35 protein-coding genes and 2 pseudogenes are annotated in these 52,404 nt (G+C 66.4%); 17 read left to right on the forward strand and 20 right to left on the reverse strand.

Annotation, left to right across the window (positions count from 1 at the left end; all coding sequences use genetic code 11):
• Positions 1–9,733 (reverse strand): non-ribosomal peptide synthetase (locus tag GWQ44_RS30030; RefSeq protein ID WP_275929015.1); only part of this gene is annotated, 9,733 nt, incomplete at its 3' end.
• A gap of 176 nt (positions 9,734–9,909) precedes the next feature.
• Between GWQ44_RS30030 and GWQ44_RS30035 the strand changes: the two genes are divergently transcribed.
• Entirely contained in the window at positions 9,910–10,878 is a 969-nt protein-coding gene (locus tag GWQ44_RS30035; protein ID WP_275929016.1) for a siderophore-interacting protein, read from the forward strand.
• 154 nt (positions 10,879–11,032) lie between these two features.
• Here GWQ44_RS30035 and GWQ44_RS30040 read toward each other — a convergent pair whose 3' ends face one another.
• Together GWQ44_RS30040 and GWQ44_RS30045 are read right to left on the reverse strand one after the other, a co-directional pair.
• The gene (locus tag GWQ44_RS30040; RefSeq protein ID WP_275929017.1) at positions 11,033–11,770 is read right to left on the reverse strand and encodes an alpha/beta fold hydrolase; all 738 of its coding nucleotides are present in this window, start codon (positions 11,768–11,770) and stop codon (positions 11,033–11,035) included.
• Between the two features lie 72 nt (positions 11,771–11,842).
• Positions 11,843–13,015 (reverse strand): MFS transporter, encoded by a 1,173-nt coding sequence (locus GWQ44_RS30045; protein WP_103739370.1) that lies wholly within the window; start codon positions 13,013–13,015, stop codon positions 11,843–11,845.
• A 134-nt stretch (positions 13,016–13,149) separates the two neighbouring features.
• Here GWQ44_RS30045 and GWQ44_RS30050 point away from each other — a divergent pair, with 134 nt between their 5' ends.
• The 5 genes from GWQ44_RS30050 (at position 13,150) to GWQ44_RS30070 (ending at position 18,793) form a co-directional block, all read left to right on the forward strand.
• Entirely contained in the window at positions 13,150–13,755 is a 606-nt protein-coding gene (locus tag GWQ44_RS30050; RefSeq protein ID WP_016967135.1) for a TetR/AcrR family transcriptional regulator, read from the forward strand.
• A 65-nt stretch (positions 13,756–13,820) separates the two neighbouring features.
• A complete protein-coding gene (locus GWQ44_RS30055) occupies positions 13,821–14,282 on the forward strand; it encodes a cysteine hydrolase family protein (RefSeq protein ID WP_016967136.1) in 462 nt (153 codons plus the stop codon).
• A gap of 126 nt (positions 14,283–14,408) precedes the next feature.
• Complete coding sequence (locus GWQ44_RS30060; protein ID WP_016967137.1) at positions 14,409–14,882, forward strand: hypothetical protein; 474 nt, start codon at positions 14,409–14,411, stop codon at positions 14,880–14,882.
• A gap of 15 nt (positions 14,883–14,897) precedes the next feature.
• A complete protein-coding gene (locus GWQ44_RS30065) occupies positions 14,898–16,340 on the forward strand; it encodes a TIGR01777 family oxidoreductase (RefSeq protein WP_275929018.1) in 1,443 nt (480 codons plus the stop codon).
• 14 nt (positions 16,341–16,354) lie between these two features.
• Positions 16,355–18,793 (forward strand): alpha/beta fold hydrolase, encoded by a 2,439-nt coding sequence (locus GWQ44_RS30070; RefSeq protein ID WP_275929019.1) that lies wholly within the window; start codon positions 16,355–16,357, stop codon positions 18,791–18,793.
• A 16-nt stretch (positions 18,794–18,809) separates the two neighbouring features.
• Here GWQ44_RS30070 and GWQ44_RS30075 read toward each other — a convergent pair whose 3' ends face one another.
• Positions 18,810–19,793: a GlxA family transcriptional regulator gene (locus tag GWQ44_RS30075; RefSeq protein ID WP_275929020.1), complete on the reverse strand. Its 984-nt coding sequence runs from the start codon at positions 19,791–19,793 to the stop codon at positions 18,810–18,812.
• Positions 19,794–19,885: 92 nt separating this feature from the next.
• Here GWQ44_RS30075 and inhA point away from each other — a divergent pair, with 92 nt between their 5' ends.
• Positions 19,886–20,572 carry an isonitrile hydratase gene (gene inhA, locus GWQ44_RS30080; RefSeq protein WP_275929021.1) on the forward strand — a complete coding sequence of 229 codons (687 nt, stop codon included), beginning with the start codon at positions 19,886–19,888 and terminating at the stop codon, positions 20,570–20,572.
• Positions 20,573–20,576: 4 nt separating this feature from the next.
• Here inhA and GWQ44_RS30085 read toward each other — a convergent pair whose 3' ends face one another.
• Together GWQ44_RS30085 and GWQ44_RS30090 are read right to left on the reverse strand one after the other, a co-directional pair.
• Complete coding sequence (locus tag GWQ44_RS30085) at positions 20,577–20,921, reverse strand: antibiotic biosynthesis monooxygenase (protein WP_047305438.1); 345 nt, start codon at positions 20,919–20,921, stop codon at positions 20,577–20,579.
• A gap of 24 nt (positions 20,922–20,945) precedes the next feature.
• Positions 20,946–21,578, reverse strand: coding sequence for a LysE family translocator (locus GWQ44_RS30090; protein ID WP_275929022.1), 633 nt, complete (start codon positions 21,576–21,578; stop codon positions 20,946–20,948).
• An 87-nt stretch (positions 21,579–21,665) separates the two neighbouring features.
• Between GWQ44_RS30090 and GWQ44_RS30095 the strand changes: the two genes are divergently transcribed.
• On the forward strand, positions 21,666–22,991 hold the full coding sequence (locus GWQ44_RS30095) for a PLP-dependent aminotransferase family protein (protein ID WP_275929023.1): 1,326 nt from the start codon (positions 21,666–21,668) through the stop codon (positions 22,989–22,991).
• A 480-nt stretch (positions 22,992–23,471) separates the two neighbouring features.
• On the opposite strand, the pseudogene GWQ44_RS30100 reads toward GWQ44_RS30095, so the two are convergent.
• Together GWQ44_RS30100 and GWQ44_RS30105 are read right to left on the reverse strand one after the other, a co-directional pair.
• Positions 23,472–24,234: pseudogene (locus GWQ44_RS30100) on the reverse strand (aminoglycoside phosphotransferase family protein).
• A gap of 121 nt (positions 24,235–24,355) precedes the next feature.
• Positions 24,356–24,814: an SRPBCC family protein gene (locus tag GWQ44_RS30105; protein WP_275929024.1), complete on the reverse strand. Its 459-nt coding sequence runs from the start codon at positions 24,812–24,814 to the stop codon at positions 24,356–24,358.
• Between the two features lie 139 nt (positions 24,815–24,953).
• Between GWQ44_RS30105 and GWQ44_RS30110 the strand changes: the two are divergent.
• The 3 genes and pseudogenes from GWQ44_RS30110 to GWQ44_RS30120 form a co-directional block, all read left to right on the forward strand.
• A pseudogene (locus tag GWQ44_RS30110) lies at positions 24,954–25,868 on the forward strand (ADP-ribosylglycohydrolase family protein); the annotation flags it as partial.
• A gap of 36 nt (positions 25,869–25,904) precedes the next feature.
• Positions 25,905–26,276: a GFA family protein gene (locus GWQ44_RS30115; RefSeq protein WP_235437028.1), complete on the forward strand. Its 372-nt coding sequence runs from the start codon at positions 25,905–25,907 to the stop codon at positions 26,274–26,276.
• A gap of 39 nt (positions 26,277–26,315) precedes the next feature.
• Complete coding sequence (locus tag GWQ44_RS30120; protein WP_047305444.1) at positions 26,316–26,717, forward strand: lysozyme inhibitor LprI family protein; 402 nt, start codon at positions 26,316–26,318, stop codon at positions 26,715–26,717.
• A gap of 109 nt (positions 26,718–26,826) precedes the next feature.
• Here the strand turns inward: GWQ44_RS30120 and peaD are convergent, their stop codons facing one another.
• From peaD to peaA, 4 genes are all read right to left on the reverse strand, one after another.
• The gene (gene peaD / locus GWQ44_RS30125; RefSeq protein ID WP_275929025.1) at positions 26,827–27,945 is read right to left on the reverse strand and encodes a quinohemoprotein amine dehydrogenase subunit beta; all 1,119 of its coding nucleotides are present in this window, start codon (positions 27,943–27,945) and stop codon (positions 26,827–26,829) included.
• A 23-nt stretch (positions 27,946–27,968) separates the two neighbouring features.
• Positions 27,969–28,292 carry a quinohemoprotein amine dehydrogenase subunit gamma gene (gene qhpC / locus GWQ44_RS30130; protein WP_016964501.1) on the reverse strand — a complete coding sequence of 108 codons (324 nt, stop codon included), beginning with the start codon at positions 28,290–28,292 and terminating at the stop codon, positions 27,969–27,971.
• 1 nt (position 28,293) lies between these two features.
• Positions 28,294–29,727, reverse strand: coding sequence for a quinohemoprotein amine dehydrogenase maturation protein (gene peaB / locus GWQ44_RS30135; RefSeq protein ID WP_275929026.1), 1,434 nt, complete (start codon positions 29,725–29,727; stop codon positions 28,294–28,296).
• 79 nt (positions 29,728–29,806) lie between these two features.
• The gene (gene peaA / locus GWQ44_RS30140) at positions 29,807–31,387 is read right to left on the reverse strand and encodes a quinohemoprotein amine dehydrogenase subunit alpha (RefSeq protein WP_275929027.1); all 1,581 of its coding nucleotides are present in this window, start codon (positions 31,385–31,387) and stop codon (positions 29,807–29,809) included.
• A gap of 411 nt (positions 31,388–31,798) precedes the next feature.
• Between peaA and GWQ44_RS30145 the strand changes: the two genes are divergently transcribed.
• From GWQ44_RS30145 to GWQ44_RS30165, 5 genes are all read left to right on the forward strand, one after another.
• Positions 31,799–33,454 (forward strand): WG repeat-containing protein, encoded by a 1,656-nt coding sequence (locus GWQ44_RS30145; RefSeq protein ID WP_016964497.1) that lies wholly within the window; start codon positions 31,799–31,801, stop codon positions 33,452–33,454.
• Between the two features lie 101 nt (positions 33,455–33,555).
• Positions 33,556–34,221, forward strand: a complete 666-nt coding sequence (locus GWQ44_RS30150; protein ID WP_275929028.1) for an HAD-IA family hydrolase — start codon at positions 33,556–33,558, stop codon at positions 34,219–34,221.
• A 523-nt stretch (positions 34,222–34,744) separates the two neighbouring features.
• Complete coding sequence (locus tag GWQ44_RS30155; protein ID WP_275929029.1) at positions 34,745–35,323, forward strand: DUF4337 domain-containing protein; 579 nt, start codon at positions 34,745–34,747, stop codon at positions 35,321–35,323.
• 203 nt (positions 35,324–35,526) lie between these two features.
• Positions 35,527–37,017 (forward strand): aldehyde dehydrogenase family protein, encoded by a 1,491-nt coding sequence (locus tag GWQ44_RS30160; protein ID WP_275929030.1) that lies wholly within the window; start codon positions 35,527–35,529, stop codon positions 37,015–37,017.
• A gap of 186 nt (positions 37,018–37,203) precedes the next feature.
• A complete protein-coding gene (locus GWQ44_RS30165; RefSeq protein WP_275929031.1) occupies positions 37,204–39,123 on the forward strand; it encodes an amidohydrolase family protein in 1,920 nt (639 codons plus the stop codon).
• Positions 39,124–39,250: 127 nt separating this feature from the next.
• Here GWQ44_RS30165 and GWQ44_RS30170 read toward each other — a convergent pair whose 3' ends face one another.
• From GWQ44_RS30170 to GWQ44_RS30200, 7 genes are all read right to left on the reverse strand, one after another.
• A complete protein-coding gene (locus tag GWQ44_RS30170) occupies positions 39,251–40,579 on the reverse strand; it encodes a tryptophan 7-halogenase (RefSeq protein ID WP_275929032.1) in 1,329 nt (442 codons plus the stop codon).
• The gene (locus GWQ44_RS30175; protein WP_275929033.1) at positions 40,564–41,247 is read right to left on the reverse strand and encodes a S8 family serine peptidase; all 684 of its coding nucleotides are present in this window, start codon (positions 41,245–41,247) and stop codon (positions 40,564–40,566) included. Before GWQ44_RS30175 ends, GWQ44_RS30170 begins: the two co-directional genes overlap by 16 nt.
• A complete protein-coding gene (locus GWQ44_RS30180; RefSeq protein WP_103739389.1) occupies positions 41,237–42,955 on the reverse strand; it encodes an ABC transporter ATP-binding protein in 1,719 nt (572 codons plus the stop codon). Before GWQ44_RS30180 ends, GWQ44_RS30175 begins: the two co-directional genes overlap by 11 nt.
• Positions 42,955–44,859, reverse strand: a complete 1,905-nt coding sequence (locus GWQ44_RS30185; protein ID WP_103739390.1) for a sigma-54-dependent Fis family transcriptional regulator — start codon at positions 44,857–44,859, stop codon at positions 42,955–42,957. Before GWQ44_RS30185 ends, GWQ44_RS30180 begins: the two co-directional genes overlap by 1 nt.
• A gap of 420 nt (positions 44,860–45,279) precedes the next feature.
• Entirely contained in the window at positions 45,280–46,305 is a 1,026-nt protein-coding gene (locus GWQ44_RS30190; RefSeq protein ID WP_103739391.1) for a histone deacetylase family protein, read from the reverse strand.
• A gap of 9 nt (positions 46,306–46,314) precedes the next feature.
• Positions 46,315–47,544, reverse strand: coding sequence for a Zn-dependent hydrolase (locus tag GWQ44_RS30195; protein ID WP_275929036.1), 1,230 nt, complete (start codon positions 47,542–47,544; stop codon positions 46,315–46,317).
• A 19-nt stretch (positions 47,545–47,563) separates the two neighbouring features.
• The gene (locus GWQ44_RS30200) at positions 47,564–48,877 is read right to left on the reverse strand and encodes an MFS transporter (RefSeq protein ID WP_275929034.1); all 1,314 of its coding nucleotides are present in this window, start codon (positions 48,875–48,877) and stop codon (positions 47,564–47,566) included.
• A gap of 179 nt (positions 48,878–49,056) precedes the next feature.
• Here GWQ44_RS30200 and GWQ44_RS30205 point away from each other — a divergent pair, with 179 nt between their 5' ends.
• Positions 49,057–49,995, forward strand: a complete 939-nt coding sequence (locus GWQ44_RS30205; RefSeq protein ID WP_275929035.1) for a LysR family transcriptional regulator — start codon at positions 49,057–49,059, stop codon at positions 49,993–49,995.
• A 205-nt stretch (positions 49,996–50,200) separates the two neighbouring features.
• On the opposite strand, the gene mrdA is transcribed toward GWQ44_RS30205, so the two are convergent.
• Positions 50,201–52,093, reverse strand: a complete 1,893-nt coding sequence (mrdA, locus tag GWQ44_RS30210; protein WP_179600501.1) for a penicillin-binding protein 2 — start codon at positions 52,091–52,093, stop codon at positions 50,201–50,203.
• Positions 52,094–52,404 lie beyond the last annotated feature (311 nt).

A 52,404-nucleotide genomic window follows, 5' to 3' on the forward strand; every position in this document is an offset into this window, starting at 1 on the left:
CGGTGGCAATGATGTGCGCCACCAGCGGGCCGTGAGACACCGCCACGCCCTTGGGCATGCCGGTGGAGCCGGAGGTGTAGATCACATAGGCCAGGTTATCTCCATCCAGGGCCACTTGTGGTGCGCTATCGTCGCTACCCGCCCAGTCTTGGGTACGGTCCACCGCCAGGCTTAGCAGGCCCTGGGGCATCGGCAGCTTGTCCGCTACGGCGCTATGGGTCAGCAGCAATTGCGCGCGGCTGTCCTGCAGCATGTACAGCAGGCGATCTTCCGGGTACTCCACATCCAGCGGCACATAGACCCCACCGGCTTTGAGTACCGCAAGGAAGGCCACCATGATCTCGGCGCTGCGCGGCATGGCGATCGCCACCCGCACTTCCGGGCCCACGCCCCGGGCGATCAGGGCCCGGGCCAGACGGTTGGCGCTGCGATCGAGCTCGCCATAAGTGAGCGTCTGGGTATCGAAGATCACTGCCACCGCCTCGGGATTTTCCCGGGCGCGGTCGGCCACCAGTTCATGCACCAGGCGCCCGGCCGGGAAGCCCGAAGCGCTGCGGTCCCAGAGCTGGAGCAGTTGCTGGCGCTCGCTATCGTCCAACAGGTTCAGCTGGCCGATGCTCTGCTGCGGATCGGCCACCATAGCCTGCAGCAGGTTCTGCCAGTGCCGGGCCATGCGCCCGATGGTCGTGGCCTCGAACAGATCAGTGGCGTAGCTCAGGGAGGCGCGCACCTGGTCCTGAGACTCTTCGATATCCAGGGTCAGGTCGAACTGGGCCACCCCTTCATCCCAGCTCAACGGACTCATGTCCAGGTGTGCCAGACGCTGCAAGTGATTGCCCGCCAGGCTGATGTGGTGGTTGAACATCACCTGGAACAGCGGGCTCAGGCTCAGGCTGCGCTCGGGCTGCAGGGCTTCCACCAGTTGCTCGAAGGGCAGGTCCTGATGGGCCTGGGCTTCCAGGGCCCTCTGCTTGACCTGGGCCAGCAGTTGGCTGACCGTCAGTTGCCCGTCGATATCAGCCTTCATCACCTGGGTGTTGACAAAGAAGCCGATCAAACGCTCGGTTTCCACCCGGTTACGGTTGGCGATCGGCACACCGACGCGAATGTCCTGCTGGCCGCTGTAGCGATGCAGCAAGATCTGGTAGGACGCCAGCAACAGCATGAACAGGGTCACCCCTTGCCGCTGGGCCAGGCCCTTGAGCCCGGCCAGCAGAGCGGCCGGCAACGGCACATTCAGGCGCGCACCGCGATGGCTAGGCAGGGCCGGACGCGGATGATCCAGCGGCAATTCCAGCACCGGCTGCTCGCCCCCCAGCAGCTCGCGCCAGTAGCCCAGCTGACGATCCTTTTCTCCGACCTCCATCCAGTTGCGCTGCCAAAGCGCATAGTCGGCGTACTGGATCGGCAAGGCCGGCAACTGCAGCTCCTGGCCCTGGCTGTAAGCCGTATACAACTGCACCAGTTCGTCGACCATCAGTTGCATCGACCAGCCATCGGAAACGATATGGTGCTGCACCAGCACCAGCACATGCTCGTCCGCGGCCAGACGCAGCAAGCTGACCCGCATCAGCGGGCCCTGGCGCAAGTCGAAGGGCCGGGCAATTTCGGCTTCCACCCAGGCCTTGAGCGCCGCTTCATCGGCATCGGCCAGGGCCAGCTCGATCCGCGCCTCAGGCTCGATCACCTGCACCGTGCGCTGGCCATCCTGCTGCAAATGCGTGCGCAGGCTGGCGTGGCGCGCCACCAGGGAATCGAAGGCCCGTTGCAGGGCAGCTCGCTCCAGTCGACCTTTCAGGCGCAAGACGCTGGGCACGTGGTAGGCGGCGCTTTGCGGATCCAGTTGCCAGAGGAACCACTGGCGCTCCTGGGCATAGGACAACGGCAGCGGCTGCCCGGGCTGCAGCGGCAGGATGGCCGGGGAGGATACCGTAGGGTGGCCCAGGGCACGGACGAAGTTTTCCAACTGCGGCTGTTCGAACAGGGTGCGCAGGCTCACCTCGACACCCAGGCCGTGCCGTACCCGGGACACCATCTGGGTGGCGAGCAGCGAGTGGCCGCCCAATTCAAAGAAATGCTCGTCAAGCCCGATCCGTTCGATACCCAGCACCTGGGACCAGATCGTCGCCACCTGCTGCTCCAGCTCGCTGACCGGGGCTTTCCAGTCAGCCTGGGTCTGGCAGGTGTCGGGCTTGGGCAGGGCTGCGCGATCGAGCTTGCCATTGGGGCTCAGCGGCAGGTGGTCGAGGAACAGAATGTGCGCCGGCACCATGTAGTCCGGCAGTTCGGCGCGCAGGCCGGCCTTGAGCTGTTCGCGCAATGGCCCCTGCCCGGCTTCAGCCAGCGCCTGGCTGGCTACCACATAACCCAGCAACTGGTTATCGGCAGCGATCACCAGGGCCTCGCGGACGCTGGCTTGGGCCAGCAGGCGGGCTTCGATCTCCCCCAGCTCGATCCGGAAACCACGCACCTTGACCTGATGGTCGATGCGCCCGACGTACTCGATCACCCCATCGGCGCGATAGCGTGCCAGGTCGCCGGTGCGATACAGGCGCCCCGCCCCGCCCGGGGTGAAAGGATCGGGAATGAAACGCTCAGCCGTCAGTTCAGGACGCTGGAAATACCCCCGGGCCAGCAGCGGTCCGCCAATCAGCAGTTCCCCGGTGACCCCCACCGGAAGCGGGTTGAGGTTGGCATCCAGCAGGTAGATGGCGCGGCCATCCAGCACCCGGCCGATGGGCATGGTTGCCGGCAAAGGTTCGCGGCCATCGACATAGCCGGCGCAGTCCAGCGCCGTGGCGCTGACCGTGGTTTCGGTCGGGCCATAGGTATTGAACAGGCGCACATGGCCCAGGCCGGCATCGCGCCAGGCCTTGAGCCCTTCCGGCGGCATGGCTTCGCCACCTATGTGCAGCTGGCGCAAGCGGCCATAGTCACGCGGGCCACGCTCGGCGAAATCACGCACCAGCAGATACCAGTAGGCGGTGGTCACATCGACCACCGAGATCTGATGCTCGATCAGTTGCTGGTAGAAGGTGTCGCTGTCCCACAGCTCGCCGCCACGCACCACCACCCCCGCGCCGCAACACAGGGCCGGGTACAGCTGCTCGACGAAACCGTCGAAGTTGAAAGTGCCGAACTGCAGCGCCCGGTCATCGGCCTTGAGCTCGAACAGCTTGATGATCACTTCCACATGCCGGGCCAGGGAGGCGAGGTCGATACCCACGCCCTTGGGCCGTCCGGTGGAGCCGGAGGTGAACATCACGTAGGCCAGGTTGCCCGGCTGCGCTCGCGGTGCCGGGTTCAACCCGCTGTAGTGGGCCAGCCATTGCGGGTCCGCCTCCAGGCACACCCGGGGCAGATCGCCATCGAGCGGCAGTTGCTCCAGCAATGCCTGCTGCGTCAGCAGTAGTTGCAGGCCGCTGTCCTCGATCATGCATTGCAGGCGCTCGCTGGGGTATTGCGGGTCCAGCGGTACATAGGCGCCACCGGCCTTGAGCACCGCTAGCAGCGCCACGATCATCTCCAGCGAACGACCCACCGCCACACCCACCAGGGTGTCGGCATCCACGCCCAGCTCGATCAGGTGATGGGCAAGGCGGTTGGCCCGCAGGTTGAGCTCGGCATAGCTCAGACGCTGGCGGTCGAGGATCAGCGCCAGGTTGTCCGGGTGCAGTGCCGCCTGCTGTTCGAAACGCTGCAGCACGCAGGCCTGTGCCGGCTGCCAGACCTCGGCCGGGTTCCAGTCCAGCAGCAGTTGTTGCTGCTGGTCTTGCAGCAATAGCGGCACGGCCCCCACGGCTTGTTCGGGAGCCTCGACGAAACGCTGCAGCAATGCCTGCAGATAGGCCGCCAGCCCCTGCACCACCTGCGGGCTGAATTCGGCCTGGAAATATTCCAGGTGCAGGCTCAGGCGCTGCCCGCCATGCGCGGTGAGGGTCAATGGATAGTTGGTGCGTTCCTGACTCTGTACCGCGCTGAAACGCAGGCCATGCTGCGCAGACTGCTCCAGGCTCTTGGCCACCGGGAAGTTCTCGAACACCACCAGGGTGTCGAACAGGGCCTCGCCGGCAGAGCCGGCCCAGCGCTGGATATCGAACAACGGGGTGTGTTCGTGCTCGCGCATCTCCAGGTTCAGCGCCTGCACCTCGCGCACCCAGTCGGCCACGCTGCGGGCCGGATGGGCGGTGGCGATCAACGGCAAGGTGTTGATAAACAGACCGACCTGCTGCTCGACATCCGCAAGGTCCGCCGGGCGCCCGGAAACCGTGACCCCACACGCCACGCTGGACTGGCCGGTATAGCGTTGCAGCAACAGCAACCAGGCCGATTGCACCAGGGTATTGAGGGTGACCTGCTGGGCCCGGGCAAAGCTGTTCAAGCGCGCGGTTTGTGCCTCGTCCAGCTGGCACAGCAGTTCGCCGTACTCGCCTGGCGCCGGCAGCGCCGCCTTGACCACGCTGCGGGCCAGATGGCAAGGCTCGTCCAGCTGCGCAAGGCGCTGGCGCCAGAAAGCTTCGCCCTGGGCCGGGTCCTGCTGTTGCAGCCAGGCAATATGCCGGGAGAAGCCTGCGCCCACGGGTGGCAGTGGCTGCCCTTTGCACAGTTGCAACACTTCATTGAGCACCAGGGCGTTGCTCCAGCCATCCATCAGGATGTGGTGGCTGGTGTACAGCAGATGCCAGCGATCCTCGGCGGTGCGTACCAGCACCACACGCAGCAAGGGTGGGCGGGCCAGTTCGAAGCCCCGCTGATGCTGCTCCAGGGCCAGGGCATCCAGGGCCGCCGCCTGGTCCGGGCGCTCACGCCAGTCGTACTGGATGAACGGCAGGTGCGCCTGACGGTAGACCACCTGCAGGGCCTGGCCCTGATCGTCCTGCCAGACAAACCCGGTACGCAGCATGTCATGCCGGGCCAGCACCTGCTCCCAGGCAGCCTGGAAACGCACCACGTCCAGGCCCTGCACGTCGGCCCGCAGCTGGCTGACATAGACGTCGTCCTGGCCCTGCTGATAGAGGCTGTGGAACAGCATGCCCTGCTGCATCGGCGACAGCGGATAGAGGTCCTGCACTTCGCGTGCGGGCAGGGCCAGGTCGTCCAGTTGGGCCTGAGTCAAGCGGGCCAGGCTCACATCGGACGGGGTGAATGCGCCCTGCCGCGGGTCGAGGCAATGCTCGATCAAGCCCTCCAGCTCCTCGCGGTAAAGGTCCACCAGCCCCTGAATGGTCGCAGGCTCGTACATCTCGCGACTGAAGCCCCAGTTCAAACTCAGCTCGCCACCGTAGACCTGCCCCTCGATCACCAGCCAGTTGGCCAGCGGCGCATGCGGGTCTTGGCTCTGTCCGGCCTTTTCGCTGGCCGGCAGCAACAGCGCCTGGGCATCGAACTGGCGGTCGAACTGCCCCAGGTAGTTGAAGGTGACCCGTGGCTGTGCCAGTTGCGCCATGGCCGCACGGCTGGCGTCATCCCCCAGGTAACGCAGCAGGCCGAAGCCCAGCCCCTTGTCCGGAACCCCACGCAGTTGTTCCTTGATCGCCTTGAGCGCCGCGCCGGGCTCGCCGCCCCCGCGCAGGTAGACCGGGAACAGGCTGGTGAACCAACCGACGCTACGGCCAAGGTCCAGCTCGCTGCCGAGGCTCTCGCGGCCATGGCCTTCGAGCTGCACCAGGCTGCCCTCGGCGCCGGTCCAGTGGCCCAAGGTACGGGCCAGGGCAGTCAGCAGCAGGTCGTTGATCTGCGTGCGATAGGCCGCGGTGGCCTGCTGCAGCAGTTGCGCGGTGCGCTGGACACCCAGGGTCAGGGTGATTTTCTGCTCGTGGCGATGCTCCAGAGCCGCGCCTGGGTGATCCACCGGCAACTCGGCCAACTGCTGCGGAATCTGCGCCTGCCAGTAATCCAGCTCGGCGCTACGGGCCAGGGCCGCCTGTTGCAGGTGCGCAGACCAGGCCTGATAGGAACTGCTGCGCGGAGCCAGGGCCAGTTCCGGCTGGGTATAGAGCTGTTGCAGGTCTTCCAGCAACACCCGCCAGGACACGCCGTCCACCGCCCAGTGGTGGATCACCAGCAACAGCCGCTGGCTGCCGTCGGCGAGGTTCACCAGCATGGCGCGCAACAGCGGCCCCTGTTCCAGGTCGAGGCTGCGCTGGGCGGCCTCACAGAGTTCGGTCAGTTGTTCGGCGGTTGCGGCGCTGCGCTGCCACAACAGCTCGCCCGCATCGATGGCGTAGGTCTGCTGCCAACCCTCAGCCCCCTTGCGCACCCGCAAACGTAGGGCATCGTGGTGCGTCACCAGGCGCGTCAGGGCCTGGCTCAGGCGCTCGGCCTCCAGGGGCTGGCGCGCCTGCAACAGCAGCGACTGGTTCCAGTGCTGCCGCTGGGGTACCGCCTGTTCCATGAACCAGTGCTGTACCGGGGTCAGGGCCACCGCGCCCTGGACCGGGCCGCTGTCCACCGGGCCTGCGGCCACGGGCTTGGCCGCCTGGGCCAGGCTGCGCAGGGTTTGATGCTGGAACAGGTCCCGCGGGCTGAGCAGCAGGCCGGCCAGACGTGCTCGGCTGACCACCTGGATGGAAATGATCGAGTCACCGCCCAGGGCGAAGAAGTTGTCGTCCAGGCCCACCTGCTCCACCGCCAGCAGCGCGCCCCAGATCTGGGCCAGGGTCTGCTCGACCCCTTCGCGCGGTGCGCTGTAGGGCGCTAGCAGCACCTCGCCGGTGTAGCTCAGCAGGGCCTTGCGGTCGAGCTTGCCGTTGGGCGTCAGCGGCATGCTTTCCTGGGGCACCCACTGCGCCGGCACCATGTACTCCGGCAGGCTGCGGCCCAGGTAGGCCATCAGCTCTTCGCGCCAGTCGGCGGCGGCTTCCTGCAACACCAGGTAGGCCACCAGTTGCTTGCCGTCGACCACCAGCACCGTGGCTTCGCGCACCTGCGGATGCTCCATCAGCCGCGCCTCGATCTCCCCCAACTCGATGCGCAGGCCGCGCAATTTCACCTGATGATCCAGGCGCCCCAGGTACTCGATCACGCCATCGGCGCGCTGGCGTACCCGGTCGCCGGTGCGATACAGCCGCGCGCCCGCCTGGAACGGGCAAGGCACGAAACGCTCGGCAGTCAGCGCCGGGCGCCGGTGATAGCTGCGCGCCAGGCCGGCGCCGCCCAGGTACAGCTCGCCGGCCACACCCGCCGGCACCGGTAGCAATTGCGCATCCAGCACATGGGTGCGCAGGTTGGCGATCGGCTGGCCGATCGGCACGCTGCTTGCGCCTTCGTCGACACAGGTCCAGTGGGTGACGTCGATTGCCGCCTCGGTCGGGCCGTAGAGGTTGTACAAGCCAGCGCCCGGCAAGCGGGCGAAGACCTGCTGCTGAGCCTCCAGGGGCAAGGCCTCGCCACTGCAGACGATGCGTTTGAGGCCGGTGCAGGCCGACACGCCCTGCTCATGGATGAAGGCCTGGAGCATCGAGGGCACAAAGTGCAGGGTGCTGATGCCGTGGTCGATGATGGTGTCGATCAGGCGCGCCGGCTCGCGGTGAGCCCCCGGGGCCGCTACCACCAGCCGGGCACCGGTCATCAGCGGCCAGAAGAATTCCCAGACCGAGACGTCGAAGCTGAACGGGGTTTTCTGCAGCACCGCGTCACTGGCGTCCAGGCCATAGGCCTGCTGCATCCAGAACAAGCGGTTGACCAGCGCCGCGTGGCTGTTGCCCGCGCCCTTGGGCTTGCCGGTGGAACCCGAGGTGTAGATCACATAGGCCAGGTTCAGCGGGTCGACCAGCGTCTCCAGCGGGCCGCTGTCATAGGCCAGCAGCGCGTCCTGATCCTGGTCCAGAAGGATGACCTTGGGCGCCTCTGCAGCGGCTTGGAAATCCAGCAGAGGCAGCAGCGAACGCTGGCTCAGCAAGAGGCGGATGCCGCTGTCCTCGATCATGTAGGCCAAGCGGTCCCGGGGGTATTCCGAGTCCAGGGGCACGTAGGCGCCACCGGCCTTGTGGATCGCCAGCAGGCCCACGACCATTTCGAGGGAGCGCTCGATGCAGATGCCCACCAGCACATCCGCCGCCACACCCTGCTCACGCAGCAGGCGGGCCAGCCGGTTGGCCCGGGCATCCAGTTCGGCGTAGCTCAGTTGCTGCTCGCCGAACACCAAGGCGCAGGCCTCGGGGGTACGCCGGACCTGAGCTGCGATCAGTTGCGGCATGCTCAACCCGGTGGGGTAAGCCTGCGCCGTAGCGTTCCAGTCGTGCACCAGGGTCTGGCGCTCTTGGCCATCGAGCATCGGCAACTCGCCGATGCGCTGCTCGGCATCCTCCAGCATGCCTTGCAGCAGCGCGGTCCAATGCCGCGCCATGCGCGCGATGGTGCCGGCGTCAAACAGGTCTTCGGCGTAGGTCAGGGCGGCATGCAGCGTGCCGGACTTCTCGTAGGTGTCCAGGGTCAGGTCGAACTGGGTGGTGCGGCTCTGCCATTGCACCAGGCCCAGCTCCAGCCCGGACGCCGTCTGTACCGTGCTGATATCCGCCACCTGGGGCTGGTGGTTGTACATCACCTGGAACAGCGGTGTGTGGCTCAGGTTGCGCTCCAGCTTGAGTGCCTCAACCAGTTGCTCGAACGGCAGGTCCTGATGAGCCTGGGCACCCAGCGCCGCCTCTTTGACGGTCTGCAGCAGCTCGCTGACCCGGGTCTGGCCGGTGAGCTGGGTGCGCAGCACCTGGGTGTTGACGAAAAAGCCGATCAGCCCTTCGACTTCGGCACGGTTGCGGTTGGCAATGGGCACGCCGACGCGGATATCGTCCTGGCCGGTGTAGCGGTGCAGCAGCACATTGAAGGCGCCGAGCAACAGCATGAACAGGGTGACGTTGTGCTGCCTGGCCAAGGTCCGCAGCTGTTCGGCCAGCTCCGGCGCCACGGCAAACTCGTAGCGGGTGCCGCGGTAACTGGGCATCGCCGGGCGCGGATGATCGAGGGGCAGCTCCAGCACGGGATGCTCGTCGCCCAACTGCGCCTGCCAGTACTCCAGTTGCCGCGCCTGCTCCCCCGCCTCCAGCCAGCGCCGCTGCCACAGGGCGTAGTCGCTGTACTGGATCGGCAGTGGCGGCAGTTGCGGCGCTTCGCCCCGCTCGAAGGCGTCGTAGCAACGGATGAACTCGTCGATCAGCACATTCATCGACCAGCCATCGGAGACGATGTGGTGCAGGGTCAGCAGCAGCACATGCTCCTGCGCATCGAGTTGCAGCAGCCTGACCCGCAGCAGCGGGCCGCGGTCCAGGTCGAACGGCAGCAGCGACTGGCGCTGGGCTTCGGCCGCCACCGCCTGCTCCCGTGCCGTGGCATCGATGCTGCTCAGGTCGAGAAACGCCACCGACAGGGATTCCGTCGCCGGCGCCTGTTCCAGGCGGTCGTCAGCCTGCTGCTTGAATACCGTGCGCAGGGTTTCGTGGCGCGCCACCAGGGCGGCGAACGCCTGCTCCAGCGCCTGACGATTCAGCGCCCCTGTCAGGCGTACCGCCCCCGGCAGGTTGTAGGCGCCGCTCTGTGGGTCCAACTGCCAGAGCAACCACATGCGCCGCTGGGCGTAGGACAGTTCCTGGCGGTCCTCGACGGCCACCCCGGCCGGGATTGGAAACAACGAAAAGTCGATGTTTTCCGCCCGCAGACTATCGAGGAACAACCGGCGCTTCTCCAGCGGCAGCTCGATAAATCGGCGTGCGAGTTTCAGGGACTTTTCAGCGTTCATCGGCGGTTCATCCGTACATGTTGGGTATCGAGCGTTGGCTCGGCTATCCCTACGAAACGGATGGGCCTGGGGAAAAATTAACCATGTGCGTCGCACTGGCGGCAGCGTCCTGCCAGGTAAATTCAAGCGCTTGCGGCTCGTCAAATCAGGACCTTCTCCTTAACAAGGTCGCGATCATGTCCTCAGCCACTTCCCTGGCCAGCTCACTGGCCAACGGCTTGCGCAAGCTGGTAGGTGCCGGCGCCCAACAACCCCGGGGCTACCGCCTGATCAACGTCGAACTCAAGCAACGCCTCGACCTCAGCCCCTCCATGACCCGCCTGGTGTTCGGCGGCGAGGACATCGCCCAGGCGCGCACCCTGGCGCCGGACCAGCGCATCAAGCTGCTGTTTCCCGGGGCCGACGGCACGCCGCCACAATTGCCGGTGGAGGGCGACTGGCAGGCGGCCCGGCGCCAGTTGCCGGCCGAGCGGCAACCGCCGATGCGCACCTACACCATTCGTGCCTTGCGCCTGCAGCCGGCGGAGCTGGATGTGGATTTCGTGCTGCACGGGGTCAACGGGCCGGCCTCCGCCTGGGCCAGCCACGCCCGGCCCGGCGATCGCCTGCAGATGGTGGTGCCGAACAAGGCCTACAGCGGCGACCCCGGTGGTTATGAGTGGCTGCCGCCGGCCGGGATTGGCAAGGTGCTGTTGATGGGCGATGAAACCGCGCTGCCGGCCATCGCCGGGATTCTCGAAGAGCTGCAGGACTATCCGGACTACCCGGATGTGCAGGTGTTCATCGAGGTGCCCCATGAAAGCGACTGCATCGACCTGCACTGTCATCCCCAGACCCGGCTCAGTTGGCTGCCCCGGGACGTGCTGGGGGCGCAACATGGCGAACCCCTGATCCATGCCGCCCGGGAACTGGCCGAGCTGCCGCCGGCCAGCGTTGGACGCCGGCCACTCAAGGTGGCCGAAGGCGACGTTGAACAACGCCTCTGGGAAAGCGCCAGTCCAGCGGACAACCGCTTCTACGCCTGGGTGGCCGGCGAGTCGGCGACGGTGATGAGCATCCGCCGCCACCTGATCAACGAGCGCGGCCAGGAACGTCGCAACCTGACCCTGATGGGCTACTGGCGCCTGGGCAGTTCCCTGGGTTGAGCCCGTGCCGGTAGCCGCTGCCGCGCCCGCGAAGCGGCGCAAAGGCCCGCCGGGCCTTGCCTGGCGGGCAACCGTCAACTCCGGGTGCGCGGCGGTTCCCTGTGTCCCGGCGGGCCGTTCGCGGCCTGCGCCGGCGCTGCAACCCGGCGCGCCTTCAGACAACCACGGTCGCCGGTTGCAGGCGGCGGCTCTGCCCCTCAAGGTGGCCCTTGATCAGGCTCAGCACCTGGGTTTCCTGTTCATGAATGAAGAAGTGCCCGCCCGCGAGCATGTCCACCGAAAAGCCGCCATGGGTTTCCTTGCTCCAGCCGATCAGTTGTTCGCTGGTGGCGCGGTCGGTCGTGCCCCCCAGCACGTGCACCGGGCAATTGAGCAACGGGCGCTGCAGCGGGCGAAAACGGCCGCACAGCAGGAAGTCGGCCCGCAGGATCGGCAGGGTCAGGCTCATCAACTCCTGGTTGGCCAGTACCTCTTCGCTGGTGCCGTTGAGGGTGCGCAGTTGTTCGATCAATTGCTCATCGCTCTTGGGCTCGGCAAAGCCCCGGTCGTATTCGCTGCGCAAGGTCGGCGCCGCCGTCCCCGAGGCGAACAGCGCCACCGGTTCCGGACAGCCCAGGGCGCGCAGGGCGTGGGCCAGTTCGCAGGCCAGCAAGGCCCCCAGGCTGTGACCGAACAGGGCGTAGGGCGCGCGCAACGTGCTCTGGATTTCCCGGGCAAGCTGCATCGCCAGCACCCGCATGTCGGTGTGCAGGGGTTCGGTATAACGGGCGCCGCGCCCGGGCAGTTCCACGGGTGTCAGGTGCAGCCATGGGGGCAGCTTGCGCCGCCAGCGGCTGTAGACCATGGCGCTGGCGCCGGAGTACGGCAGGCACAGCAGGTTCAACTGGGTCACGGTTTGTCCCTCGACAGATGATCTGTTAGGAACAACGCGGCACGGGGCGGACAAATTAGTCCGACGGTCGCTTCAGCGCAGGCGTCGATAACTTTGCAGCGCCGCCCCCAGCACCACCGCACCGCCGGCCAGGGCCAGCCAAAAACCGCTGCGGGCGCCGAAATGGTCCACCAGCGCACCGGAACCGGCGGCCCCCAGGGCCACGCCGATGCTCAGGCCGGTGACCAGCCAGGTCAGGCCCTCGGTGAGCTTGGCTGGCGGCACGATGCGCTCCACCAGAGCCATGGCGACGATCAGGGTCGGGGAGAAAAACAGCCCGGCGACGAACACCGCCAGGGACAGGCCGAGGATGTTGCTCGCCCACAGCAGCGGCAAGGTGGTCAGGGCCGTGGCGATGCCGCCATACATGAACAATCGGGGCAAGGGCGTGGCCAGTTTCAGCGCGCCGAAGGCGATGCCCGCCAGGCACGAGCCGATGGCGTACACCGAAAGCACGATGCTCGCCGCCGCCGGTTGTCCCTGCTGCTGGGCGAAGGCCACGCTGACCACGTCCACCACCCCGACGATGGTGCCCATGGCCGTCATCAGCAGCATCAGCAGGCGGATTTCCCCGGAACGGATGATCGAGCCGCCCGGCCCCTGCTCGTGGGGATGCACGGGGGGCTCGGTGCTTTTTTGCATGACGAACACGCCAACTCCCAAGGCCAGCGTCAACAGCGCGCCCAGCGGTCCGGCCTCGGGAAACAGGCCCACGCACAGCCCCACCGACAACGGCGGACCGATGATGAAGCAGACTTCATCGAGCACCGACTCCAGGGCGTAGGCGGTCTGCAATTGCGGCTGGCCGCGATACAGCTCGGTCCAGCGGGCACGGACCATGGCCGACATGCTGGGCATGCAGCCGGCCACGGCGGCGCAGATGAACAGGGTCCAGTGCGGCGCCTGCAAACGGGTGCACAGCAACAGGGCCAGCAATGCCCCGCCCCCCAGGCCCGCCGCCAGGGGCAAGACCCGGCCCTGGCCGTAGCGGTCCACCAGCCGCGAAACCTGGGGCGCGCAGAACGCCGTGGCCAGGGCGAAGGTCGCCGCCACCGAGCCGGCCAGGGCGTAGCCGCCGTGCAACTGGGCGAGCATGGTGATCAGGCCGATGCCGGTCATGGAGATCGGCATGCGCGCCAACATTCCGGCCAGGACGAACGCCCGGCTGCCGGGGGCCTTGAACAATTCGCGATAGGGGTTTGCCATTTACAACGACTCCTTGGGGGTTGCAACTTGCCACAAAGTGCTCGCGCAGTAGAAATACATACGCCTCGTATGTTAAAAAGCATGAGAACATACGCCGCGTATGTCAATCCACCCCTTGCTGGAGAACTGTGTTCATGAGCAGCCGCCCTCGCGCCGAGATGATCGAAGAAACCCGCGCCAAGCTGATCGCCAGCGCGCGCCAGGCCTTTGCCCGGCTGGGCTATGCCAGGACCTCGATGGACGACCTGACCGCCGAGGCCGGGCTGACCCGGGGCGCGCTGTATCACCATTTCGGTGACAAGCAGGGGCTGCTGGCGGCGGTGGTGGAGCAGATCGATGGCGAGATGGATCAACGTCTGGCGGCAATCTCCGCTCAGTTCGCCGATCCCTGGGAAGCCTTCTGCCAGCGTTGCCGGGCCTATCTGCAGATGGCCCTGGAAGCGGAAATCCGGCGCATCGTCCTGCAGGATGCGCGTGCAGTGCTGGGGGAGCGGCTGCCGGCCCAGGAACATTGCATCGACACTCTGAGCGCCCTGCTGGAGCAGCTGATTCAGGCCCAGGTGATTGCTGTGGTGGAACCCCGGGCCCTGGCGCGCCTGATCAACGGCAGCCTGGTGGAAGCCGCCTTGTGGATCGCCGCCGCCCCCGAGCCGCATCAGCGGCTGAACGAAGCACTGAACGCCTTGCAACTGCTGCTGCGCGGGCTGCTGGCCGGCCAAGCGTCCACCCCACTCGCCTGAGCCAATCGCCCCAGCCAACGCCATGGGCGATTGGCCGGGCAGGCCACAGATACAAGGAGCCCTAGATGCACCAAGCACTGCTGATCATCGACGTACAACCCTGCTTCAACCCACCGCCCTGGCTGGTAGAGGGCATCAACCGCCTGCTCGGGCGCATGCCCTCGGTGGCCACGGTGGAACGCCATGACGAAAGCCGCACGCCCTTCGCCCGGCAACTGGGCTGGCAACCGGCGGCGGACGACCAGAGCCTGGTGGCCGCCGACAAGGTCTTCATCAAGCACGGTTACGGACCGACGACGGAGATTCTCGATTACCTGAAAAGCCTGAACCCCGAGCGGGTGCTGGTGTGCGGCATCCAGACCGACACTTGCGTGCTGGCGGCGGGTTTTGCCCTGTTCGATGTCGGATTGCAGCCAACCCTGCTGACCGACCTGACGGTGGGTTCGTCCCTGGACCGCAGCGGCGGCCTGGGCATCGAGCTGTGGCGGCATCACTTCAAGCACCTGATCCGCAGTAGCGAGCTGTAGATACCGGCTTGCCGGTGAAAAGGCCGTGCAGGGCGGGCTGCAAGCCCTCTGCCGCGCACAACCCGCGCACTCGACCCGAGGAAAAATCGGTACACTTCGCGCCTTTGATCCCCCACAGGACATGGAATGTTACCCGCCGCGACCTCTCCCCGCCCCGGCCTGCGCCGGGCCCTGGTGCTCTGGCTCTACGCCGCCGGCGCCGGCCATCTGCTGGCCGGGCTGCTGTTGACCTGGGCCGGCCACAGCGGCCTGCTCAACGATTACCTGGGCGGCATCGAGCAGGCCTTCTGGGGCGCCGCCGCGCCAGCGCCGGCCCGGGCCCAGCAGATCTGGTGGCTGGGCCTGTTCGGCGCCACCCTGCAAAGCTATTCGCTGTACCTGCTGGGCCTGGTGCACCTGGGCAACCGCCTGCGGGCGCCGGCGGCCTGGGCCTGGCTGATGGCCGGGATTGTGCTGTGGGCGCCCCAGGACATGTGGCTGTCGTGGCAGATGAACATGACCGCCCACCTGTGGATCGACAGCTTCGCCCTCTTGGTGCTGCTGCCGCCGCTGCTGTGGCTGCAGCGCCACGACTCCCGCCCTTCCCGTCTTCCCTCGTAAAAGGACTTCACCATCGTGGCTGATTTGCCAATCCTGCAGTGGGCCATCGCCCTGTTGCTCGCCCAGGGCGTGCTCGGCGCCCTGGATACGATCTACCATCACGAACTCACCGTGGCCCTGCCGCAACGCCACGGCGCGCGCAAGGAGCTGGCGATCCATGCCCTGCGCTCGTGCTTCTACGGCGTGCTGTTCATGGGCATCGCCCACCTGGCGTTCCAGGGCATCTGGGCGCTGGTGATCGCCGTGCTGTTCGCCCTGGAAATCGGCCTGACCCTGTGGGACTTCGTGGTCGAGGACCGCAGCCGCAAGCTGCCAGCCATCGAACGCATCATGCACACCGTGCTGGCGATCAATGCCGGGGCGTTCTTCGCCCTGTACGGCCTGCAACTGCTGGAGTGGTCGCGCCTGCCCAGCGCCTTGAACCCCATCGACCTGGGCTGGCAAGGCTGGGCCCTGAGCCTGTTCGCCGTCGGTGTGACGGCCTCGGGGATTCGGGACGGCCTGGCGGCGTTGCGCCTGCAACGCCAGGGCCAGGGCGCCAATCCCTTTGCCGGTGGCCGTGGCAAACGGGTGCTGGTCACCGGTGGCACCGGCTTTATCGGTGAAACCCTGGTCAACCAACTGCTGGATGCCGGGCACACGGTCAGCGTGCTGGCCCGCGATCCGCTGCGCGCCGCCTACCTGTTCGACGGTCGTGCCCGCTGCCTGCGCTCGTTGAGCAAGCTGGGCCATGGCGAGGCCTTCGACGTGATCATCAACCTGGCCGGCGCCCCGGTGGCCGGGCCGCGCTGGTCGGCCAAGCGCCAGGCGCAACTGCTGGCCAGCCGGGTCGGCACCACCGAGGCCCTGCTCAACTGGCTGCAACACGCCCAGCACAAGCCGGAACTGTGGATTCAGGCTTCGGCCATCGGCTTCTACGGGGTGCGCGACGCCAGTCAGAGCCTGGATGAATACGCCGAGCGCGGCGAAGGCTTCATGGCCGACCTGTGCGCGCGCTGGGAATCCTCGGCGGAACCGGCGACGCGCTTCGGCGTGCGCCAGGTGGTGCTGCGCTTAGGCATCGTGTTCGGCCCCGGCGGCGCCCTCAAGCCGTTGCTGCTGCCCTTCCATTTCGGCTTTGGCGGACGCATGGGCGATGGCCGGCAGATCATGAGCTGGGTGCACCGCGACGACGTGTTGCAGGTGATGGCACGGGCGATCAACGACCCGTCGCTGTCCGGCACCTACAACATGGTGGCGCCGGAAGCGGTGAGCCAGGGCGACTTTGCCGCCACCGTCGGCAAGGTGCTCAAGCGTCCGGTGTGGCTGCATGTGCCGGCCGCGCCGGTGCGGGCCCTGGCCGGGGAAATGGCCGAGCTGTTCTTTGACGGCCAGAAGGTGGTGCCCGCGCGCCTGCTGCAGGCCGGCTACCGCTTCCGTTACCCGACCCTGGACGCCGCCCTGCGCGACCTGACCTGAGCTGAGGAATGCCCATGAGCAAGCCCCTGTTGTACCTGCTGGCGGGCAATGGCAGCGCCGCCGACTGGTGGGACGATGCCCTGCCGCACTTTCAGCGTTATCAGGTGCAGCCGCTGGAACTGCCGGGGTTTGGCGACAATCCGCTGCCTCCTTGCAATGACCTCGGTGAATACGCCGAGGCCTTGCTGGGCATGACGGCGCCGGGCAAGGCGATTGTCGCGGTGGGGGTCAGCGCGCTGATCGTACTGCACGCCCTGCAACGCCGCCCCGGGCATTTCTCGCGCAGTGTGCTGCTGTCGCCGGTGGGGGCCTTTCTCTGGCAACGGCGCTTGCCGGCGCTGATGTCGCCGCTGCCGGCGCGCCTGCTGATTCATGGCTTGCTCAGCCATAAGCCAACCCTGTTCGCCGGCAAGTTCTCGCGCCAGCCGTGGAGCCAGGAGCAGTACCGGCGCATGGGCTCGGGCTACGCCCGCTGCCGGGCGTTCGTGCCGCTGTGGGAGCAACTGCGGGCCGACACCGCGCTGCCGTTGCTGGAGTGGATCCAGGACCCGGTGCAACTGGTCTGGGGCGATCAGGACCGGCTGCTGGGAATGGCCCAGGCCGCGGCCTGGTCGGCGATCCTGGCCCGGGCCGATCTGCGGGTCAGCCTCAAGCCGGGCTGGGGCCATTACCCGTGGATCGATGCGCCGGCCGAGTTCGTCGCCTGGCTGGAGTCCGGCGACCGCGGTTTTGTCGCCCACACCAAGGGCGGCCGCCTGCGTCTGGCGGAGCTGGGCGGCCAGCCGGTGCCCAGCGCCCTGTCCCTGGACAGCGCCCACGATCCGCGCCTGCCGGCCCTGCTCGCCAGCCAGCCCGCGGCGCTGTGGGCGGTGCGCTCCTCCAGCTACGGCGAGGACCAGGCCGATTCGGCCAATGCCGGTTTGAGCACCACCTACCTGCGGGTGCCCAGCGCGGACGTGCCCGCGCGCATCAGCCAACTGCGCGACGCCGGGGTCGAGGAAGTGGTGGTGCAGCGTTTTATCCAGCCGACGTTGTCGGGGATCGCCTTCGTGCGCCACCTCTCGGTGGAACTGGAATGGGTCGAAGGCCACCTGGAAAGCCTTGCCGACGGCCAGGTCAGCCCGCAGCGGGCGATTCTTTCGCGCCTGGGCCCGGTGTGGGAAAGCGGCGCTTTCGCCAGCACCCAGGGCCTGGACGCCAAGGCCCTGTGGGATTTCCTGCAAGGGGTACTCAAGACCTTTCACTACGTGCCCGGCGATGTCGAATGGGCCTGGGACGGCCAGCAACTGTGGCTGCTGCAATACCGCCCGATCAGCGACTACGGCTGGCGCCGGCACCTGACCGCGGCGAATATCGCCGAGATCCTGCCGCCCCAGCCCAGCCGTTTCGTCGAGTACGGCCAGCGCCGCGCGGCGGCGAGCATTCCGGCGATCATGGCGCGCTGGGACAGCCGGGTGCTGCAGGACAACGAGCCGTTCACCGCGCTGTTCGGCGGGGCGTCCTATATCAACAACGACCTGTTCCTGGCGCGACTGGCCGATTGGGGCCTGCCCTCCTCCAGCTATGCCGGCGAAGTCGGCGGCGCCACCCCGGAACTGCCCTTGCGCCCGCTGCGGCTGCTGCGCTCGCTGCCGCGCTTCCTGCGCATGCAGCACATCGCCCGCGGCCACTTGTTGACCCTGGAAGCGGGCCTGCGACGCTTCGACCGGGAGCTGGCGCAGTTGCAGGGCGCCGGGGCCGACGGCCAGCAGTTGGCGGACTGGTTCGCCCGCTTCTACGTGTTCGTGGTGCAAGGCAACCTGTGCATCGCCACCGCCCTGGCCAGCAGCGGCGGCGCGCTGCTGGGGCGCCCGCCCACGGCCTACGGCAACCTGGATAACAGCCCCCATCGCCTGCCCTGGGAAACCGACCCCGGCACCCCGCGCCCGGCGTGCACCGAGTTGCCGTTGCAGGCCTTCCCGCACTGGAGCCCGGCCATCACCCTGGCCCACCGCCTGGGCTTGCCGGGCCTGCGCGGCTATTACCTGCAAGTGCGCGAGTGGTATCGGGACAACCTGATGCGAATCTTTTTCCGCCTGCACCACGCCGTGCCCGAGGCTGATCGCGGCTACTGGTTCGCGCCCCATGAACAGCCGCGCAGCCGTGGCGGCAGCTTCTGGCAGGACGGCCGCGAAGGCCGCGAGCAGGCCGCGGGCTTCATGATCTATCCGGGGCAGGTCCAGGGCGTGCTGGGGGTCGATATCCTCCTGGAAGACACCCTCGATCCCGGGCGCCACGCTCACTACCAAGCGGCCCGGGCCGTGATCGCGCGCATGGGTGGGCGCCTGTCCCACGGCTCCACGCTACTGCGGGAACTGCGCAAGCCCTCGGCGGTGCTGCCTCAGGTGGACCCGGCCTGGGTCGGCCGCGAAGTGCTGTATAGCGACGGCCAGCTGAGCCTGGTCGAAGGTTGAACCCCGCGCTCCGGACTCAAGTGCACTCGGTGGCGGCGAAACGTTCGCGGTAGGCCTGGGGCGTTACCCCCAGGGCCCGCAGCAGGCTGCGGCGCAGGGTTTCTTCACTGCCAAAACCGCATTGCGCGGCGATGCGCTTGATCGGCAGGCCGGTGTCGGCCAGCAGGCGCCGCGCGGTTTCCACGCGGATCAGTTCGATGGCTCGGGCCGGGGTCTGGCCGGTGTCGGCGCGGTAGTGACGGACGAAGCTTCGCTCGCTCATGCCCGCCTGCTGGGCCAGGATCGGCAGGGTCAGTTCGCGGCTGAGATTCTCGGCGATCCAGGCGTGCAGCCCATCGAAACGCCCGCCCTTGTTTTGCAGCGACAGGGTCACGCTGAACTGCGACTGGCCGCCCGGGCGCTTGAGAAACACCACCAGTTGCCGGGCCACGTCCAGCGCCGCCTCGCGCCCCAGGTCGGCCTCCACCAAGGCCAGGGCCAGGTCAATGCCGGCGGTGACCCCGGCCGAAGTCCAAACCGGGCCATCGTTGATGAAGATCGGGTTGGGCTCCACCTGCAATTGCGGGTATTGCTCGGCCAGTTGCTCGCAGCGGGTCCAGTGGGTGACCACCCGGCGCCCGTCCAGCCAGCCGCTGGCCGCCAGCAGAAAGGCCCCGGTGCAGACCGAGGCCACGCGCCGCGAAGTCGCCGCGCGCTGGGCGACCCAGGCCACCAGTTGCGGGTCCCGAGCCGCCTCGTAGACGCCCCAACCGCCGGCGAGGATCAAGGTGTCGCAGGCCACTTCCGGCGCCGGCAGGGCCTCGGCCAGCAGCGCCAGTCCCGATGAACTCAGGGTCGCCCCGCCCGGGCTGGCGATCACCCGCGGGTGGTAGGGCATGGGCAGGCCCAGGCCACGGGCCCGGTCATTGGCCGAGGCGAACACCTGCAAGGGGCCGGTGACATCCAGCAACTGGTGATGGGCGAAAGCCAGGACAAAGACGTTTTTCGGCGCAGTGGGCATGATTGGCGTAAATCGAGGGCTGGTTGGCGAATACGCCAAAGCCTAGAGCGCTAGAGTCAAGCCGTCCACTTCATCGACACAAGGAACAGGCCATGGCGTTACAGATAGGTTTTCTGTTGTTTCCACAGGTCCAGCAGCTGGACCTGACCGGTCCCCACGACGTGCTGGCTTCACTGCCGGATGTGCAGGTGCATCTGCTCTGGAAGGAGCCGGGGCCAGTGCTGGCCAGCTCCGGGCTGGTGCTGCAGGCCACCACCGGCTTTGCCGACTGCCCGCCGCTGGATGTGCTGTGCATCCCCGGTGGCGCTGGGGTCGGGGCGCTGATGGAAGACCCGCAAACCCTGGAATTCATCCGCCAGCAGGCGGCCCGGGCGCGCTACCTGACATCGGTGTGCACCGGTTCCCTGGTGCTCGGCGCCGCGGGCCTGCTGCAGGGCAAGCGCGCCACCACCCACTGGGCCTACCACGAACTGCTGGCGCCGCTGGGAGCGATCCCGGTGCGCGAACGGGTGGTGCGCGACGGCAACCTGCTGACCGGCGGCGGCATCACCGCCGGCATCGACTTCGCCCTGACCCTGGCCGCCGAACTGTTCGACGCCGCCACCGCGCAGTTGGTGCAGCTGCAACTGGAATACGCCCCGGCCCCGCCGTTCGAGGCCGGCACCCCGGACACCGCGCCGGCCAGCGTGGTGCAGTTGGCGCGCCAGCGCACCACGGATTCGCTGCACCAGCGCCGGGAAATCACCCTGCGCGCGGCGGCGCGGCTGTCGGCTGGATGAGTCTTCAGGCACGGCGCACCGGACCCTGGCGGGCATTGCCGAGCAACTGGGTAATGGCGCCATCGCCATAGGTGCGCTCGACCCTGGAGATCACCACCTGATAACCGGCGTACCAGCGCCGGTACTGGCGCTTGGCCTCGATGTGCCTGGGGTGGCTGGCGAAGGCCTGGATCGAGGCTTCGTCCTCCCAGTAGTAGCTGGCGTTGATCAGCCCCTGATCGGCGCTGGTCCAGGATTGGGCGCCGACGAAGCCCGGCAGGCTGATGGCGATTTCATCGATCAACGCGCTGAGGCGCAGGAACTCCTCGTCGCGCTGGCCCGGCTGGTAGATAAAGGCGGCGATGTACATGGGCAAACTCCTTTGGGTGATGAATCAGACCGGGCGTACCAGTAGCGCCAACCGCAAGGCCAGGGCCAGCAGCACCGCCGCCAGCAGCCAGGATTGCCAGCGGGCCAGCCGCGAATCGCTGCCGGGCAAGCCACGGCGCAGGGCCGCCCCGAAGATCCCCAGGCTGGTATGGAAGACCCCGCTGACCAGGGTCAGCAGCAAGCCCAGGACCACCAGTTGCACAGCCATGCTGCCGCGCTCGGGGCGCACGAACTGCGGCAGGAAGACCATGAAGAACAGCAGCGCCTTGGGGTTCAGCAGGCTGTTGCACAAAGCCCGGACAAACACCGTGGACAGCGGCACCCGGACCGGGTCGGCCAGCTTCAGGGCGCCGCGCTTGCCCAGGGCCTTCCAGGCCAGCCACAGCAGGTAGGCGACCCCGGCATAGCGGATCAGCTCGAACGCTGGCGGCCAACTGGCCACCACGGCGGTAACGCCCGTGGCCGTGAGCAGGGTCAGGCCGATATCCGCCGCGCCAATCCCCAACCCCGACGCCACCCCACCGCGCCAGCCGTAGGCCACGCCATGGCTGATGACAAACGCCATGTTCGGACCCGGCGACAGCAGCAACAGCAGCACCGCGCCCAGGAAGATCGACAGGGTGGAAAAGTCCGGCATCTGCGCGCTCCTGCACAAAAGCCGCTAGATTAGGGCGCCTATCTGATACAAACAAAAAAGTGTTCTAGATACATAAGGTGGCCGAACATGCGCCGTACCCGCTACAAAACCCTCGTCGACCACTTCGCCCAGCGCATCCGTAGCGGCCAGCTGTGCCCGGGCACGCAACTGCCCACGGTGCGTGCGCTGATGGCCAGCGAGCAGGTGGCCCTGGCCACGGCGCTGCGGGTCTATCACGAGCTGGAAGCCATCGGCCTGGTGGTCGGCGAGCCCGGGCGCGGCACCTTCGTCCGCGACACCAGCCTGCCGCGGGGCATGGGCCTGGAGCAGCACCCGGCCAGCGCCGCCTCGGTGGACCTGGCGTTCAACTACCCGTCCCTGCCCGGCCAGGCGGAAAGCCTGCGCGAGGGGCTGCGGGCGATAGCCGCCTCCGGCGACCTGGATGCGCTGCTGCACTCGGCGCCCCAGGGTGGCCGCCCCCATGAACGCCAGACCGCGGCGCGCCACCTGCGCAACCGCGAGATCCGCGTCGCAGGCGAACAGGTGCTGATCGTCAACGGCGCCCAGCAAGGGCTGGCGGTGAGCCTGCTGGCACTGCTCCAGCCCGGGGACATCCTGGCGGTGGACGCCCTGACCTACCCCGGCCTCAAGACCCTGGCCCAGGTCCAGCGCCTGGACCTGGAACCACTGCCGCAGCACAACGGGCAGATGGACCTCGACGCCCTGCAGGCCCTGTGCCGCCGGCGCCCGGTACGGGCGCTGTACTGCATGCCGACCCTGCACAACCCGCTGGGCACGGTGATGCCCCTGGCCGAACGTCGGCGCCTGGTGCAACTGGCCCGCGAGCACGACCTGCTGCTGATCGAGGACGGCGCCTACGCCTTCCTCGCCGAACCGGCACCGGCGCCGCTACAGACCCTGGCCCCGGAGCGCACGCTTTATATTTCCGGGCTGTCGAAAAGCGTCGCCTCGGGCTTGCGCCTGGGGTTTGTCGTCGCGCCACTGGAGATGATCCCGGCTCTGGAACGGGCGATTCGCGTGTCCACCTGGAGCACCCCGTCGCTGACCGTGACCCTGGGCTGCCGCTGGATCGAGTCGGGGCTGGTGGACAGCCTGGAAGAGCAGAAGCGCAGCGATGCCCGCAGCCGCCAGCAACTGGCCCGGAGGGTGCTCAAGGGCTGCGACTATCAGGCGTACCCTTCATCGTATTTTCTCTGGCTGAAACTGCCGGAAGGACAGAGGGCCGATGCCGTAGTGGCGGCCCTGAAACATCAGGGGGTAACGATAACCTCGGCCGAACCCTTCGCCACCACCGCCCATGTACCCCAGGCGTTGCGCCTGGCCCTGGGCTCCATCGGCCTGCCGCTGCTGGAGCAGGCTCTGGAAAAGGTCCGCAACGAAATCACCCGCTAAGCACACCTGTAGGAGCCGGCTTGCCGGCGAAGAGCGCCAACTCAGCGGCGTCAATGGCCGGGGCAATCCGGCCCTTGGCACGACATTCCCCCCAGCTCAAGGTGGGCAGCAGCGCCACCTCCAGTACAACGATCTGCCGCAACCACGGCCAGTTGCACAGAAGCCCGCGCTTAGCGTCGGGCTGAAAAAACTGCCACGTTCATGTCCCACTAAGTGAAGTATCAAAGCGGCCATCGCCCCCAGGCCGCAGGCACGAAATGCCGGACGAAAAAAAACCCGCCGAAGCGGGTTTTTTCCAAGACCATTATGACTTCCTGTCTGCAGCATCCGTGCTAATGGTCGACCTTCCTTGATCCTGAGCGCTTCCTGCGCTGCAGTTGTGGGAAAGAAGATTAAACACAAAGCCGGGTACGCAGAAGGCGCATTGAATTACAGCGCGTGTAGGAAATTCGCTATACCGCACTTACGCAAACCCCTAGTTCATCCTTCCAGTGCCTGGGCGGCCAACTCTGCGAGCTTGAGCTGGTGCTGCACCCCGGGCTGATGAGCGTCCTGGAGAAACCAGGCGGCGCGGCTCCAGTTGCGCCGCCCGGGCAATCACCTGCACCTGGCGGGCAAAGCGCAGAGGGTCGGTGGCGCAGGGCAAGTCCGGGTTGCAGATCAGGTTGGCGAAGTCGAAGGTACGCTCGCCGTGCACGGACTTTGGATCGATGACCCGCCAGCCGCGCTCACCGAAGTCCAGCACATTGTCGTGGTGCACATCGCCATGCAGCACCACAGGGTCACGAGGCGCGGCCAGCAGTTGCTCGGCCATGGCCAGACTCTTGAGCAACAAGCCGCCCTGCTGGTGCGCCGCCTCGCGCAAATCCTTGAACCAACGATCCAGGGGCACCAGCGCTGGCAAGGGTTTCGAACGTGGCGCGTGCAAGCGCGCCAGCGTGGCGCAGACGATATGGCTGACGGCATCGTGCTCGCCCGCCAGGGCCATGCGCATCAATGAACGCGACCCCAGCGCACGCTCCATCAATAGCGCCTGATCCTCCTGGGCATAGACTTGCGCCGCGCCCTCCCCGGCCCACCAGGCCATCAAACGGTTGCCGGCCTGCTCGTCCTCATTCAGGGCAAGCTTCAGCATCGCCGGCGCGCCGTCTTCCAGACGCACCGGCAACAGGCGGCTGCCTGGGGTGACGATGGACTCGCCATCAGGCAGCAGACGCCAACGTTCGATATAGGTTGCAAACAAAAGAACAGCTCCAAGCGGTAAGCGGTAAGCGGTAAGCGGTAAGCGGTAAGCGGTAAGCGGTAAGCGGTAAGTTTCAAACGCCACGACTCGATCCGCAACGTGCCGCTTGCCGCGAACGACCTCAGCGCAGCTGCAAGTGGTTTTCTATATTGCTCATCTGCTCGTCCCAGCCACGGCTATTCATGCGAAAAGCCTTGAGCCGACGCTCACTGGGAATGCCGTCAAAGCCCGATTCGATAACCCGCAGCAAGGTGCCGCCGTCATGCTCCTCCAGTTCGAACTGCACCAGGGTGGTGGGTTCGGCCGAGTAGTCATGGGCCGGGTCGATGGCGTAGGGATGCCAGCGAAAGGAAAACCGCTCCTCGGGCAGCATCTGTTCCACCCGCACATCCCAGGTCAGGTGTTCATAACCCGGGTAAGTGACGGCGCCGCGCACGCGCTGGCCGGGGATGAAGTGCTGGCCCTGCAGGGCCACGCCGAACCAGCGGCCAAATTGCTCGGCCTCGCTCAGCGCCGCCCACACCTGCGCCGGACGGGCATGCAGCAGGATCTTGCGTTCAATGCGATCTGAAGCGTTCATAGGTCACCTCCAGTGATGAACACTAGACCGCTGTGCTTCGAGCGCAACCTTTATCCGGCCAAAGGCGCGACTGATCGCGGGCCAGGAAAAATGCTACTGTCGCCGGCGCAAATGCACCTCTCTTCGCAAAGGATCTGCCATGCCCCTCTCTCTTATCGACCGCTACCGCGGCAGCCTGCTGGGCCTGGCCTGTGGTGACGCCGTCGGCACCAGCGTCGAATTCAAGCCCCGCGGCAGCTTCGCGCCGGTCACCGATCTGCTGGGCGGTGGCCCCTTCAACCTCAAGCCCGGGCAATGGACCGACGACACCTCCATGGCCCTGTGCCTGGGCGAAAGCCTGCTGCACAAGAACGGCTTCGACCCGGCCGACCAGATGGGCCGCTACCTCAACTGGTGGCAATGGGGCTACCTGAGCGCCACCGGCGAATGCTTCGACATCGGCCTGACCGTGCGCCAGGCCCTGAGCGACTTTCAGGAGCATGGCCGGCCCTTCGCCGGCTCCACCGACCCGCAGACCGCGGGCAATGGTTCGTTGATGCGCCTGGCGCCGGTGGTGCTGTTTCACTACCCCGATCTGGCCCGAGTCCGCGAGTTCGCCGGCGCCAGCTCGCGCACCACCCACGGCGCCGCCGAAGCCGTCGAATGCTGCCAGCTGTTGGCCGGGTTGATCGCCAAGGCCCTGGGTGGCGCCAGCAAGCTGGAACTACAACGGCTCGATACCACGGGGTTGAGCCAGAGCAAGGTCGTGGCCCTGGCCCAGGGCGGCTATGTGCATAAAACCCGCGAGCAGATTCGCGGCAACGGTTATTGCGTCGACTCACTGGAGGCTGCGCTGTGGTGCTTCCAGCACAGCGACAGCTTCGCCGCCGCCGTGCTCGCCGCCGCCAACCTGGGGGATGACGCCGACACCACCGCGGCCATCGTCGGCCAGTTGGCCGGGGCTTTCTACGGGGTCCAGGGCATACCGCCGCACTGGCTGGCCTGCCTGCACATGGCCGAGGAGATCCAGACCATGGCCGATCAACTGCTGCAAGCCGCCCAGCGCCAGCAACCGGCCCGTCCCCTCAACGGCAGTTGCCTGTGCCGGGGCGTGCAGTATCAGGTCGAGCGCCTGGACATGCCCATCGGCCACTGTCACTGCCAGACCTGCCGCAAGGCCCATGCCGCGGCCTTCGCCTCCACCGCCGGGGTCATGCGCGAACACTTTCGCTGGACCCAAGGCCAGGAGCTGCTGAGAGCGTTCGAGTCGTCGCCGGGCAAGCTGCGGCACTTCTGCTCGGTCTGCGGCTCTCACTTGCTAGCGGAGCGGCCGGGCCAGCCCCACGTGATCCTGCGGGTGGCGACCCTGGACGATGATCCGGGGCAAACCCCGCAGGTGCATATCTGGACCGCCCACGATGTGCCCTGGCTGGCCCACGAGGCGCTGGAGCGCTGGCCCGAATGGCAGCCCAGCCGCAACTAGACTGAATGTCCACCCCTTGACCCGATAGCGAGATGTTCCATGCGTGCGATCCTGTTCCTGGCCCTTGCGCCGCTGCTGCTCGCGCCGTTGGCCCAGGCCGACGAGTGCGACAGTGCCACCACCCAAAGCGATATGAACCAGTGCGCCGGCCGGCAATTCCAGGCGGCCGACAAGCAACTGAACAACCTCTACCAGCAGATCAACCTGCGCCTGAAGGACCAGCCACAGGCCAAGAAACTTCTGGTCAGTGCACAACGGGCCTGGGTGGCGTTCCGCGATGCCGAGTGCGAGTTCTCGTCCTCGGGGGTCGAAGGTGGCAGCGTGTATCCACTGGTCTACAGCAACTGCACCACGGCCTTGACCAAGGCCCGGGTGGAAAATTTCAAGACCTACCTCAAATGCCAGGAAGGCGATTTGAGCTGCCCGGTACCGGGCCTCTAGGAGCGGGCTGGCCCGCGAAGGCGTCGGCGGGAGTGCTGCACGACTTGCCGGCCTGTTCGCCGGCAAGCCGGCTCCTACACAAGGAGCCGGGCAGGCCGATGGATAGGGGTCAGCGGATGAAGATCTGCGTGGTGGTGGCCGCCATGTCGCCACCGGGCAAGGTGATCTTGCCCACCTGCTTGAGGCTGTCGGCGTCGAAGATCGCCACGTCGTTGAAGGTCCCCGTCAGGTAGATCTTGCTCCCGGCCTTGTTGAACGACAGGCAGTAGTAGGAGTGGTCCAGGGTCGCGGCCTGGAGCAGCTTCTTCTGCTTGATGTCGTACTTGGCCAGGCGGTTGAGCACGCCGAACATCAGGTTCGGGTCCTTGGGCGAGCGCATGCCGCTGAAGTAGATCTCGGTCAGGGGACCGAAGTCGGTGGTTTCGGTCTTGCCGGTCTTCAAGTCAATGCTGAACAGCCCGTACAGCGGCTCGGCGGTCGCCGGGTCCTGCTGCTTGTCCTTGAATTTCGTCGCGGTGTAGAGCAGCGAGAAATCGTGGCGGTAGGTCTGCTGGTTCCAGATGTAGAGCACGTCCGGGGCGCTGTAGTTGGGGCGCTTCCAGTGCCGGCTGGGGACCAGTACGTCGAACTTGCCAGTCTGTACGTTGACCTTGTACAGGTCCGGTCCGGCCACATACAGGCTGCCGTCGTCGCCGCTCTGCATGATGGTCAGCTGACGCGGCGCGGGGAAGCTGCGCAGCGGCTTGGCGTCGAGCCCGGCGTCGGTGGCGTAGACATCCAGCCGCGGCTCCTTGACCTCATAGCGATCATTGAGCAGCAGGGTCGGGTTGGCCACGGTGTACAGCTCCTTGCCGTCGTGGCTGACGGTGAAGGCGAACATCGAGCGCGCCTTCTCCCCCGGGTGCTGGGTGATGCTGGCGTGGAACACCTGCTTGCAGCTGTCGAGCTCGACGCCGTAGACATCCGCGTAGTGGTTGTTCAACACGTAGGCGATCTTGCGGTCCGGCGACAGTTGCACCGTGCCGGGGCCGAAGGCGTCGGGCATCTTGCAGGTCTTGTACAGGCTGTCGCTGGCCAGATCGATGACGTGCAGGTTGTTCGGGTAGTTGGTGGTCACCAGGTACTCGTGACCGCTATTGAGCGCCAGGCTTTCATCGGCCAGGGCGTTGAACGAACAGGCGCCGAGAACCGCGAATGCGACCAGGCCGCAGGCTTTGATGCTGTGCATGCTGGAATCCTTCTTCTTGTTCATCACTTGTCTTTCGGGAAGACAGTGCCGAGGTTGCGCCAGTTGTCGTTGGAGGCCTGGGCGTCCTTGTTCCAGTCGGGGTAGGTGCTCATCATGTCCGGCACCTGGGCCGGCCACCAGCACGGATCGGAGCAGCCGTAGAGGTCGGCCTCCATCGGCTGGCACAGCGACGAGACCCCGCCAAAGGCGTCGATTTCCCAGCCCGGGTCGGTGGTCGAGGCGCAGCCGGCCACCGTGTTCATCGCCAGCACGTCTTCGATCCGATCCTCGGCGGCGGCCTGGGTCAGTTTCTGAGCTTTGTTATTGATTGGCTTGAGATGTTTCATGTCAGTGGGCCTTGCGCGGAGTGATGTAAGTGCTGATGAACGCAGGGTTGTGCGCCATGATCCGGCTGTAGACGTCGATGCCGAAATCCACCCAGTCACGCATCAGTTCGCAATAGTGATATGTCGGGTGCGCCGGATCGCCGTAGCGGGCGTAGCTCTCGTGGTAGCAGCCGCCGGAACACAGGTTGCGGATGCGGCAGCTGTCGCAGCCGGTGTTGCTCCGGTCCAGGCGCTGAGACAGGAAGTCGTTGAGTTCCATCTGCTTGACCCCGCCGTCATGCACATTGCCAAAGGTCGGCAAGCTTGAGCCGGTAAAGCGGTGGCACAGGTTCAGCTCGCCCTTGTGGTCCACCGCCAGCATCTTCAGTCCGGCGCCGCAAGGCAGCGCCTTCTTGTGGCCCTCGTGGATGTCGGTGATCAACTGGTGCAGGTTGGAGAAACCGATGTTGCGGTGTTCCAGCGCCGCTTCCAGGTAACGCCGTCCCAGGCGTTTCATGCTGGCGAAGACTTCGATCAGCTCCTCGCTGCTGAGGTTGAAGCTGCTGATGTCCCCGGAGGTCACCGGGGCGAAACCCACCTCGGCGAACCCCAGCTCGTTGAACAGGTGATCCCAGATCGTCTCGACATCGGTGACGCCGGTGGTCAGGGTCACCCGGGCCCCCACCGGGCGGCTGTTGTAGCGCGCCAGGAGCATCTGCGCCTTGCGCCGCACCACGTCATAGGTGCCCTGCCCGCCCACGGTGATGCGGTTGCGATCGTGCACGGTCTTGGGCCCGTCGATGCTCACCGACAATCCGAAACGGTGGGCATTGAGGTAGTCCACCACCTCCTCGGTCAACAGCGTGGCGTTGGTAGTCATGACGAACTCGACGAACTTGCCGGCGGCGGTAAAGCGCCGTTCGCAGTAGTCCACCATGGCCTCGATCAGCGGCCGGTTGCTCAACGGCTCACCGCCGAAGAACACCACGGTGTAGCGCTCCTCGTCGGGGGATTCCTGGAGCAGCATCTCCACCGAGGCGATGGCCGTGTCCAGGCCCATCTTCTTGCCCGCCGAGGGCTTGTCCAGGTCCTCCTTGTAGCAGTAGGTGCAGCTCAGGTTGCAGCCGGTATTGACGTTGAGCACCACGGTATTGATCGCCGTGCGCTCGACCCGCTTGACGCCGATTTCCGGGGTCAGGGGCGAGCCGTCGCTGACCAGTTCCAGGGCGATCAGCTCGCGCAGGGTGTCGCTGACGTCGGCGCTGTCGTAGGCACCGGCCAATTGTTGGATCAAGTCTTCCGGGGTGCAGCCCGGGCCGCGCAGGGCATCGATGATGCTGCCGGTCAGGGCATCGCTGGCGAACAGCGAACTGCTGGGGATATGGAACAGCATGCGGTCGGCGTCGACCTGCACTTCATGCAGGTTGCGCTCCACCAGATTCAGAATTGCGCCCATTACAACCTCCTGTGCAAACCCCGCTGTCGGGGCCTGCGGTCATTGCCTGAAAGTGTCTGTCGCGGTTGCTCGACGGCCCTCAGGGAATGGGTGGATTGTTCCAGCGTTGCACGGTGACGATCAGCTGGCCTTCGCCGGTCAGGGCCTTGCCCGCGTCATCCACGGCGGCGATCACCTTGAGGTTGCCGGCGTTGTTGGTGGACATCTTGCGCTGCGGGTTGGGCCCGGCGTCGCCCGGGGTGAACACGCCGCTGTCGGCCTGCATGCTGCCGGCGTACTTGACGTCTTCATCCTTGGCCGCCTGCTCGTCGAAGGCCTCGACCTTCCACTGCGCCGGCATCACGCCGATGCGATAGGCCTTGCCGTCGGCGCCCTGGCCCCAGGCTTCGGCATCGAAGCGGCCCTGGACCTTGGGCGTCGAACCGCCACCGTCGCCGATCCGCGCCACCGAGAAGGCCGGCACCACCTTGACCTCGGCAATGCGCTGGTACACCGCCAGCGTGGCGCCCTTGAGGCTACCGACACTGACTTCGCGCAGCCCCGGCTGGGCGCTGGCCGCGGCCTTGAGCTTGAGGCGGATGCGCTCCGGGCTCTGCTCCAGCACCTGCACCACCTCGACCCCCTGGCCGAAGCTCGGAGTGCCTTTGAGGCCCGCGCCCACCAGGGTCACTTCGGCCTCCTCGCCGGCCTTGAGATAACCCGGCTGCAGCGCCAGCAGGCGCTGGCTGCCCTGTTTGGCGGCGATGAAATCCAGGCCGCGCTCATCGTGCTCGGCCTCGAACATCCGCCCTTGCAGCGCGTTGCCCTGGGCCGCCAGCACCTGGCGCATGACCACGCCGTCGACCGTGACATTGCCGCGCCATTCATAGCCGTTGTAGAGAATCGCGCTGCCCTGGCCATTGAACGGGCTGCCATCGGCGTACTGACCCTTGACGCTGACCTTGAACTGATCGCCCTCGCCGGCGCTGACGCTCATCATCCCGGCCAGTTCGCCCTTGCCCGGCAGGTGGCTGCTGAAACTCCAGTCCCCGACCAGCGCTGCCGCCGACGGGCGCGCCTGTTGCCAGGCCTTCCAGGCCGGGTTGTCGAGGGGGTAACGCTGGGCCAGCAGCGGCACCATGTCCTTGAGCGCGGTGGGCAGCCATTCGCGATCCCGGGACAGCGCCTGGTACTCCAGGGACGGCCATTGCCCGAGGTGGAAGTTCACCAGCCGCTCCCACTCCTGGGCCGGACGGCGCTGCAGGGCGATCCGCGCGCCGGAGTGGCAACGGGCGCACATCTGGGTGGTCTGCTCGTCGAAATGCTCGACGGTGTTCAAGCGCCGCTCCAGGGCATAGCGCACGCCGTCGGTTTCGCTGGGGGCCAGGCCCTGGGTGTCGGCCAGGTACTTGACCAGGGTGCGGCGGTCCTCGTCGCTGATCTTCAGGCCGTGCATGGTCTGCATGCGGGCAATGCTCATCAGCCAGCCTTCCGGGGTCTTGCGCTGGTGGCTGATGCGGCTCAGGGCGTCCCCGGCCTCGGGGGTGTGACAGCCCTGGCAAGTTTCCTTGAGGATGCTCTGGGCATCCCGGGCGGCGAAACTCGACGGCGCGTGCAAGGCGGTACAGGTGGCGATGGCCAGCAGGCTGGCGCTGAGCCTCAGGCGGAGTTTTCTCTTCATCAGGGTCGAACCTCCCTCGGTGCTTTCTTATTGTTAGCGAGTCGTTTTTATGGTTTCTGCCATGCCCGGCGACACCGGCCATGGAGGCAAGAGAAACGTCTGAGGGTAAGCAATACACGGAGCGTGCCAGCTTATAAAAGAACAACGAATCAATGACTTAGGCGACAACACCACACCTTGGACGCCGCCACGCTGTTACCCGACGTTCAATTTCGCGACAAACGTCTCAGTCTGAGACACCCCAGCGCGGGGCACGAATCGCCACAGCGGCGCCCGAACCAACTGCATCGGTGGTTTTCTTTGCAATTGGACCTTGCATTTATCCGGCGCCGCCGCAAAATCACCCGCGCTTTGCCGGCCCCGCTGTGTGGGCCGCTCGGCACTCCCCTCATTACAAGGAACCTGAAGTTCATGGATAGAAGCGCCTGTGCCCGTCTCGGCTCGCTGATCCTCTCGTTGTCTGCCCTGACCCTGGTCGGTTGCAAGGAAGAAACCAGCCCCAAAACGGCCGCCATTGCACCGGCCCCGGCGCCCGCGGCCATGATCATGCCGATCTGCGCCAACGGCGAATGTGCCGTCCTGGACCAGGACGGCAAGGTGCTGGTGAGCGCCGACAACGACTACGACGCCGTGGTCGCCCTGCCCCTGGACAAGACCTTCCTGTTCGCCAAGGACGGCACCTGGAACCTCGCCAGCGCCGACGGCAAGCAGATCCTCAAGGCCGCCTTCACCGACGACCTGCGCCTGCTGACCCCGGGCTATTTCGGCTTCGGCCAGGACGGCAAGCTGGGCATCATCGACCAGAGCGGCAAGCAGATTCAGCCACCGCGCTTCGACGACCTGTATGTCGGCGGCGCGGATGACTTCATCGTCTACGAGATCGGCGGCAAGCGCGGCATTCTCAGCGCCAAGGGCGAGGTGATCACCGAAGCCGTGTATGACAGCAGCGTGGTGCGCGACGACTTCGCCAAGCGCGGCGGCTGGATGGGCGCCGAGCGCGGCGAGCAGAAGTGGGCGCTCAACCTCAAGACCGGCGAGCAGAAGCAGGTCGAGTTCGACAGCATCGACTCCTTCGCCTACCAGCATCTGGTGGTCAGCACCGAACAGGGCAAGGCCCTGGCCGATGCCAATGCGCAGTTGATCAGCGCCGCCACCTACAACTGGATGGGCGAGCCGGGCGACGGCCTGGTGGCCTTCCGCGAAAAATATGACAGCCCCTGCGGCTACATGGACTTCCAGGGCAAGACCGTGATCCAGGCCCAGTTCGGCACCTGTCAGGTGTTCGGCAAGCAGGGCGCGCTGGTCACCGCCAAGAATGCCGACGGCAGCTCCGGCAAGGCCGGCTTCATCGACCGCCAGGGCCAATGGAAGGTGCAGCCGACCTATGACTCGGCGGACCCGGCAGGCTTCAGCCCCCTGGGGATGTTCAAGCAGGTATCGGGGCTGAACCAGGTCGCGGTGCTGCAGAACGTGTTCAGCGCCACCTTCGGCATCTTCGATGTGGACAAGGGCGTGGAGCTGTTCAAGCCAACCTACGCGCAGATCGGCGCGCTCAACGCCGACCTGTTCGTGTTCAGCACCGCCAACAGCCCGACCAAGCAGGCCACCCTGTTCGGTCAGGCCACGCAGATGCACACCGTGGGCCTGATGGACGCCAGCGGCAAGGTGCTGCTGGAGCCGGGCCAGTACGTCGACATTCGCCTGGATGCCAGCGGCCACTACCTGCTGGCCACCGACGACACCTCGCCCCTGGCCACCTCGGCGCTGTATGACCTCAAGGGCAAGCGCCTGATTGCCAGCAAGTGGCAGGAACTGGTGGTGGACGAAGCCCGCGGGGCGATCTTCGGCTATGCCGTGGAAGGCGTCGGCGACGATCAGTCCCGCAGCCTCAAGGCGCTGTACCGCCTGGACGGCACCCCGAGCTTCCAGGTCAGCCAGGTGGAATGCGGCGCCGAGCAGGTGCGTGACGGCCAGGACAAGGTGCTGTGGCCGGCCAACCCGCAGGACCACTGCCCGCAACCGGACGAGGAAGAAGACCAGGGCGAAGGCGACAACGCACAGGGCTGAGGCCCTGGGCGAACCGGTCACGGTGGCGATCAAGCCTGCTAGGATGCGGGCTTGATCGATTCAGCCAACCGGCCCGGATGGGGCCCGAGAGGAACTGTCCCATGCTCAACGCTCTGCTTTTCGACCTTGACGGCACCCTGACCGACACCGACGCCCTGCACCTGCTGGCCCTGCAACAACTGTTGTGGGAAGAAGAGCGCCGGGTGTTCACCGAGGCCGAATTCGCCGCCCACGTCAGTGGCCAGGCCAACGCCAACATGTGCCGCTACCTGTTCCCCGAGCGCAGCGTGGCGGAACATGCAGCCTTCGCTGAACGCAAGGAAGTGCGTTTTCGCCAACTGTCCCCGCAACTCAAGCCCCTGCCCGGCCTGCTGCGCCTGCTGGACTTCGCTGCCGAGCACGGCATCGGCGTGTGCGTGGTGACCAACGCGCCACGGGCCAACGCCGAACACATGCTCAAGGTCCTGGGCCTGCAGGAGCGTTTCCAGACGGTGCTGGTGGCCGAGGAGCTGCCCCGGGCCAAGCCTGACCCCCTGCCCTACCTCAGCGGCCTGGAATGCCTGCAAGCCACCGCCGAACAGGCCCTGGCCTTCGAGGACTCGGTGCCCGGACTGACCGCCGCGGTCAACGCCGGCATCCGCACCTTCGGCCTGGCCACCAGCCAGCAACCACAGACCCTGCTCGATGCCGGCGCCCACCGGGTGATCCGCGACTTCGACGACCCGCTGCTGTGGGCCGAGATCCGGCGTCGGCTCGAACGCGCCTGAACCACTGACAGCCGGCCGCGGATCCGCCGGGGCCATGAGCACAGTTGCAGCCTGAGTTGAAAGGAATGTCGCTGGCGATTGCAGCGTGACGGTGGGCGCGAACCTCACCGGGAGAAAACAACAGAAGGGAAAAAGTGCTCGCCCATCACTTCGGCAGTGGCACCTAAGCCGAAGTACCCCCTTTGGCTGGGCGAGCAGGGAGGAATATACGTGGCTGCCGAGGGCGGTCCTATCGGACAGATCCTAAAAGCCAGTGCGATTCGGACAAATACCTTTGCGCTTTTTCCTCAAGACCACCTTTTTTTCACAGCTCTTTCACCTCGCGCCCCTTAGATTGAGAGCCACTCCTGAACGAATCCCATTTGGCCCGCCTTGTTGCGGGCTTTTTTTTGCCAGCGCGCGCGCCCTGCAAGGGCGCGGGCTCCAGGCTGTCGGCCAGCTGAACGAAATCGCGCCAGGCCTGCCGCCGCCCATGACCACAGATACAATTTGAAACCTTTACCCCCCTCTCCAGATCGACGCCATGACTGAAGACTTCGAAGTGCCCAGCCCCCACGAAAAGCACCTGGAACACGTGACCGAACACGCCCACGGCCGCAATGACAACTTCGCCAGCAAGATCGCGGTGATGACCGCGATCATGGCCACCCTGGGGGCGCTGCTGAGCTATCAGGCCGGCTCCACCGAGAGCCTGGCGGCGATGGACAAGAACAACGCCGCGATGAAGAAGACCGAAGCCGCCAACCAGTGGGCCTACTACCAGGCCAAGTCCAGCCGGCAGAACCTGGCGGAACTGGCGACCCACATTCCCGGGGTCGATGCCGGGCACTACAGCATCGAGGCCCAGCGCTACCAGAAGGAAAAGGAAGCGGTGCGGCTCAAGGCCGAAGCCCTGGAGGCCGAGGCCCGGGACTGGGATGAGCAATCGGAGGCCGCGCTGCACCAGCACCATCGCTGGGCCCAGGCGATGATGGCGATCCAGATTGCCATTTCGATGGCCGCCATCACCCTGCTGACCCGCAAGGAGTGGCTGAAAAAACTCGCCTACGGCGCCGCCGGAGGCAGTATGCTGCTGGGCGCCCTGGCCTGGCTGCACATCTAGGAAACCCCCGCCGCGCAGCCCCGAGACCGGCGAGCCGAGCCGTCTCTGGATTCTCACCGGCTGTCGCAGTTTGCGAAAAACCGCCGCACGCCCGGCCTCGCCATTGCCCGCCAAGCCCCGCAATCGCGGGGCCCCGGCGCCCGCACGAATCTGGCACAGCCATTGCGAAAGCCCCTGCCTCACCTACAACAAGAGGCTTCGCCATGGCTATTGCCCCCCTGCTCGCCGCTACCACGGCGTTTATCCAACGCGCCCCGCGCATGTTGATCGGCGCCCATTGGGTCGAGGCCGCCGACGGCCAGACCATGCCCCTGCGCAACCCCGCCACCGGCGAACAGCTGTGCCTGGTGCCCCGGGCCACGGTGGATGACGTCGATCGCGCGGTACAGGCGGCGCGCCAGGCGTTCGACGATTCGTCCTGGACCCGCACCCGCCCCCGGGAACGGCAGAACCTGCTGTGGAAGCTCGCCGAGCTGATGCAGCGCGACGCCGAGCTGCTGGCCCAGCTGGAATGCCTGAACAACGGCAAGAGCGCCGCCGTGGCCCTGGCCATGGATGTGCAGCTGTCCATCGATTTCTTGCGCTACATGGCCGGCTGGGCGACCAAGATCGAGGGTTCAAGCGTCGAGGTGTCGCTGCCGTTGATGCCGGATGATCAGTTCCACAGTTTCATCCGCCGCGAGGCGGTGGGCGTGGTCGGCGCCATCGTCGCCTGGAACTTCCCCCTGCTGCTGGCCTGCTGGAAACTCGGCCCGGCCCTGGCCACCGGCTGCACCCTGGTGCTCAAGCCGGCCGACGAAACCCCGCTCAGCGCCCTGAAGCTGGCGGAGCTGGTGCAGGAAGCCGGCTACCCCGATGGCGTGTTCAACGTGGTCACCGGCACCGGCATCACCGCCGGTTCCGCCCTGACCCGCAACCCCCTGGTGGACAAGCTGACCTTCACCGGCTCCACCGCCGTGGGCAAGGAAATCGGCAAGATCGCCATGGATTCCATGACCCGGGTAACCCTGGAACTGGGGGGCAAGTCGCCGACCATCGTCATGGCCGACGCCGACCTGAGTAGCGCCGCCGCCGGGGCCGCCAGCGCGATCTTCTTCAACCAGGGCCAGGTGTGCTGCGCCGGTTCGCGGCTGTATGTGCAGCGCAAGCATTTTGACAACGTGGTGGCCGACATTGCCGGCATCGCCAACGCCATGAAACTGGGCAATGGCCTGGACAGCAGCGTCGACATGGGCCCGCTGATTTCCGCGCGCCAGCAGGAGCGGGTCTATCGCTACATCGAGATGGGCCGCGACAGCGGCGCCACCATCGCCTGCGGCGGCGAGCAGTTCGGCCCGGGGTATTTCGTCAAGCCGACGGTGATCGCCGATGTCGACCAGCGGCATGCCCTGGTCCAGGAAGAGATCTTCGGCCCGGTGCTGGTGGCGATTCCCTTCGACGATGAAGCCGACGCCCTGCGCCTGGCCAACGACAGCCCCTACGGCCTCGGCGCAAGCATCTGGTCCAACGACCTGGCGGCGGTGCACCGGATGATCCCGCGGATCAAGTCCGGTTCGGTGTGGGTCAACTGCCACAGCGCCCTGGACCCGGCGCTGCCGTTTGGCGGCTACAAGATGTCCGGGGTCGGCCGGGAAATGGGCCATGCCGCCATCGAGCACTACACCGAGCTGAAATCGGTGCTGATCAAGCTCTGATCCGCACCCGCGCCAACCGCCCCACCCGGGGCGCCGGAGGTGGTCCGGCGCCCCCCGACGACTGCCCTGTCCAGCGGGCAAAGCGCTGCTACGCTCAGCCCGAGCCGGCTCGCTGTCCACCTTGAAGGGCCCGGGTTCGCCCCCTCCACAACGCCTCATCACCACCGAAAACCTGAGGAAAGCATCATGGGATCAAATGGAAATGATCACGATTACATCCAGTGCGGCTGCCACAACACCGTCTGGGAAGCACTGAAAGACACCCTCGACCCCGCCAGCTACATCGCCAGTCACGCAAACGCCGCCCATGGCACCGCCAAGGACCCGAGCGGCGAGTCCCTGGTTTTTCATGACGGCATCATCTACCCCCTGCGCGACGGCAACATGGAGCAACGGGTCGAAGCCCTGGGCATCCATGCCGGCGACGTGGTCGCCTCGGGCACCCTGGCCGCTGTCGAAGCCCGCATGCAGGCCCTGGGCATCGAGTACAAGCGGCAGTCGCTGCAGGGCAAGACCCTGCTGCCCGGCCTGGTCGAGCCACACGCCCACATCGTGCAAAGCTGCGCCATGGACGGCTGGCTGAACCTGGGCGCCATCGAGCCCGAGCCCCTCGACAGCGACCCGCAGAGCGACCCACGCAGCCAGCGGCTGCGGCCTGTCTACAACTGGAACTGGCTGAGAGAAACCATTCAGAGCAACCTGCCCGAGGACAGTTCCAGCTGGGTCCTCGGGCATCTGGTCGATCCGGCGCTGATGCCCTTCAAGGTGGTGCCGGGGGGCCTGAACCAGCTCATTACCCTGCAATGTGGCGACACGCCCGAAGAGGGCTACCTGGACACCATCGAGGCCAAACGGCCGATGCTGCTGATCAGCGCGTCCATGCACAGCGCCTACATGAACACGGCGGCCAGGGATCTGGTTCATGAAAAAACCGGGATCATGGTTCAGAACGGTGTGCTGCAGGAAACCCAGATCGTGGCCGGGATCCTGTCGATTCCCGCCAAGCAGAAGCTGCAGATGCTGAAGATCTTCAAGCGCCTGGACACCTTCTTCCAGACCGCTGCCAGCCGCGGGATCACCCTGCTGTACGACGCGATGATGGATCCCCTGTCGAAACTGGTGTTGAACGCCTACTTCCTGACCCACCCCAGAACGCTGCGGATCGGCTATGCCGCCGCCTGCAACAACTCGCTCGACGCCCTCAAACTGCTGCCGGACTATCGGCCGGTCACACGGGAAGAGGCCAAACACCTGTATCAGGGCTCGATCAAGGTGATCTCGGACGGCTCCAACCAGGGGTTGACCGGCTATCAGGTCGCGGACTACTGCTGCAAGACCGATCGCCCGGTGGGCAACTTCAATCTGTGCGATGAGGGCAACGACACCCCGAAAGAACTACCGGTTCGCTACAGGGACTTTATCCACGCGGCGGTGAAAAAGGGCTGGCCGCTGATGATCCATGCCAACGGCGACCGGGCCATCGAATTCACTCTGCAGGCCTATGACCTGGCCCTGCAGGGCCAGAGCGGCCTGGACAAGCGCCATCGCATCGAACACTGCTCCCTGCTCACCCCGAAAACCCTGAAAACCATGCAGCGTCTGGGTCTGTCACCGAGCTTTCTGATTGGTCATGTCGGCTACTGGGGCTATGCCTTCGACAAAGCCATTTTCGAGAGCAAGGCCCAGAAGATGCTCGACCTTTGCAAGTCGGCCCTGGACCACGAGCTGCGGATTTCCCTGCACAGCGACTATTCGGTGACCCCGCTGGGGCCCCTGCGCTCGATGGAACAGGCGGTGACCCGCAAGATGGAGGGCATCCGCAATCATGACCAGCAGTTCGTCAACGACCCGCGCCTGCAACCGATCCTCAATGAAGCCGAGTGCCTGACCCGCCAACAGGCGCTGAAAGCCATCACCTACGACGCCGCGTGGCAGTGTCATGCCGAGGCCTGGACCGGGTCGCTGCAGGACGGGAATTTCGCCGACTTCGTGATCCTCGATCAGAACCCGTTGGACGAGAAGGTCCCGGCCACCCAGATTCGCGACATCAAGATCCGCGAAACCTGGAAAGGCGGCCAGCGGGTGTATCTCAACCCCCGCAACTGACTGCGGCCAGTGCCGGCCCGGGGGCTGCAAGAGCCCCCGGCTCCCGGTAGGAGCCGGCTTGCCGGCGAACAGGAGCGCGGGTTGAGCGCGTGGCTGGCCGCTGTGCGGTTCGCGAGCAAGCGCGCGGCTAAGGGTCCTGGGGTCGGTAGCCCTGGGCCAGCAACCAACTGCGGATCAGCCGATCCAGCTCCGGGCTGAACTGCGCCAGGGCCTGGGCCGTGCCCTGGCTGCGCAAACGCCGCAGCAGCGGCGCCAGCTCCACACCCTGCACATGCCAGATCCCCAGGGGCTGGTCCGGGGTGATCACCACCTCGGCTTCATCCACCAGGCCATCGCGCAACACCGGGGCGCGCTCGATGCGCAGGGCTGCGAAGTCCGGGGCCACGTGCGCCGGCTGCGGGTCCGGCCAGCCTCGGCGGGCCTGCCAGAACGGCTGCTCGGGCCAGCGCTGCTCAGCGGCGTAGAAGTCCCGGCCAGTGCGCGCAAAACGCAGGAACAGCTGCTCCACCCGCTGGCCGTGGAAGCGCTGCGCCAGCGCGGCACGCTGTGGCCGCTGCAACAGGGTGTTGATCACCGCCGGAGCCTGCAGGGCCGAGGACAGGGACTGGAAGATGCCATTGCCGGACAAAGGGTCCACTGCCATCGCTGCATCGCCGACCCGCAGCCAGTTGGCACCACACACCTGGGGGCTGAGGATCGCCGTGCTGCTGCGGGCATGCAGCTGCAATTGCTGTTCTTCGCCATCGGCAAACAACGCCTGGGCCAGGGCCGAGGCCCGGCGACGCTGGCGACAGTACGCCAGCAACTGCGCCTTGCCCGGCAGCCCGGCGCTGGCCACATCCAGGGTCAGTTGCCAGTAGCACTGGCCATCTTCGCGCCGGGCCATCCAGGCCCAGCCGTCCTCCAGGCTGTACACCGCGCTGGCGGCGCGGCCAGCGGGGCCCTGCCAGCGGTTGAGCAGGCTGACGGTTTCCGGCCCGCGCCGGCCCTTGTCGGCGCCCTGGCGCAGGGCCTTGTCCAGCGCAGGCGCCTGACGCCCACGGGCCTCCACCAGGAACTCGCCAAGCACCTCGCCCTGCCCTTGCACCTGGACCCGGTGCCCGGCCGCGCTGGACTGCACCCCCAGCACCCGGCCCTCGATCAGCTGTACCCCGGCCTCGCGCAGGGCCTCGCGCAGGCCACGGTCGAAGGCCGGGCGGTCCAGCAGGTATTCGACGTTCTGCGCATGTTCCTCGCCGTTCCACGCCACCTGTCGCTGGGAAGGGTGCAGGGCCTGGGCCAGCGCCTGCTCCAGGCCGGCGCCGCGCAGCGCCTCCAGCACCCGCAGCGACACCCCTTCCAGGGCCGCAAAGCGCCGCCAGTCACTGACCAGGGTCACCGGGTAGCCGAGGCGGCGCAGCCCCAGGGCCACCGCGGCCCCCGCCGGCCCTGCCCCCAGGATCAGGATGGTGTGCATGGCATCGTCCGCCGTTCCGGGCCCTGATACTGGGCGTTGTCCCGCAGCCACTGCTGGACCTGGGCCTTGCTGGCGCCCGGGTGGGCGCCGAGGTAGGCGGCGATATGCCCGCTCAGGGCCGCGCAGCCCAGGCTGGCGCCGGATTGCCCCGGGCTGCTGCCCCGCACGCAGGCGGCAAAATCCGCCTGGGCGGTGTCCAGCCATGACCACTGTTGCGCGCTGCAGCGCGCATCACCGGTGACGCGCCACACCCCGGGGTAACTGGCCGGAAACACCGGCTCGCCCTGGGCCGGGCTGGACGCACAGAGCAGCACCCCACGGGCTTCGGCTGCGGCACAGGCCTGGCGCAAGAGGTCACGATCCTGGCGCAGGCCCAGGCTCAGGTTGATCAGCCGCACCTGCTGCTCCAGCAGCCAGTACAAGGCCGCACTGACTTGCGCGGCGCTGGTGACCCCACGCCGGTCGAATACCTGGGCCACATAGAGCCGGGCCGCTGGCGCGCGCTGGCTGATGGCCTGGAGGACCGCACTGCCGTGGCCGAGGGTGTCCTCCTGCAACGGGCCCTCGCCCAGCCCTTCGGCTTGCAGGAAGAACCGGCGCCCGGCCGCGACCTGCTGATGCGCGGCATGGCCGCTGTCGATCACGCCAATGCGCAGTTCAGGCTTCATGGGCCACCTCCAGCACGTGCAGCACGCCCTCGCGCAATTCGAACCGCAGCTCGGCATCGGCCAGGGTCGAAGGCCGGTGGCTGATGAGGATGCGCGTGCGCCCGGCGAACAGCCGGTCGATGGCGTCGATCACCTCGCGCTCGGTGGCTTCGTCCACCGCCGAGGTGGCTTCGTCCAGCACCAGGATCATCGGGTCCTGCAGCAGGGCCCGGGCGATGGCGATGCGTTGTTTCTGCCCGCCGGACAATTGCTGGCCGCGCTCGCCCAGGGGGCTGTCCAGGCCTTCGGGCAGGGACTCGATCAGGCTCTGCAGTTGCGCCAGCCGCGCCACTTCGGCCACCGCCTCGCGGCTGGCGTCGGGCACGCTGTAGGCCAGGTTGTCCGCCAGGCTGCCGCGAAACAGCACGATGTCCTGGCTGACCACCGCCACCCGCCGCCGCAGTTGCGTCAGGTCCAGCTGGCGCAGGTCGATGCCGCCCAGCAGCACCTGCCCGGATTGCGGGTCGTGGTGGCGCTGCAACAGGTCGATCAAGGTACTCTTGCCCGCCCCCGAACTGCCGCTGAGCGCCACTTTGCGGCCGTAGGGAATCCGCGCTTCGATGCCCTGCAAGGTCATCCCGCGCCCCGGGTGACTGAAGTGCACGGCATGCAAATGCAGTTCGCCCTGCTCCGGCACCGGCAGCGGCGCCTCGGGGTTGCTGATGCCCGGCTCCTCGCCGCGCAGCTCCATGACCCGGCCCAGGCTCACGGTCATGCGCTGGATCGCCACGTACAGCCCGAGCAGGCTCTGCACCGGGCCCACCGCCATGCCCAGGTAGGTGGAAAAGGCGATCAGCGCCCCCAGTTGCCAGGTGCCCTGCACCACCCAGTAACCGCCGATCAGGAAGGCGCAGGCCCGGGACAGTGAGGTCAGGGTGCCGGGCACCGCCTGGGTGAAGAACTCGGTGACTTGCAGCTTGAGCAACTGGTTCATGTAGCCCTGGCCGAGGCCGTGCAGGCGTCGGGCTTCGCGCTGCTGCTGGCCGGCGCTCTGGATGAATTTCATCACCGGCAGGGTTTCCACCAGGAACGAGGACATGTCCGCCGAACGCTCGCGCAACTGGCGCACATCACGCTCGACCTTGCGCCGCATCCAGCGCAGCCAGAGCACGTCCAGGGGAATCAGCAGCAGGGCCAGGAGCGAGAGTTGCCAGGACAGGGTCAGCAGCATGGCCAATGCCACCACCAGGCCGATCACGCTGGACACCGCGGAGAACAATGAGTCCACGGCAAAGCGCTGGATCTCCGCGACATCGCCGTCCAGGCGCGACATCAGGTCGCCGATCCGCCTTTGCCCGTAGAAGCCCGGCGACAGGCGCTGCAAGTGCCGGTAGAGGTCGTCGCGCAGGGCGAACAGGATGCGCCCGGACAAGCGCGTATGCAGGTAGCGGTTGACCCCGGAGAGCACGGTGCCCAGCAGCCCGGCGCCGATCATCAGGCCGGCGATCAGCACCAGCCGGGGAAAGTCCCGGGCCAGCAGGCCGTCGTCGATCAGCAGCTTGGTCAGCCAGGGTTGCACCAGCACCAGCAGGGAGGCGCACACCGACAGCCCCAGCAGCCCGCCGATGGCCAGCCGGTGCGGCCGGACAAAACCGTAGAGCCAGCCCAGGGCCGCGCTCAGTGCCTGGGGATCGCGGCTGTCCACTAGCCGGGTGATCAGGCGGCGCATCAGGAACGCAACTGTTTGAGCTTGCGGTACAGGGTCGCGCGGCTGATGCCCAGGGCGTCCGCCGCCGCCGAGACATTGCCCTGGTGGTTGTCCAGGGCGCTGCGGATCAGCTCCAGCTCGTTCTCGCGGATGCTCCCGGTCGGCGGCCGGGCATGGGCGTTGAGATCGTCGAGCATGCTGTCGGGCAAGTGTTCCAGGCCAATCTGCTGTTCGCCGTCTTCGCGCAGGGCCAGGGCGGTGCGCAGGACCATCTCCAACTGGCGGATATTGCCCGGCCAGTGGTAGTCCGCCAGCAACCGGCGCAGGTCCTCGGCAATGCTCACTTCGGCGCCGCCAAGCCTGGCCAGCAGGCTGTCCACCAGCGGCTGCAGGTCTTCGCGTTCGCGCAGGGCCGGCAGCAGCACGCTGATGCCGTTGACCCGGTAGAACAGGTCTTCGCGAAAGGCCTTGTCCTGCACTTGCTGCTTGAGGTCGCGGTGGGTGGCGCAGATCAGCGCGATGTCGATGTCCTGTTCTTCGCCAGCGCCCAAGGGCGCCACCTTGCGGTCCTGCAGTACCCGCAGCAGACGGGCTTGCAGGGCCAGGGGCATGTCGCCGATCTCATCGAGGAACAGGGTGCCGCCGTGGGCCTGTTGCAGGCGCCCGATCATGCCGCCGCGCCGTGAACCGGTGAAGGCGCCCTCGCGGTAGCCGAACAGTTCCGACTCGATCAGGCCCTCGGGGATGGCCGCGCAGTTGACCGCGACAAAGGGTTTTTCGGCACGGCTGCCGGCGCGGTGCAGGGCCCGGGCCAGGACCTCCTTGCCGGTGCCGGTTTCGCCCAGCAGCAACACTGGCAAGCCATTGGCCAGGCCCTGGCGGGCCATGCGCAAGGTGCGGGCGTAGCGGCTGTTGCCGCCGGCCAGGGCTTCCAGGTCCTGGGGCAGAGGCGCGGCCTTGGCGGCGCTGCGCGGCGCGCGGTGCAGGTTCAGTGACGGTTGCGGCGCCCGCAGGGCCTTGTAGAACAGCTCGCCCTTGGCGGTCTGCAAGCTACCGACCGCCCCTTGTTGCAGGCGCGCCAGCAACTGCAAGCCATCGACCCCGAGGAACTCTTCGCAGCGCCGGCCCACCAGGGCCGCGCGCGGGGTGTTGAGCAACTGGCAGGCCTGAGCGCTGACCGCGAGAATCTGCCCGCCCAGGCTCAGGGCCAGCAGCCCCTGCCACGGCGATTCGAGGTATTGCCGGCGGCTGTGGAAGGCCAGGACGATCTGCTCCGGATAGGAGGCATGGAACACCCGCGCCTCGATCTGGCTGACCGCCATGGACAACAGCGCGGTGCTGTCCTGGGCCCGGCCCAGAGGGCCTTCGCGGGTCAGGTCGAGTACCCCGATCATCTCGCCCTGGGGGCACTGGATCGGCACCGAGGTGCAGGAGAAATGGCTGAGGCGATCCAGGTAATGCTCACCGCAATCGATCAGGGTCGGTCGGGCTTCCACCAGGGCCGTGCCCAGAGCGTTGGTACCACGGGTGGCTTCGCTCCAGCAGGCGCCGAGGGTGATGTCCTGCACGCCGCTGTTTTTGAGCCGGTCGGCGCGGCCTTCGATGGCCAGGATGGTGGCGTCGGCATTGGCCAGGATGATCAGGCCGTCCTTGCCGTGGTGCTGGTTCAGGTAGTCGATGGCCGGGAGCGCCGCGTCCAGCAACAGACGATTGCTGGCCAGCAGCACTTCGAGGCTGGCGCTGGATTCCAGGGTCAGTTGATGCTGGCTGCCAAAGTGCACGCCATGGCTCAGGCTGCGCCGCCATGAAGCATCGATTTCCGCACGCAGGACCCCGTCGGGGATCTCGCCTTCCAGGTGCAGCCGTTCCCGGGCCAGCCGGGCTTCGTGTTGCTGCTCACCCTTTATTGTTTTTATAAGAGTCATCAAGCGCTCCGAATCGGTCCGCCCGCTGTACCCGCTCCAGTCCCTTGGATTGCGCGAGGCACGCAAGCCGTGGTCAATGTCTACACCGGGTTCAGTGGGCAGTAAAGGGGCTTTGCCCGGATCATCGGGCAGCCCTGCATTGCTTACCCTGTCATTCGAGATCAAGCAAAACCTACGCCAGTGGAACGGGCGCCCGAGCATCTTGACGTTAACGTAAAGCAAATGGCAAGTACCCCACGCCTCCTTCCAACCCCTGCTGCAGGAGCTGGCTTGCCGGCGAAGAGAGCTTGAGAGCAGCGCAAGACTTGAGGACCCTTTCGCCGGCAAGCCGGCTCCTACGGTGGGGGAGAAATGCAGGTTGACCGTAGGAGCTGGCTTGCCAGCGAAAAGGGCATTGAGCGGAACACCGCGCGGCTGGTCCTAAAGGGCCCAGGCGGCGCTGTCGGCAAAGAAGGCGCGGGCGTTGTCTTCCAGGCTGTCCAGGTGGTAACCCCCTTCCTGGACAATCAGGCACGGCAGGCCGAGGCTGCGGATGCGCTGGCCAAGGATGGCGAAGCCGTCTCGGGTCACCGCGACCTTGCTCTGCGGGTCTAGTTCGTAGATATCGAACCCCAACGACAGCACCAGCACCTGGGCATGAAAATCCTTCACCGCGGCCAGGGCCTGTTCCAGGCGGGCGAGGAAATCCGCCTCGCTGGCGCCATGGGCCATGGGCAGGTTGAGGTTGTAGCCCTCCCCCGCGCCGCTGCCACGTTCCTCGGTGAAACCGGCGACCCCCGGGTAGAAGTTGGTCGGGTCGCCATGCACCGAGACATACAGCACATCGGCGCGTTCGTAGAAGATTTCCTGGATGCCCTGGCCGTGGTGCATGTCGGTATCCAGCACCGCCACCCGGGCGTAGCGCTCGCGCAGCACCTGGGCGGCAATCGCCGCATTGTTCAGGTAACAGAAACCACCCGCGGCCTCGGCCCGGGCGTGGTGGCCCGGCGGGCGGCACAAGGCATAGGCCGCCGGTTCGCCATCGAGCAGGGCACGGGCCCCGGCGATGGCGCTCTGCGCCGACCAGTAGGCCGAGCGCCAGGTCTGCTCGCCCACCGGGCAGCTGCCGTCCGCCAGGTAACGGGCGGCCTGGGCCAGGATCCCGCGCAGGGCATTGGGCTCACGCACGAAGATGTTGGACATGACTTCATCGCCCCAGTCCTCGGGGATGTCCTTCCAGCACCGATAGGCTTCTTCAAGGAACTTCAGGTACGCCGCGCCGTGCACCGCCTGCAAGGGTTGCAGGCCGGCGTCCTGCGGCTGGCATACCGCAAAGCCCAGGGCATGGGCGGCCTGGACCAGGCGCCGGGCCCGCTCGGGAACTTCCTGGGGCGTGCGCATCTGGCCCCGGGAGTAGTAGCTGCGGGGATGGTGCAGCAATTGTTCAGGGTGGAAAAAACTGCGCATGGCGTCTCCTCAGGCAACCCGGCCGGCGCGAGCCAGCACGGCGTTAAGCAATACATCGGCGCCCCGGCGCACGTCCTCGGGCAACACGTCTTCGGCTTCGTTGTGGCTCAGGCCACCGACACAGGGAATGAACACCATGGCCGTCGGGCAGTAGGGCGCCAGCAGGATGGCGTCGTGACCGGCGCCGCTGACGATGGACTGCTGAGGGTAGCCCAGGCCATCCACCGCCTGCTGCACCGCCGCCACACACTCGGCATCGAACGGCGTGGCGGGGCTGACCCAGTGCTGGCTGATGCTGACCTTGAGCCCGCGCTGATCGGCGACGGCCTGCAGGCGCTCCTCGACCTGCCGTTGCATGGCGGCGATCTGCTGGTCCTGGTGATGGCGCAGGTCGACGGTGAAATTCAGCAACCCGGGAATGGTGTTGCGCGAGGACTTGGCGATGCTCAGCTCGCCCACGGTGGTCAGGCCCTGGGGGGCGAAATCCGCCGCCACCTGCTCCACCGCGAGGATCATCTGCGCCGCGCCATACAGCGCGTCCCTGCGCAATGCCATGGGCGTGGTGCCGGCGTGGGCCGCCTGGCCTTCGACCTGCACGTCGAGCCAGCGGATCGCCTGGCCGCCACTGACCACGCCGATGCTCTTGGCGTTATTTTCAAGGATCGGCCCCTGTTCGATGTGCGCCTCGAAGTAGGCATCCACCGCTCCTCCCAGGGGCCGGCTACCGGCGTAACCGCTGCGCTGCAAGGCCTGGGCGACGCTGATGCCCTCGGCGTCGCGCACCGCCAGGGCGGCGTCCAGGCACATGACTCCGGTGAACACTGCCGAGCCAAACATCGCCGGGGTGAAGCGCGCGCCCTCCTCGTTGGTCCAGACCGCCACTTCCAGGGGCTTGCGGGTCTGGATGCCCAGGTCATTGAGGCGGCGCACCACTTCCAGGCCGGCCAGCACTCCGTACACGCCATCGAAGCGCCCGCCTTCGGGCTGGGTGTCGAGGTGGCTGCCCATCATCACCGGGGCCGCATCGGGGTCGCAGCCGGGACGTCGGGCAAACAGGTTGCCGATCGGATCGACACTCAGGCTCAGACCGGCCTCGCCGCACCAGTGGGCAAACAGTTCGCGACCGGCCCGGTCTTCATCGCTCAGGGCCAGGCGGCAGCTGCCGCCACGGGCCGTGGCGCCGATTTCGGCCATGGCCATCAGGCTCGCCCAGAGGCGCTCGCCATTGCTTTTCAACATCATCAGGTTCTCCAGAAAATCAGGCGTTGGCGGCCATTTCCAGGCGCCGGGCAGTGGCATGCCGGCGCGCCAGGGCCAGTACGCAGAGCAGCGATATCGCGGCGATCAGGCTGTAGAACAGCGCCATTGGCCACCACTGGCCACTGAAGCGGTGGGCCAGCCAGGTGCCGATCAGCGGCGTCAGACCACCGGCCAGGGCGCCGCAGACCTGATAGGCCAGGGAAATCGCGGTGTAGCGCACCCGGGTCTCGAACATGCCGCTGACGTAACCGGCGATCACCGCATAGAAGGACGCCATGCACACCACCGCCAGGGCGATGCCGAGGATCATCAGCGGCGCCTGGCCGGAACTCACCAGCACGAACATCGGATAGGGCGAGGCCATGGCCAGCAGCGACACCAGGCAGAGAAAGCGTGTGGCGCCGATTTTCTCCGCGGTCCAGGCCGCCAGGGGCTGGATGCAGAACTGGATGATCGCCACCACGAACAGGCATTCGAGGATCAGCGAACGGGGGATCTCCAGCTGCTGGGTGGTGTAGGCAATCATGAAGGTGTTGGTGAAATACACCCCGGCGATCCCCAGGGTGTTGGCGCCAATGCACAGCAGCAACGGCCGCCAGGCGCTGTGCAGCACTTCCATCACCGGCGCCTGCTCCTTGCCCGGCGAGTTGGCTGCCTGCTCGCGGCTGGCGAGGAACTCCGGCGACTCGTTGACCCCCAGGCGAATCGCCAGGCCCACCAACAGCAACAAAGCGCTGGCGAGGAACGGCAGGCGCCAGCCCCAACTCATCAGGGCGTCTTCCGGCAGGCGGGTCACGGCGCTGAAGGCCAACAGCGAGAGGATCAACCCCGCCGGGCTGCCGAGCTGGGCGAAGGAGGCGAAGAAATTGCGCCGGCCCTTGGGCGCATGCTCGCCGGCCATCAGCACCGCCCCGCCCCACTCGCCGCCCACGGCAATGCCCTGGACGATGCGCAGCAGGATCAGCAGCACCGGCGCCAGGGCGCCGATCTGGGCATACGTCGGCAGCAGGCCGATGCACACGGTGACCACGCCCATCATCAGCAGGGTAATCACCAGGGATTTCTTGCGGCCGATGCGGTCGCCGACATGGCCAAAGATGATGCCCCCCAGCGGCCGGGCGAAGAAGCCCACGGCAAAGGTGCCGAAGGCCGCCATGGTGCTGAACAGCTGGTCGTCGGAGGGGAAGAACAAGGCACCGAACACCAGCGCCGCGGCGGTGGCGTAGATGTAGAAGTCGTACCACTCGATCATGGTGCCGATAAAGGCGGCGGCCGCAGCACGGCGTGGCTGGGGCGAAGCGGAAGGCTTCATGGTGGGCTCCCTTGGTTATTGTTCTGGCAGGAGAAAGGGTCTGGCGCAGGGGCTTTTTGCTGGCGCCTGTCTGGGATGGATTTATCCGTTTCGGGCGATGATCAGTCAATTTTCTATTGGTTATCTCAATTATTATCCTGGCTTATTATTCGCCTACAGCCCGATCCAGAGCCCCCGCCATGTCCGACCGCGATGCCCGCCGCCTGCTCAATGACCGCCTCGACTGGAACCTGCTGCGCACCTTTAGGGTGATCGGCCAGGAGCTGAGCATCAGCCGCGCGGCGGCGCGCCTGCACCTGACTCAGCCGGCAGTGAGCCAGGCCCTCAAGCGCCTGGAGGAACAATTGGGCCGGCAGTTGATTGCCCGGCGCGGGCCGCGCTTTGCCCTGACCGAAGTGGGCGAGCAGATCTTTGCCCTGGCTGGCGAGATCTACGGCCAGATGTCCCAGGTCAGTAGCGTGCTGGAGCAACCCGCCGACGAGGTGATCGGCAAGGTGCGGCTGCTGATCATCAGCCGGATCTGCAACGAGCGCTTCGATGACTTCCTGGCGGATTTTCATCGCCAGCACCCGCGGGTCGACCTGGAAGTGGAGGTGATGCGCAGCTCGGACATTGTCAGTGCCCTGCAGGAAAAGACCGCGACCCTGGGCCTGAGCCTCAACCGGCGGCCGCAGCCGCGCCTGGAGCAGCGGCTGTTCCTGCGTCAGCGCTATGCGTTCTTCTGCGGCAAGCACCATCCGCTGTTTGGCCGGCGGGACGTGGCCGAGGGCGACCTGCAAGGGGAGAACTTCGTCAGCTTCACCAGCGACCAGATCGGCGGCATGCTCTCGCCGCTGACGATCTTTCGTGATCAGCAGGGGTTCAGCGGGCGCATCGTCGCCTCCTCCCCCAGCCTGGAAGAAGTGCGCCGCCTGGTGATCGCCGGCTTTGGCATCGGCTGCCTGCCGGAGCATGTGGTGGCAGCCGACACCGAGGCCGGGCTGCTGTGGCGCCTGCCACCCGAAGACGGCATCGCCGATGTCGACATCCACCTGCTGTGGAACCGTGAACAGCGCATGAGCCGGGCCGAGGTGCTGTTTCTCGAACGGTTGCAGGAGTGCCTTGGCTCTTCGATTTGAGCCGACAGAACTTTCGCTTACTCAATGGCCCGGGAGGCGCTCCACGCCCTTGAGCAATGGCTGATCAGCAGGCAACCGCGCAGGCCTTGTGGATGCGCCAGTTGTGAACGACGGGGCGAGGATGGGGCAGACCGATGGACTGTCGCCGCAGAGCCCCCGGCACTTGCTCATCAGCAAGTGCCGGGCAACCTGGGGGTGAGGCGGCTCAGACGTGGGGATCGCCGGGGGCCTTGGCCGGGGCGGCGTATTGCGGCTTGAGGTGGCCGTTCTGGTCCAGTAGCCAGGCGTCCATGATCTGCCGCACCACGGGGCCGGCGACCCGGCCGCCGGCTTCGCCGTTCTCGATCATCACCGAAATCACGATCTGCGGATGCTCGGCCGGGGCGAAGCCGACGAACAGGGCGTTGTCGCGGTTGCGCTCGCGGGTCTTGAGGCGGTCGTAGCGCTCACCCTGCTTGATCGCCACCACTTGGGCGGTGCCGCTCTTGCCGGCAATGCGGTATTGCGCTCCGGCGGCGGCGGCGCGGGCAATGCCTCGCGGGTCGTGCATGACCATTTGCATGCCGTGGTTGACCTGATCCCAGTCATGGGGATTCTTCAGCAGGATATTGGGCATCGGATGCTGGTCCACCGGGGCCACGCCATCGATGGTCTTGGCCAGGTGCGGGCGGTTCCACACGCCCTTGTTGGCAATCAGCGCGGTGGCCTGGGCCAGTTGCAGCGGGGTGACCTGCATGTAACCCTGGCCGATGCCGAGGATCACCGTTTCCCCCGGGAACCAGGGCTGGCGGCGGGTGGCGCGCTTCCAGGCCTGGGACGGCATCAGGCCGGGGGATTCTTCGAACATGTCCAGGGAGACTTTCTCGCCCAGGCCGAACATCGCCATGTAGTCGTGCAGGCGGTCGATGCCGAGCTTGTGCGCCAGGTCGTAGAAGTAGGTGTCGTTGGAGCGCATGATCGCGGCGTCCATGTCCACCCAACCGTCGCCGCTGTGGTTCCAGTTGCGGTACTTGTGGTCGAAGTCCGGCAGTTGGTAGTAGCCCGGGTCGAAGACGCGGGTCGAGGCGGTGACCACACCGGTATCAAGGCCGGCGATCGCCACTTCCGGCTTGATGGTGGAGCCGGGGGCATAGAGGCCGCGCAGCACCCGGTTGAACAGCGGGCGATCGATGGAATCGTGCAGCGCCGCGTATTCCTTGAAGCTGATGCCGGTGACGAACAGGTTGGGGTCGAAGCTGGGCTTGCTGACCATGGCCAGCACTTCACCGGTGGCCGGGTCCAGGGCGACCACGGAACCGCGACGATCCCCCAGGGCTTCTTCGGCGGCCTCCTGGAGCTTGATGTCCAGGCTCAGGACGATGTTCTTGCCGGGGATCGGGTCGGTGTGCTTGAGCACGCGCATCACCCGGCCCTGGGCGTTGGTTTCGACTTCTTCGTAGCCCACATGGCCGTGCAGTTCGGACTCGTAGAACTTCTCGATACCGGTCTTGCCGATGGATTGAGTACCACGGTACTCCACTGAATCCAGGGTCTTGGCTTCCTTTTCGTTGATCCGTCCGACGTAGCCGATGGAATGGGCGAAGTGTGCGCCCAGGGGGTAATGGCGGACGAATTGGGCTTCCACATCCAGGCCCGGCAGGCGGTATTCGTTGACCGCCAGTACGGCGATCTGCTCTTCGGTGAGCTCGTAGAACAGGGTCACCGGAACGAAGGGGTGACGGGCCTGCTTCATCTCCTTGTCGAACAGGGTGCGATCTTCTGGCGGCAGGTGCAGCAGGTCGACCACGGTGTCCAGCTCGCCCTTGAGGTCGGTGGTGCGTTCGCGGGTGATGGTCAGGTTGAAGCTGGGGCGGTTGTCGGCCAGGACCACGCCATTGCGGTCATAGATCAGCCCGCGGGTCGGGGTGATCGGCAGCACGTGGACGCGGTTGTTTTCCGAGATGGTGGAGTGATAGTCGAACTCCACCACCTGGAGGAAATACAGGCGCCCGACCAGGGCGCAGGTGATGGCCACCACCAGCACAGCGCAGGCCAGCAGGCGCTTGTTGACCAGGCGGTTTTCTTTTTCGTGGTCCTTGATCGGAATCGCTTCGGGCATTGCTACAGCTTCTCGTTGAATAGAGGTCGACGCTGATCCGTGCGGATGAACTCAAGTCCCTAAAAAAGAGCTGCACCATACCAAAAACTGCCCATCGATTTTGAGGGGATTGCCATCGTCACTGATCAGTGGTGCCGGTCCTTCAAACACCTGCGTATGCGTCAGTGACGGCAGAGCTGGCCCCCAGCCGCAGTCTCGTGCCCGTCGCCTGAACCAGCGGCACAGCTTTTCTGCGACGCAAAAACAAAACCCCAACTGCTTTCGCAGTTGGGGTTTCGGAATTTAATCTTGACGATGACCTACTCTCACAT

This window comes from Pseudomonas sp. 3MA1 (assembly GCF_029237275.1).
Classification (GTDB): Bacteria; Pseudomonadota; Gammaproteobacteria; order Pseudomonadales; family Pseudomonadaceae; genus Aquipseudomonas; species Aquipseudomonas fluorescens_AP.

Excerpts from the sequence above, each read along its gene's own strand:
- GWQ44_RS30035 (WP_275929016.1), top strand. The coding sequence starts at position 9,910 with ATGTCCTCAGCCACTTCCCTGGCCAGCTCACTGGCCAACGGCTTGCGC.
- GWQ44_RS30045 (WP_103739370.1), bottom strand. The coding sequence starts at position 13,015 with ATGGCAAACCCCTATCGCGAATTGTTCAAGGCCCCCGGCAGCCGGGCG.
- GWQ44_RS30050 (WP_016967135.1), top strand. The coding sequence starts at position 13,150 with ATGAGCAGCCGCCCTCGCGCCGAGATGATCGAAGAAACCCGCGCCAAG.
- GWQ44_RS30055 (WP_016967136.1), top strand. The coding sequence starts at position 13,821 with ATGCACCAAGCACTGCTGATCATCGACGTACAACCCTGCTTCAACCCA.
- GWQ44_RS30060 (WP_016967137.1), top strand. The coding sequence starts at position 14,409 with ATGTTACCCGCCGCGACCTCTCCCCGCCCCGGCCTGCGCCGGGCCCTG.
- GWQ44_RS30070 (WP_275929019.1), top strand. The coding sequence starts at position 16,355 with ATGAGCAAGCCCCTGTTGTACCTGCTGGCGGGCAATGGCAGCGCCGCC.
- GWQ44_RS30075 (WP_275929020.1), bottom strand. The coding sequence starts at position 19,793 with ATGCCCACTGCGCCGAAAAACGTCTTTGTCCTGGCTTTCGCCCATCAC.
- inhA (WP_275929021.1), top strand. The coding sequence starts at position 19,886 with ATGGCGTTACAGATAGGTTTTCTGTTGTTTCCACAGGTCCAGCAGCTG.
- GWQ44_RS30085 (WP_047305438.1), bottom strand. The coding sequence starts at position 20,921 with ATGTACATCGCCGCCTTTATCTACCAGCCGGGCCAGCGCGACGAGGAG.
- GWQ44_RS30090 (WP_275929022.1), bottom strand. The coding sequence starts at position 21,578 with ATGCCGGACTTTTCCACCCTGTCGATCTTCCTGGGCGCGGTGCTGCTG.
- GWQ44_RS30095 (WP_275929023.1), top strand. The coding sequence starts at position 21,666 with ATGCGCCGTACCCGCTACAAAACCCTCGTCGACCACTTCGCCCAGCGC.
- GWQ44_RS30105 (WP_275929024.1), bottom strand. The coding sequence starts at position 24,814 with ATGAACGCTTCAGATCGCATTGAACGCAAGATCCTGCTGCATGCCCGT.
- GWQ44_RS30120 (WP_047305444.1), top strand. The coding sequence starts at position 26,316 with ATGCGTGCGATCCTGTTCCTGGCCCTTGCGCCGCTGCTGCTCGCGCCG.
- peaD (WP_275929025.1), bottom strand. The coding sequence starts at position 27,945 with ATGCACAGCATCAAAGCCTGCGGCCTGGTCGCATTCGCGGTTCTCGGC.
- qhpC (WP_016964501.1), bottom strand. The coding sequence starts at position 28,292 with ATGAAACATCTCAAGCCAATCAATAACAAAGCTCAGAAACTGACCCAG.
- peaB (WP_275929026.1), bottom strand. The coding sequence starts at position 29,727 with ATGGGCGCAATTCTGAATCTGGTGGAGCGCAACCTGCATGAAGTGCAG.
- peaA (WP_275929027.1), bottom strand. The coding sequence starts at position 31,387 with ATGAAGAGAAAACTCCGCCTGAGGCTCAGCGCCAGCCTGCTGGCCATC.
- GWQ44_RS30145 (WP_016964497.1), top strand. The coding sequence starts at position 31,799 with ATGGATAGAAGCGCCTGTGCCCGTCTCGGCTCGCTGATCCTCTCGTTG.
- GWQ44_RS30150 (WP_275929028.1), top strand. The coding sequence starts at position 33,556 with ATGCTCAACGCTCTGCTTTTCGACCTTGACGGCACCCTGACCGACACC.
- GWQ44_RS30155 (WP_275929029.1), top strand. The coding sequence starts at position 34,745 with ATGACTGAAGACTTCGAAGTGCCCAGCCCCCACGAAAAGCACCTGGAA.
- GWQ44_RS30160 (WP_275929030.1), top strand. The coding sequence starts at position 35,527 with ATGGCTATTGCCCCCCTGCTCGCCGCTACCACGGCGTTTATCCAACGC.
- GWQ44_RS30165 (WP_275929031.1), top strand. The coding sequence starts at position 37,204 with ATGGGATCAAATGGAAATGATCACGATTACATCCAGTGCGGCTGCCAC.
- GWQ44_RS30170 (WP_275929032.1), bottom strand. The coding sequence starts at position 40,579 with ATGCACACCATCCTGATCCTGGGGGCAGGGCCGGCGGGGGCCGCGGTG.
- GWQ44_RS30175 (WP_275929033.1), bottom strand. The coding sequence starts at position 41,247 with ATGAAGCCTGAACTGCGCATTGGCGTGATCGACAGCGGCCATGCCGCG.
- GWQ44_RS30180 (WP_103739389.1), bottom strand. The coding sequence starts at position 42,955 with ATGCGCCGCCTGATCACCCGGCTAGTGGACAGCCGCGATCCCCAGGCA.
- GWQ44_RS30185 (WP_103739390.1), bottom strand. The coding sequence starts at position 44,859 with ATGACTCTTATAAAAACAATAAAGGGTGAGCAGCAACACGAAGCCCGG.
- GWQ44_RS30190 (WP_103739391.1), bottom strand. The coding sequence starts at position 46,305 with ATGCGCAGTTTTTTCCACCCTGAACAATTGCTGCACCATCCCCGCAGC.
- GWQ44_RS30195 (WP_275929036.1), bottom strand. The coding sequence starts at position 47,544 with ATGTTGAAAAGCAATGGCGAGCGCCTCTGGGCGAGCCTGATGGCCATG.
- GWQ44_RS30200 (WP_275929034.1), bottom strand. The coding sequence starts at position 48,877 with ATGAAGCCTTCCGCTTCGCCCCAGCCACGCCGTGCTGCGGCCGCCGCC.
- GWQ44_RS30205 (WP_275929035.1), top strand. The coding sequence starts at position 49,057 with ATGTCCGACCGCGATGCCCGCCGCCTGCTCAATGACCGCCTCGACTGG.
- mrdA (WP_179600501.1), bottom strand. The coding sequence starts at position 52,093 with ATGCCCGAAGCGATTCCGATCAAGGACCACGAAAAAGAAAACCGCCTG.